Source organism: Micromonospora sp. R311 (genome assembly GCF_056780015.1).
Genome location: NZ_JBSWCE010000004.1, coordinates 173,015 through 230,685, shown reverse-complemented (window position 1 = coordinate 230,685; position 57,671 = coordinate 173,015). Strand labels below are relative to the sequence as shown.

Here is a 57,671-nt window from a genome sequence, read left to right as displayed (position 1 = left end):
ATTCTTTCTGGTGTGTGACCTGACGTACGGCACGAGGCACCTCCCCGGTCGAGGGAGCCTCAGTTTCGCGGCCGGGTCCGACAGTCGGCGTGCACGGACACCGATATTGTCAGGTACCTGTCAGTTCAGTACTGCTCACGCCCGCCGGGCGGTCAAAGCCCTGATCCTCGAGGTGATTCGCAGCCACCGGGGATCTGCTTGCGGAACTCCCGCTTCGCCGCCTCGTCGGGCGGCGCGTCATCCTGCCGCTGCAGGTCCCGCACTGCTTCCAGTCGGCCCGCATGCTCAGGCAAGAAGCCCTTGTAGCGCAGCGCGGTCAGGTGCGGCGCGTGCTCGTCGGCGACCAGGCCGGCGATCACCCTACCGCGATCCTGACCGGGCGCGTAGCTCGCAGTCGAAGTCACTGGTCAGTGTGGCGAGCCGCTGCGCCAGCCCGTCGATCGCCGGCGTGACCCCGCCGGATCACCCGCGGCCAGCCCACCCGCGGCACATGCCCGCCGCACCTTCACCTGAACCTGTGCAACATCCCGCACACACGCTTTCACCGGTGCTTGAGCATGACAGGTTCCCGGGCCGGCAGGCGCGGTCTCCGGTGACGAGAGCCGTGAAGCTTCAGGCAGCTTTGAACACCGTGTCGAGATGCCACTCCAGGAACTCACCATTCGGTCGGTCGCCACGCCGCTCTGGAAGGGCTATCTGCGTTCCGGCCTTGGCGTAAAACTGGTCGCCGTTGCCGAACTCGCTGCGCAGCCGTGGGCTGACCATCAGCCGGTGCTTCGGGTCCACCCCCAGATAGCCCCTGTCGAAGAGGATGTGGACGTCCGACTTGAGGAGCAGACCGTTGTCCAGGCGGTGCTCGCCGCCCATCGGAAGCGGCCGGATGTGGGCAGCCTGCAACACCGGCTGGACTTTGTTACCGGTGATGGCGCAGCGCCGACCGTAGGCCGCGAGCACAACAGCCTTGAACGACTGCTGGCCGAGGCGCTGCGGCACCAGCCTGGGATCGCCGTACGCCGGCCCCGGACGGTGCCAGGGATCGCTCAGATCAAGCTCGACCGTCGCACCGGTCAGGCGGTCGATCAACAGGTTGAAGTAATCGGCCGAGAGCGCTTCGGCAAGGTCATAGGTCTTTCCCTGCACGACGTTCGACGCGAATCCAGGCGGCGCCGCAACCGTGGACTCGTTCGGGAAGAACGTGGTATCGCGGACAAAAATGCACCCGATGACCGGGTCTTCGTCGAGGCCGATCGCCTGCTTGCGGTACCGGCCGACGCTACGACGCATCTCATCGAGGCTGGCGACGCCGTTGGCTTCGCCGAACAGCTCCCACGCTTCTGAGATCCGCAACTGACTGAAGCCACTGAAGAAGCCGCCACCGATGACCCGGTTGAGGGGATAGTGAGCCTTGAAGAAGAAGGGTTCGCCAGGGGTGAGTGCACGAAATCCGCCTCCCGACGGGCGCCAGAAGTTGACCTCGTTCAGGCCGGGGCGGGCCGCCAGGAAGCGGTACCACTTCTCGTCCGTCACTCCCACGAAGGCCTTCACAACGGCCAGAATGCACCGGAGTTGACTCGTCGCCACCACCCGAACGGTCATGACTCCACTTGCAACCGTCCCCATCCCGTGGGGACGGTGATCGCCCCCACCCCGGCCCGAAGCGGCACCGGCGGACCGGACATCGCAGGAGCGGACGGGTCTGCAGCAGTCGAGAGCCATGAGCTGCCGCACGTCCCGCGGCCACTCGGTCAGCGCAATTCCCAGACGCTCGACGCTCGGGCCGCCGTCGTGTCGTCTCCTCGGTCAACGGTGCGGCCCGCCGGGAGAGCGCAGCCGGCCGCCGGCTCGATCAGCTACTCCATCGGCACCCGCAACGCGCACGCCAGCCGAGCGAGTTCCAGACCATTCAGGCGCCGGTTGCCGGCCTCGACCTTCGCCATCATCGTGTTCGAGACCCACCGCGCTGGCGAGCCCCTGCTGCACATGTCCATTGACAGGCGAGCCTGTCGCACCTGCTCACCGACGAGCTGCCAGTTGAGGCCCTCCGCCATGGTGCGATAACCGCACAACCATCGCTCGGATTGGGCAGCACACGACGGTTAAGGCTCGCGCATCCAGAGCTTCGGGTCGTTCACGAAGATGCCCTTGCCCTGGTGTCGCCAGATCACGCGAAGGGCCTCCAACCGCACGTAGACCTGCTTGACGGTGGACGGGCTGACCTTGTGAGTGGCCGCGAGCTGCGTGATCGAAGGCAGCTTGTCGCCCGGCTTGAGCTTCTTGGCTCTGATGTCGGCGACGATCTCGTCGGCGATACGGATGTAGTCGGCGGTAATTGGCATGACTCCCCCTGCGTGGCATGCCAATTCGATCACGCAACGACACCCCGCAACAACTCATCGTTTGACTCGGATGACTGGGACAGCTAAGTTGATGACCGCCTCTCCCCTTGCGTGGCAACAAGGAGCAGGGGCATCCCCTGGTCGGGGCGGGTGTGTGTGCCCGTCCCGACCCGTCGGACTGCTCTGCTGTCGTACCGCTGAATCGAGCTGCGACGGCGGAGCGGCCCGGTCGTCCGCGGCCCCGCGCGGACGGCCCGCCCTACCCAGACCCACCGCACGGACCGTCCGCGCTCCCGCCTGCCCTGGAAAGGATCGTCGTGGCTCAGGTGTATCGAGGTGGTCAGCCCTACCCAGCCGGTCACCCGGGTCGGTTGACGCCGCACGAGGTGCGCACCCGCGAGTTCGCCGCGCGCCGGCGCGGCGTCGACCCCGTGGAGGTACGCGAGTTCCAGGCCCGCGTGGCCGACGAGCTGGCCATGCTCAACGAGACATTACGGCTGCTCAGCCAGGAGAACGACCGGATCAAGCGGGCGCTACGCGACTGGCAGACCATGCACGCGCGTGAGTGCCGGCCGCCGCAGGAGTACCGCCACAACTCCGGTCACTGGTGACCGCGCGCCCCTCCCCCGGTGACCTGCTGGTCATCGATGGCCGGGCCTCGGTGCAGTTCGCCGGGGATCGCGCCCTGACCTTCCGCGTCGTCTCGGTGTCCGACCAGCCCACCTACCCCGGCTGGATCTGGCTGACCGGCTACGTCCTCAATCGTCGCGGCCAGGCGACCGCCAAGCGCGAGGTCTACGTCCAACTCGCCGGCCTCGGCCGAGCGGCGGTCACACCACCCGCACCGCGACAGCAGCGCAAAGGCGACCTCGGGGCCTATGCCGGTTAACCCGCCTGCTCCACCGTCGAGGGGATCATCAGGGACCATATCCGTTGTGTTCTCAAGGGCAACAGCCATCTGCACGGCCAGGTGTGGCACGCCTACCGGGTTCACAGCGGTTCCGACCCGCGCCTCGACCAGGTGTGCATACTCGGTAGGCTTCAGCGCCGTGCACCCCGACAATCGACGCTTGGCACTCGTCGCCGGGCTGGGCGGCTTCCTGCTGGGTTTCGTCGACTTCGTGTGGATCAGGTTTGTGCCCTGGTCACCCCTGGCCGACCTCGGCAACTCCTCGGCGGTGTGGGCGGTCGCCGCGTTCTTCTTCGGCTACTGGGTCCGCTCGGGCTGGTTGCGGGCGGCCGGCGGCGCTGCCGTCGGGCTCGTGGTCGCCGTACCCGCCTACTACGTCGCCGCGGCGCTGATCCAGGGCGACGACTGGTCGCTGCTCTGGGCACCGACGTCCCTGCTCTGGATGTCCTTCGGAGTCCTCGCCGGGGTGGTCTTCGGCGTCGGCGGCACCTGGGCGCGCGGATCGGGTTGGCGGCAGACCATCGGGACGGCCCTGCCGGGCGCGGTGTGCTTCACCGAGGCGGCGCTGCACGCGAGCCGGATCGGCGATCCGAACTACGGCACCGAGTCACTACCGCACGTCCTGGTCAGGGCGGTGCTCGGCGCCCTGGTCGTCGTCCTGGCCGGCCGGACAGCCCGGCACCGGCTCCTCGGCCTGGCTGCGGCGCTACCGTTGGCCCTGCTCGGCCTGGGCGCGTTCCTGGTGGCCGGCTTCCGCTGACCGCCGCGCCGGCGGGGCCCTGGCGGCCGGCCCGGGCCCCGGCGCCGGCTAGGAGCCGAGCAGGTCGAGGGTGAATCCCACGACGAAGAACCCCACACCGAGCCAGCGCAGCAGGTGCCCGGGGTTCGCGTTGTCCAGGGCGGCCGCGATCGGCGCCAGCACCAGCATGGTCAGCAGCAGGAACAGGCCGATGAACGGCATCCGCACGCCGTACTGCACCGGGGGGCCACCGAGCAGCAGGATCACGCCGAACGCGACCACCGAGACGGCGAGCGGCGCCAGCAGGACGGGATTCTGCCGCACGGCCGTCCACTGGACGGCGAACACGACGGCGAGTCCGATGGTGGCGACCAGCAGGAACTGCGCCACGGCACTCTGCACGGCGGTCGGCAGCGTCCGCCTGATCTCGGGACGCATCGCCGTGCCCAGCTGTCGGGCCTCGGCATAGTTGCGCGACAGCCGGCGTCCCGCCGCCCGGAGCCGCTCCGGCCCGATCAGGTCGAGGACGACCACCAGGCCGGCGACGAACTGGAGCAGCTTGCCGACCCGGGCCCACCACATCACCGTGTGCCCCCAGAGCGGCTCCTGGCTGGCGGACCGGCCGTCCCACCACACCGCCCACGCCGCGCCGAACTCGCCGAAGGCGTTGGACAGGGCCGCCTCTCCCGCGGCGATGAGCAGCAACGGCAACGCCAGCAGCACGCCGGTCTGCACCGGCGAGGACGCCGGCCGCTCCACCCGCACCGAACAGCCGCCGCCGTCCGCGGTCGGGCCGGTCACCCCGGCCTCGACGCCACCGCCGGGCCGAGTGGTCGACGCGGCGAGCGTCGGCGTCCGCGCCGCGCGGGCCGGTCTCCTCGGTGCCGGAGCACCCCGGCGCCTCGCCTTCGACACCTCGTGCCCTCTCCCGCTCGGCCCTGGTGATTCCGCTTCCTGGCCGAAGAGTCTGCGGGAACACGCCAACCGCCGACCCCAGGTGTCCGGCACCCGACAGGGCCGACCGGCACCGCGCAACTTCAGGGAAGTTGTGGCCTCGGAGGCCGGGGAGGGGACAACTTCCCTGAAGTTGCGCGGATCTTGCCGGAGGTCGGGCCCGCAAGGGCGCGCGTCAGGAGGGGACGTCGCGGTGGCGGAAGGCGGCCACGCCCCCCGCGAGGAGGGCCACCGCCGCGGCCGTCAGCACGACCAGGGGCAGCGCCGCCGGGTCGACCGCGGGGACGGACGGGACGTGCGTGTACGGGGACAGGTTGAGCGCGGCCTGCGGCAGTTCCAGCACCGCGCCGAGCTGGCCGAGCAGCAGGAAGACCAGCAGCGCCGTCCAGGACAGCACCACCGACCAGCGGGGCAGCAGCCCGAACAGCGCCGTCACCACCCCGGCGACCACGAGCAGGGCCGGCAGGCGTACGAGCGCGGCGCCGGCCAGGTCGACGGCGCGCCCGACCGGGTCGCCGGCGACCAGGCCGTAGCCGAGGCCGGTGGTGAGGCCGGCGAGCAGCACCAGGGCGAGCGCGCCGGCCGCCGCGGCGAGCACCTGGGTGCCCAGCCAGCGGGTGCGGCTCACCCCGGTGGCGAGGACGGCCTCCAGCACGCCGTCGGACTCGTCGCCGCGCACCCGCAGCAGGGCCTGCACGACGTACGCCCCGATGGTCAGCGCGAACAGCCCGAGCATCGCGGCCAGGTAGGCGTCGATCAGTTTCGCCCCGCCGCCCATAGCGGCGATCGCCTCGGCGGCGGCCGGGTTCTCTTCGATCATGGCGTTGAACTCGTCGCCGGCGATGCCCATCGAGAAGCCGAGCACCGCCACCCCGACCGCCCAGCCGAGCAGCGCGCCACGTTGCAACCGCCAGGCCAGCCCTCCTGGGCTGAGCAGCCCGGGCGCGGCGGTCGCCGGCCCGCGCCGGGGTGCGACCAGCCCGGCGCCGATGTCCCGCCGCTCGGCCAGGGCGTAGGCCGTGGCCACGGTAGCGGCCAGCAGCACGGCGGGCAGCGCGAGGACCCACCACCGGTCCTCGGTGTAGGCGCGCACCTGGGTGCCCCAGCCGAGCGGGGAGAGCCAGGACGGCCAGGCGCTGACCACGCGCAGGCCACCGTCGGTCTGCTCGCCCAGCACGTCGCCGGCGGCGCGGAACAGGAAGGCGATCCCGACGACGGCGGCGGCGAGCGCGTTCGCGCCCCGGGAGGTGACCGAGAGTTGCGCGGTGACCGCGGCGATGCCGGTGAACGCCACGCCGACGCCACCGATCGCGGCCGCCGCGGCGACCGAGCCGGCCAGCGGCAGGCCGGCGCCGGCCAGGGCGAGCGCGAGCAGGGCCGCGGCCGCCAGGTTGGCCGCGACGATCACCAGCAGCGCGGCGGTGAGCAGCGCGTACCGGCCGACCACGGAGGCGCCGAGCAGTTCCGCCCGGCCGGTCTCCTCGTTCTGCCGGGTGTGCCGGACCACCGCGAAGGTGCTCAGCAGCGCGAAGATCAGGGCCAGCGTGACGTACGTCTCGGCGACCACCACCGCACCCAGGTCGCTGCCGGCGATCGGCCCGTTGAAGGCCCGGGCGACCAGGCTGGAGGCCGACGTGCTGGCGTAGCCGACCCGGGCGGCCTCGTCCGGGTAGAACCCGATCACGCTCTGGGCGAGGGCGTAGCCGAGCAGGGGCGTGCCGAGCACCCAGACGGCGAGCCGGACCCGGTCTCGGCGCAGCACCAGCCGGGCCAGCCGCCCGGTGCCGGTGAGCGCCCTCATCGGGCACCCGCCCGCCGGCCGGCGTCGGCCCGGTGTCCGTTCGCGGCCGCGTCGGCGGCCGGGCGCTCGTCGCCGTAGTGGCGCAGGAACAGTTCCTCCAGGGTGGGCGGGGCGCTGGTCAGGGCGCGCACGCCGAACCGGACCAGGTGCCCGAGCAGCTCGTCGAGGTGGGCGGGCTCGACCTCCAGGTGGGTGCGCCCGTCGACCTCGCTCACCGCGTGCACGCCGGAGAGCGCGTCCAGGCCGGTCAGCGGGCGGGCGGTCTCGACGGTCACCGCGGTGCGGGTGAGGTGGCGCAGCTCGGTGAGGCTGCCGGTCTCGACGGTGCGGCCCTCGCGGATGATGCTGACCCGGTCGCAGAGCGCCTCGACCTCGGCGAGCACGTGGCTGGAGAGCAGCACGGTGGCGCCGTCGCCCTTGATCCGCCGCACCTCGTCCTGGAACACCGCCTCCATCAGCGGGTCGAGCCCCGAGGTCGGCTCGTCGAGCACGTACAGCTCGACGTTGGAGGCGAAGGCGGCGACGATGGCGACCTTCTGCCGGTTGCCCTTGGAGTAGGTGCGGCACCTGCGGGTCGGGTCCAGATCGAAATGGTCGAGCAGTTCGTCGCGGCGGCGCCGGTCCAGGCCGCCGCGCAGCTTGCCGAGCAGGTCGATCGCCTCGCCGCCGGAGAGGTTGGGCCACAGGTTCACGTCGCCGGGCACGTACGCCAGCCGGCGGTGCAGGGCCACCGCGTCGCGCCACGGGTCGGCGTCGAAGAGCCGCGCCTCGCCCGCGTCCCGGCGCAGCAGGCCGAGCAGGACGCGGATGGTGGTGGACTTGCCGGAGCCGTTGGGCCCGAGGAAACCGTGCACCTCCCCCGCCTCGACCCGCAGGTCGAGCCCGTCGAGTGCCCGGACGCTGCCGAACGTCTTGACCAGGTTGCCGATCTCGATGACGGGCATGGCCGCCCCTCCTGCCGTTGACACCCCGACGCGCCCACTGTACTGACCGCCGGTCAGCGGAATCAACAGTGTCGCCAGCCACCGGTCAGGACACGGCTACGCTTGCCGGCATGACCGTGGAGGCCGCGGACGACACCCGCACCCGGATCCTGCGCGCCGCGCTCGACCTCTTCGCCGAGCACGGCTACCAGCGCACCTCACTGCGCCAGATCGCCGACCGGCTGCGGTTGACCAAGGCCGCCATCCTCTACCACTTCCCGGCCAAGGAGCACCTGCTCGCGGCCCTGGTCGAGCCGCTGGTGGGCGACCTGGAGCGGCTGCTGGACAGCGCCGAGGCACTGCCCACCGAGCGGGCCCGGTGGACGGTGCTGGAGGGCTGGGTCGACACCATGCTCACCCATCGCCGCCCGCTCGGCTTGCTCTTCCACGACATCGCCCTGATCACCCGCGGCGACACGTACCACCGCCTGATGCGGATCGCGATGCGGGCCAACAACCTCATCGCCGGGCCGGACGCCGGGCGCCGGGAGCGGGTCCGGGCGGTGCAGGCGGTCGCCATGTGCAGCGATCCGGTGGTCTTCTTCGCCGACGTGCCGGACGAGGCGCTGCGCGCGGACATGCTCGACGGCGTCCGGCAACTGCTGGCCGCGCCCGGCCCGCCGGCCGCCGTGGGCGGGGCGCCGGCGGCGCGCCGACGCGGGCCGGGCCGGCCCCGGGCGCTGGGCCACGAACAGGTCGAGGCCGCGCGCCGGATGCATGCCGAGGGCAGCCACTCGGTGGACGACATCGCCGCCGCGCTGGGGGTGTCCCGGGCCACCGTCTACCGCCACCTGGAGCGCACCGCCGCGGCGGAGTAATGAGACGATTTAGCGACGGTTTCGAGACGGTTGTGGGACGGCGTCGCCCCCGCCAGCCGCAGCCGCCCGGTCGAGCAGCGCCTGCTCCAGCAGCGCGGACTGCGCCACCGAGCCACCCTGGACGGCGAGACTCCGCCGGGCCGCGCGGTAGAAGCCGTCGCGTGCCTCGTTGACCCGAGAGAGCACCACGGCCAGGTCGGGATCCGGGTCGGCGATGCCCCGGGCCAGGCGCTCCATCTGCCACACCGCGTCCCGCCAGACCCTGGCCGCGGCGACTGTCGCCTCGTCGCCGAGCAACAGCATGTTCTCCCAGGCGACGCTGCGCCGGGCATCCGTCTCGGCCAGCTTCGCCAGGCCGGACTCCCGGTCGATCGGATGGCTGCGGGACGCCGGCCGGCGGTCGGCGGTCATCCGGAGTGCGACGGCATGGCTCTCCTTGACGGCGTGCGCGTACTCGACGTAGGCGTCGAGCCGCCGCTCGTCCCACCGGATGCTCTGGTTGCGTCGCCACCGGGCCCGGTCCGCCAGCGAGGTGGCGAGGATCGTGCCCAGGGTTCCGACCAGTACGCCCAACAGCGCCGGAAGCTGCGCCAGCAAGGTGCCCACGCCGCCGAGGCTGTCATGACCCGGCAAGCCCGCGCCAGGCCGGCGCGGCGACGGGTCAGGCGGCCAGGGCGGCGTAGCGGCCGTCGCGGCCGAGCAGGGCGTCGTGGGTGCCGGTTTCGACGATCCGGCCGTGGTCGAGCACGGCGATCTGGTCGGCGTCGCGCACGGTGGAGAGCCGGTGCGCGACGGTGATCGTCGTCCGTCCCTCGGCCAGCGCGTCGAAGGCCCGCTGCACCGCCCGCTCGGTTTCGGTGTCCAGCGCGCTGGTGGCCTCGTCGAGGACGAGGATCCGCGGGTCGCGCAGGAGGGTGCGGGCGATGGCCAGCCGCTGCTTCTCCCCGCCGGAGAAGCGGTGCCCCCGGGAGCCCACCACGGTGTCGTAGCCGTCGGGCAGCCCGGCGATCAGGTCGTGGATCCGCGCGGCGCGGGCGGCGGCCTCGATCTCGGCGTCGGTGGCGTCCGGGCGGGCGTAGCGCAGGTTCTCCCGCACCGTGGTGTGCAGCAGGTAGGTCTCCTGGCTGACCACGCCGACGATCGCGGCGAGGTCGGCCAGCCGCAGGTCGCGCAGGTCGATCCCGTCGACGGTTACCCGGCCGCTGGTCGGGTCGTGCAGCCGGCTGACCAGCGCGGCGAGCGTGCTCTTGCCGGATCCGGTCTCGCCGACCAGGGCCAGGCCGGTGCCGGCCGGCACGTCGACGCTGACCCCGGCGAGCGCCGCCGTGTCGCAGCCCGGGTAGCTGAAGGTGACCTCCTCCAGCCGCAGGTGGCCACGGACGCGCCGGGGGTCGATCCGCACCGGGTCGGCCGGGTCGGCCACCTCGACCGGGAGGTCCAGGTACTCGAAGATCCGGGCGAAGAGCGCCAGCGAGGCGGTCAGCGAGACGCCCACGTTGAGCAGGCCCATCAACGGCCGGAACAGCCCGCCCTGCAGCGCGGTGAAGGCGACCAGGGTGCCGATGCTGAGCGTGCCGGCGGTGCCGGGCAGGCCCGCGGCGAGGTAGATGACCGCGGGGATGGCGGCGAAGACGACGCTCATCGAGGCCATCCGCCACCGGCCGGCCAGCTCGGACCGCAGCTCCAGGTCGACCAGCCGGGCCGAGGAGGCGGTGAAGCGCTCGACCAGCGCCGGGCCGGTGCCCAGCGTCTTGGCCAACTGCACCCCGCTGACCGAGAGGCTCTCCTCGACGGTGACGTTGAGGTCGGCGAGTTCCCGCTGCCGCCGCGCGGTGATCTCCCGGCGCAGCCGGGCCACCCGCCGGGTGAGCCAGATCGCCGGCGGCAGCACCACCAGCGAGACCAGGGTGAGCCGCCAGGAGAGCGCCAGCATGGCCACGACGGTGGCCACCACGGTGGTCAGGTTGGCCGCGACCGAGGTGGCGGTGGAGGTGACCACGTTCTGCATGCCACCGATGTCGTTGGTGATCCGGGACTGCACCTCGCCGGTGCGGGTCCGGGTGAAGAACGCCAGCGACTGCCGTTGCAGGTGGCGGAAGACGTCGGTGCGCAGCCGGTGCATGACCTGCTGCCCGACCCGGGTGGAGATCCAGGTCTGCACCACGCCGAGCACCGCGGTCACCGCGGCGACCGCGACCAGGCCGGCGACCAGCCAGACCAGCAGCGTCAGGTCACGCTCGGGCAGGGCCCGGTCGATCACGGCACGGAGCAGGAACGGCGAGGCCATGCCGAGCACCGAGGAGACCACGATGATCGCGGTGACGGTGGCCAGGGCCCCGCGGTGCGGGCCGAACAGGGCGCCGATGCGCCGCAACGACACCTGGCGGGCCTGCGCCCGCTCGGCGGCGCTGACCGGGTGGGGGGCCGCGGTCGCGGCCGGTGGGGGTGGGTGCCAAGGGGATACCGCCTTCACGTCCGACATGATGAGGTTACCTCAACATGAGGGAACAACCGCTTCTGCTGCTACGGTATTCCCGTGACCGGGGTGGACGGCGGCGACGACGGCCTGGCCGAGGCGTTCTGGTCGGTGGCCCGGCGGCTGCGCCACCGCACCCGGGAGGCGCTGGCGCCCTGGCACGTCACCCCCAGCCAGGCGCGCGCGCTCGGCGTGCTCGGCCAGCAGGGGCCGCTGCGGCTCAGCGCACTCGCCGAGCAGCTGCGCATCGCCCCCCGCTCCGCCACCGAGGTGGTCGACGACCTGGAGGGCCGGCGGCTCGTCGAGCGCCGGCCCGACCCGGCCGACCGGCGGGCGACCCTGGTCGCGCTGACCGACGACGGTACGCGCACCGGCGCCGCCATCCAGGCCGCCCGCCGGGCCGAGGCGGCCCGCTTCTTCGGCGACCTGACCCCGGCCGACCGGGACTCCCTCGCCCGCATCCTCGGCACCCTGCGCGGCTGACCCCGCCCCCGAGCCGGCGGTCGGACGACGGCGCCGCCCGGGCACAACGCCGCGACGCCGCCGGACGTGCCACGCCGCGCCGACGGTCACCCCGAACGGGCGGAGTTTGGCCGCCACACCGGCGGGTAGCCGACCCGTCCGTCCTACGGACGGGACCGGGCCCCCGTACGGGCGGTCCGGCACAGGGGTCGACGCGACAGGAGTGGTGACGGTGGGTCGGGTGCCCCGGGCGAGCGGTGGCCGCTGAGCATGTGCGGGATCAGCGGCGAGGCGAGGTTCGACGGCTCGACACCGGACGCCGACGCGGTCACCCGGATGACCGAGGCGATGCGGTCCCGCGGCCCGGACGGCGAGGGCCTGTGGGGCGGCGGTTGGGTGACCCTCGGGCACCGCCGGCTGACCATCATCGACCTCTCCGACGCCGGCGCCCAGCCGATGGTCCGCGAGGACCTCGGGCTCGGCCTGGTCTTCAACGGCTGCGTCTACAACTACCCGGAGCTGCGCGAGGAACTGCGCGCCGCCGGGCACACCTTCCACTCCACCAGCGACACCGAGGTGATCCTGGTGGCGTACGCGCAGTGGGGGGAACGGTTCGTCGACCACCTGGTCGGCATGTTCGCGATCGGCCTGGTCGACCGGCGCCGGCGCCGGCTGCTGCTGGCCCGCGACCGGCTCGGCATCAAACCGCTCTACCTCGCCGAGGCGCCCGGGCGGCTGCGGTTCGCCAGCACCCTGCCGGCGCTGCTGCGCGCCGGCGACGTGGACACCGGCGTCGACCCGGTGGCCCTGCACCACTACCTGTCCTGGCACTCGATCGTGCCGGCGCCGCGTACGGTGCTGCGCGGGGTGCGCAAGCTGCCCCCGGCCACCCTGCGGATCGTCGAGGCGGACGGGCGCAGCCGGGACCACGTCTACTGGCGACCGGACTACGTGCGGGACCCGGCGCACGCCGGCATGGACGCGGCGGACTGGCGGGCCGCCGTCGGGGACGCGCTGCGCACGGCGGTACGCCGGCGCCTGGTCGCCGACGTCCCGGTCGGGGTGCTCCTCTCCGGCGGCCTGGACTCCAGCATGATCGTGGCGCTGCTCGCCGAGGCCGGCCAGCACCACCTCCAGACGTTCAGCATCGGCTTCGACAGCCGCGGCGTCGAGGCCGGCGACGAGTTCCACTACTCCGACCTGGTGGCCCGCGCCTTCGACACCGACCACCACCGGATCCGGCTCGCCGACGACGACCTGGTCCCCGCGGTACGCCACACCGTGCAGGCGATGGCCGAGCCGATGGGCAGCCACGACGTGGTCGCCTTCCACCTGCTCTCCGAGCAGGTCGCCCGGCACGTCAAGGTGGCCCAGTCGGGGCAGGGCGCGGACGAGGTCTTCGCCGGCTACGGCTACCACCAGCCGCTGACCCGGGTGCCCCGGGACGGCGCGGCGGAGGCGTTCGCCGCCGCGTTCTTCGACCGGGACCACGCCGAGCTGCGCCGGGTGGTCGACCCGGCGTACGCCTGCGACCACGACGCCAGCCGCGAGCTGCTCGCGGCGCAGCTCGCCGCGCCCGGGGCGGAGACCGCGCTGGACGCGGTGCTGCGCCTGGACACCCACCTGATGCTCCCCGACGACCCGGTCAAGCGGGTGGACAACATGAGCATGGCCTGGGGCCTGGAGGTGCGCACCCCGTTCCTCGACCAGGACCTGGTCGCGCTGGCCGCGGCGTGCCCGCCGGAGCACAAGGTGGCCCAGGGCGGCAAGGCGGTGCTGAAGGAGGTGGCCCGCCAGGTGCTCCCCGTCGAGGTGATCGACCGGCCCAAGGGCTACTTCCCGGTGCCCGCGCTGCGCAACGTGGACGGCCCGGTCCGCCAGCTGGTCACCGAGGCGCTGCACGCGCCGGCCGCCCGCGAGCGCGGGCTGTTCCGTGCCGAGTACGTCGCCGAGCTGCTCGCCGAGCCGGACCGCGCCGAGGCGGCCGCCGGCAGCAACAAACTGTGGCAGCTGGGCCTGCTGGAACTCTGGCTGCAGACGCACGACATCCGGTGAGCCGCCCGCCGCCGTCGACGGTCAGCCGGCGGTGGTCTGCGCGGCGAGGTGGTCCAGCACGGACCGGACGTCGCCGTCCGTCTCGGCCATGATGCGCCGCTGCCGGGTGGCGCCGGTGCCGTCCCGGCGCAGCCGGGCCAGCTGCGCGACGGTGTAGTCGAGGTCGCCGTGGCGCACCAGCGCGGGTGTCACCGTGGCGACCAGGTCGTCGACCAGGTCCCAGGCCGGTCGGGCGCCGCCGGCGTGCAGGTCGACCAGGTCGCCGTCGAGGCCGTGGTGGGCGGCCCGCCAGTGCGCGGCCGAGACCAGGCAGTTCCGGATCCGGGGGGCGGCCACCCCGGCCCGGACGTCGTCGACCGCCGTGGCGACCAGCGCCCGGACCAGCGCGGCGACCAGCGCCGTGTCGTCCACGGTCGGGCAGACGTCGCCGACCCGGATCTCCACCGTCGGGTACGCCGCGGACGGCCGGGCGTACCAGTAGACCATCGCCGCGTCGAGCATGATGCCGGCGGCGACCAGGTCGTCGACCGTGCGGTCGTAGTCGGCGGCCGAGTCGAAGTGCGGGGTCGGTCCGATGCTGGGCCACCGCTCCAGCTGCATCGACCGCCAGCTGGCGTGCCCGGTGTCCCGCCCGTCGTGCAACGGCGAGTTGGTGGTGATCGCCTGCACCACGGGCAGCCACGGGCGCAGGTGGTTGCAGACCTGCACGGCCAGTTCCCGGTCGGGCACCCCGACGTGCACGTGGCAGCCGCAGACCGCCGGGTCGTGTGCCACCGGCCCGAACCGCCGGGACATGGCGTGGTAGCGCGGTCTGTCGGGCACCGTCCGGTGCGGCTCGTGCACCGGCGTGGCCCCCACCGCGACCAGCCGGGCGCCGGCCGCCTCGGCCGCCGCCGCGGCGGACCGGCGCAGCCCGACCAGGTGCTGCCGCAAGTCCCCCAGGTCGGCGCAGACCGGGGTGACCATCTCCACCATGCTGTGCCGGAACTCCTGGCGGCTCTGGTCCCGGGCCGTGCCGTGCAGGGCGGTGAGCACCCGGTCGGCGACCGGGAGGCTCTCCCCGGTGGCCGGGTCGAGCAGCAGGTACTCCTCCTCCACCCCGAGGGTCAGGGTGGTCAGGTCGGGGACGCTGGTGGCAACTGCCGGAGGGTAGGTCATCGGTGGTCGGCGTCCGTTTCGTCGGGCGGCACGCGCCGCACGGCCGGGGCACCCGTGTTCCCGGCGGCCGGGCGGGCAAACGTGCCCCACCGCCCCGGTCAGGCCCCGCGCGGGCCGCCCGTCCGCTATCCGCCGGCCCGCACCGTCGCGGCCCGGCCGGCCAGGAAGTCGCGTTCGGCCGCGTTCCCGGTCCGCTCGGCGGCCTGCCGGTACGCCGTCGCCGCCTCGCCCGCGCGCCCGAGCCGGCGCAGCAGGTCGGCGCGGACCGCGTGGAGGACGTGGTACCCGGCCAGGTCGAGGCGCTCCACCTCGGCCAGCGCGACGGCCGGGCCGGCCACCTCGGCCAGCGCGACCGCCCGGTTCAGCGCCACCACCGGCCCCGGGGCGTACGCCATGAGCTGGTCGTACAGCGCCAGGATCTGCCCCCAGTCGGTGCCCGCGGCATCCGGCGCGGCGCTGTGCACGGCGGCGATGGCGGCCTGGATCTGGTACGGGCCGGGCTGGTCGCGGCGCAGGCAGCGACGGACCAGGTCCTGCCCCTGGGCGACCAGCCCGGCGTCCCAGCGCCGCCGGTCCTGTTCTGGCAGCGGCACCAGCGCACCGTCGGCGGTGCTGCGGGCGGGGCGGCGGGCCTCGGCGAGCAGCATCAGGGCCAGCAGCCCCTGCGCCTCCGGCTCGTCGGGCATCAGCTCGACCAGCAGCCGGCCGAGCCGGACCGCCTCGGCGCACAGGTCGTCGCGGACCAGGTGGGCACCGGACGTCGCCGTGTGCCCCTCGGTGAAGATCAGGTAGACCACCGCCAGCACGGCCCGGAGCCGGTCCGGCAGGTCGGCGTCCCGGGGCACCCGGTACGGGATGCCGGCGTCCCGGATCTTCGCCTTCGCCCGGACCAGCCGCTGCGCCATGGTCTTCTCCGGCACCAGGAACGCCCGGGCGATCTCGGCGGTGCTCAACCCGCCGAGCAGGCGCAGGGTCAGTGCGACCCGGGCGGCTGGGTTCAGCGCCGGATGGCAACAGGTGAAGATCAGCCGGAGCCGGTCGTCGCGCACGGGTCCCTCCTCGGCCGGTTCGCCGGCGGCGTACAACAGGGCGGCCTGGGCGTGCCGATCGGCGCGGGAGGCCTCCCGGCGCAGCCGGTCGATCGCCCGGTGCCGGGCGGTGGTGATGATCCACCCGGCCGGGCTGGGCGGCGGCCCGGTCTCCGGCCAGCGGGCGGCGGCGACGGTGAACGCGTCCTGCACCGCCTCCTCGGCGAGGTCGAGGTCGCCGAGGAGGCGGGTCAGGACGGCGACCGCGCGGCCGTACTCCGCGCGGAACACCTGCTCCACGTCGGGCACCGGTCAGTCACCGTCGTCGCCCTGGAACGGCCGCACCTCGATGGGCAGGGTGGTGGCCAACGCGTAGCGGCGGCCCCACTCCAGCGCGGCGTCCAGGTCGGGCGCCCGGAGGATGGTGAAGCCGCCGAGGTACTCCTTGCCCTCGACGAACGGCCCGTCGGTGACCAGCACCTCGCCGTCGGACGGCCGCAGCACGGTGGCGGTGTCCGGGGCGTGCAGGCCCTGACCGAAGACCCAGCATCCGGCGGCCTCCAGTTCCTGCCGGATGACGCCGAGGTCGCGCATCACCCGGGCCAGGAACTCCGGCTCGGGGCGGCCCTCGCCCTCGGGATGGTAGATGCTGAGCAGGTACTGCCGCATCGGCTCCTCCTCGGTGGACGGCCGGCCCGATGCCGGCCCCTCATCCTCCACACGAACGGCGCCGGCTCGGATCGACAGACCGGCGGAAATTCCCCGGGTCGCCCCGGGCGGAACCGACAGATAAAGAGGATCTTCAATAGTTATTGAAGTTTATCTACGAACTGTGTCCTAATACTGTCAGTTCCCTTCGCCACCACCGGCGCACCTCCGGGAGGATCGATGACCCGTCCCCCGCGTACCCCCCTGCTGGCCCTCGCCGCCACCCTCGCCGCGGGCGCGGTGCTGCTCGCGGCGGCGGCGCTGCGCCCGGGCCCGGCCGACGCCGCGCCGGCCGGCCTGCCCGGCGTGCAGGTCTCCGGCCTCAACGGCAGCGTCAACTGGTCCGCCGCCTGGAGCGCGGGCGCCCGCTTCGCCTACATCCAGGCCACCGAGGGCACCTCCGTCAGCAACGCCTCCTTCGCCCAGCAGTACAACGGCTCCTACAGCGTCGGGATGATCCGGGGCGCCTACCACGTGGCCCGGCCCGACGTCGGCGGCGGCGCCGCCCAGGCCGACTGGTTCGTCGCGCACGGCGGGGGCTGGTCCCGCGACGGCCGAACCCTGCCGGGCGCGCTCGACATCGAGTACAACCCCTACGGCGCGACCTGCTACGGGCTCTCGCAGAGCGCGATGCGGAGCTGGATCACCGCCTTCGTCAACCGCTACCAGGCCCGGACCGGCCGGTGGGCGACGATCTACACCACCGCCGACTGGTGGGCCACCTGCACCGGCAACTACACCGGCTTCACCGGCACCAACCCGCTCTGGCTCGCCCGCTACGCGAACACCGTGGGCACCGTGCCCGCCGGCTGGGCGACCTGGTCGTTCTGGCAGTGGGCGAGCGCGGGGGCGCTGCCCGGCGAGCAGAACGTGTGGAACGGCTCGCTCGACCGGCTGCGGGTGCTGGCCTGCGACGGCCCGTGCTGACCCGCCCTCCGGGGCCCGCCGACGTCACCCATCCACCCCGCCCGACCCGGAGGTCAGCATGTCCCAGCCCGTACCCCGCCGGACCGTGCTGCGCGGGGCCGTCCTGCTCGGCGCCGCCGCCGGCGTCACCACCGCCGGCCAGTTCGCCGTCGGCCGCAGCGCGGACGCCGCCGCCACCGTCGACCAGCCGGTGATCGCCAACTGCGCCACCTGGGGCGCCCGCCCGCCCTCGGCGCCGGTCACCGTGCTGAAGAACCGGCCGAACAAGATCATCGTCCATCACACCGCGTTCCCCAACACGACCGACTACAGCCTGGCGCAGGCCTACGCCAACTCCCGCGACATCCAGGACCTGCACATGGACGGCAACGGCTGGCTCGACTCCGGCCAGCACTTCACCAACAGCCGGGGCGGGCACCTGACCGAGGGCCGGCACGGCAGCCTGCACGCGCTGCTGCACGGGCGCACCATGGTGCAGGGCGCGCACTGCGTCGGGCAGAACAACCAGGCGATCGGCATCGAGAACGACGGCATCTACCTCGACGTGCAGCCGCCGGCGGCGCTGTGGAACAGCCTGATCGTGTTCTGCGCGTTCACCTGCCAGCAGTACGGCATCCGCCCGACCGAGATCTACGGCCACAAGGACTTCAACAACACCCAGTGCCCCGGCCTGCTGCACGGCCGGCTCCCCGAACTGCGCGCCGCCGTCGCCGCGCGGCTCGGCTGAGCCGCCCTCGGCACCGGGAAACGGCGCGGCCCGGCTCCCCGAGCGGGGAACCGGGCCGCGACGCGGTGCGGGTCAGTCGGTGCAGGAGGGCTGGTCGAAGTGCCCCGGGGTGCCCGGGTACGCCGCTCCCGCGCCCTGCTCCTTGTTGTCCCGCGGGTACACGTAGGACAGCTCCAGGTAGGCCGAGGTGCCCGGGGTGGTCACGTCGGCCGGTGTGCGGCCGGCGCCGGTGGCCCAGGCCAGCCGGGTGAGGAAGTCCTGCATGGCCGGGCTGTGCTGGCGGATGTCGTTGAACCCGCCGTACGCCGCGTTGCAGTGGGTGTACATGTTGTACGCCCCGTTCCAGTCGAACAGCCGGTCGCCGTTGTTCGGCCCGTTCGCCGTCACGTCACCCTGCAGCACGTCCCGGTCCCAGCCGCCGTAGATCCAGTCGGTGCCGTGGTGGTGCTGGTTGTCCGCCGGCTCCGCGTTGTCCAGCCCGGTCAGCTCGAACCAGCGGCACGGGTCGATGGTGCCGCCCGCCGTGTCCACCGGCCAGGCCCCGGCGGCGCAGTTGTCCGGGTAGGACCCGCGCGGCCGGAAGTCCAGCAGGTCGGAGCTGAGCACCGCGGCCACCGCCGGGCCGCTCGTCGCGCCGGCCCCGCCGAAGAGGTGGTCCACGTACTGGTCGTGGTCGCCCCGGACGGCGGCGCTGAACACGCCGTCGACCAGGCACTGCGGCTCGGCCGCGTCCAGCACCGGGTCGCATCCCTTGCCGCCCCAGAGCACGTCCGAGCCCTCGGAGCCGAAGAGCTGGTCACCGCCGCTGTCGCCGTTGGCGATGTCGTCGCCGAAGCCGGCGTGGATGTTGTCCGCCCCGGCTCCGCCGCGGATCCGGTCGTCGCCGCCGGCGGTCAACCCCGAGTGCGGCATCGGCGCCGAGGTCGGGCTGCCGATCCAGGCGTCGCCGTCGGTGTCGTGCAGCAGGTCCACCCGCCGGTCGTAGTCGCCGGCCCGGAAGCCGGTGAACGTCTCCTGCGGCGTCGACGACAGCGTGACGGTGAAGCCGAGCGCGGCCACATCGTCGGCGTTCAGGTGCTGGTTCACCACGCCGCCCCGGTCGCCGAGGATCGCGTCCCGGCCGCCCTCGCCGTACAGGGCGTCGGCGCCGAGTTCGCCGAGGAGGTCGTCGTCGCCGTCGCCGCCCCGGATCAGGTCGTCGCCGTCCTGACCCCAGACCCCGTCGTCGCCGCCGTCACCGAAGAGCTGGTCGGCCCCGTACGCCCCGGCCGGCTCGCAGGTGGCCTGGGCGGTGGTGCAGAACCGGGTGGACGGGCCGGGCAACGCCGGGTCGTGGGTGCGGGACCGGGTGGCGTCGGCCGGCAGCGCGCCGGTCGGGTACCGCTCGGTGTAGACCCGCTCGGCCGGCTGACCGTCCACCGTGGTCAGCGTGCGCAGCAGCGACCCGTTGTCGCCGAGCAGCACGTCCGCGGCGGCGTTGCCCTCCAGCACGTCCCCGGCGTCCCGGAAGGCGACGGCCGAACTGCCGCCGATCAGGTCGTCCTGCCCGGCCGGCTCCCCCGCCCCGACCAGCTGCGCCGGGGCCGCGGGGGCGCCCGGCCAGCCCGGGTCGGCCAGCGGGGTGACGGTGCTCCGGCCGGCGGCGCCGAGCGCGGAGTCGCCGCGCAGCACGTCCGCGCCGCCGTTGCCCTCCAGGTAGTCGCCGCCGCCGTCACCGGTCAGCGCGTCGTCGCCGTCCTGGCCCCAGAGGGTGTCGACGCCGTCGCCGCCGCCGATCCGGTCGCCGCCGTGCCGGTTGGCGTCGGCCGCCGCCCGGTCGAGCAGCACCACGATCCGCGGCCCGAACGGCGCGCCGTCGCTGCCGAGCCGGACGGTCACCGCGGTCGGCGTCTCGCCCGGCAGCGGCCGGAGCACGGCGCCGTTGTCGCCGATCACCGCGTCCGAGTCCGGGCCGCCGAAGAGCGCGTCGGCGGTGTCCGGCTGGCCGGTGGTGGCCGCGCCGTCCCCGTCGTACGCGGTGCTGGAGCCGCCCACCAGGTCGTCGTCGCCGTGGTTGCCCTCGACCCAGTCCGAGCCCGGGCCGCCCTCGGCGAAGTCCGCCCCGCCGTCCGCGTGCACCCGGTCGGGGCCGCCCTGGCCGAAGATGACGTCACCGGAGTCGCCGCCGGAGATCAGGTCACCGCCGCTGGTGCCGGCCGCCGGGCTGAACCCGAGGTCGAGCAGGGTGACCTTGCGGGCCGGCCCGGACCGGCCCTGGGTGACCCGGGTCGCGTCGGCGTCCGCCGGGGCGAACCGGGCGTTGTCCCCGGCGATCAGGTCGCTGTCGGCGTCGCCGAAGAGCTGGTCACCGGTGTCCGGCCGGCCGGTGCCGACCACCGGCTCCTGACCGGAGCCGCCGACGATCTCGTCCTGCCCGGCGTTGCCGTGCACCACGTCGGCGTCGTTGTTGCCCTCCAGCCGGTCGTCGCCGGCGTCGCCGTCGACCCGGTCGGCCCCGAGGCCGCCGTAGGCCAGGTCGCCGTCCGCACCGCCGGAGATCACGTCCCCGGCGCCGGCGCCCGGCGCGTCCCCGGCGAGGTCCAGCGGCAGCGGACCGATGTCGCCGACCCGCGCCGTGCCGTTGTCGCCGACGATCCGGTCGACGCCGCCCTCGCCGTAGAGGTGGTCCCGCCCGTCGGCCGCGCCGGCGGTCCGGCCGCCGCCGTAGAGCACGTCGCCGTCCGGGCCACCGAAGACCTGGTCGTCGCCGGCGTTGCCCTCGGCGGTGTCCACGCCGTCGCCGCCGTGCAGGCCGTCGTCGCCGGCGTTGCCGAAGAGCAGGTCGTCGTCGCCGTCGCCGTGCAGCTGGTCCACCCCGGCCGCGCCCCAGGCCCGGTCGGCGCCGGCGCCCAGGTGCAGGGTGTCGTCGCCGAGCTGCCCGCAGGCGCGGTCGTCGCCACCACCGAGGTCGGCCCGGTCGGCGCCGCCGCCGGCCGCCACCCGCTCGACCCCGGCGCCGCCCAGGATCAGGTCGCGGTCACCCTGGTCGGCCGGGGCCGGCTGGCCGTCGGCGAGGGTGGCGTCGGCGCAGGTCTCGGCGGGCAGGTGCCGGTCACCGAAGACCGTCGAGCCGCCGTCCCCGCCGATCAGGTGGTCCCGGCCCGGGCCGCCGACCAGCAGCTTGGTCTGCGACTGCACGCCGGCCGGGAGCGGCTCGTGGACCACCTCGCGGAACCGGCCGTAGCCGTCGTCGTCGCCGGCCGGGCCGACCCGGGACGGCTCGGCGAGGACGTGGTCGTCGTCCGGGCCGCCGAACAGCTCGTCGGTGCCGTGGCCGCCGATCAGCACGTCGTCGCCGCCGTAGCCGTACAGCCGGCCGGTCTGGCCGTTGGCCGAGTGGGACACCACCAGGTCGGTGCCGGCGCTGCCGTACACGGTGTCCTGGCCGCTGCCGGTGTCGACCTGGTTGGTCAGCCCGGCGTCGCCGGCGCCCGGGTCGTCCACGCCGGCCGGCACGGTGGTGTCGAAGGTGTGGATGGTGTCGTCGCCGCGCCCACCGTTGACGGTGTCCCCGCCGGGACCGCCGACCAGCAGGTTGTTTCCGCTGGGCCGGTCGTCGGAGACGACGCCGAGCACGTCGTCGCCGCCGTTGCCGTACACCTTGTTGGTGCCGTGGCCGACGGTGACGTGGTCGACGGCGCCGCCGGTGGCGGCGGTCGGGTCGGCCAGCGTGGTCCAGTCGATCAGGCCGGTGAGGGTCTTGTCGCCGACCGAGGTGTGCACGCCGGTCGGCGCCCGGTCGGTGCCGCCGAGGCCGCTGTCGCCGGCCACCACGTTGTCGCCGTCGCCGGTGGTGACGGTGTCCGCCCCGGCGCCGCCGGCCACCCGGCTGACCACGCCGGGCGCCTCGGCGGTGACGATGACGTCGTCGCCGCCGCGCCCGTCGACGTACGCCGGTCCGGTGCCGGTGCGGATCTGGTCCCTGCCGTCGGAGCCGACGACCACCGCGGTCCTGTCGAACGCCGAGGTCTTCGTGCCGTCGCCGCTGGTGTCACCGTCGCCGAGCAGCAGGATCGACATGGAGGTCTTGGCCGCGTCGGCGACCTGGTAGCCCCGCCCGTCCACGACCACCCGGGTCAGCGCCGGGTCGAGGAACTCCTGCCGCCGGCCGAGCGCCTCGACCGCGAAGCCGTCGAAGTCGTCGCTGGCGCCCTCCTGGCCGGCGTCGGCGTAGTGCAGCGCGTACACCTTGATCACGTCGCCGGCGTAGGTGCCGGCGTCGTTGTCCCAGGCCGCGTGGCCGCGCTGCTCGTCCTCGCCGAACCTCCCGGCGAAGACCACCAGGGTGTCACCGACCGTGCCGCCGAGTTCCGGTGGTGGCGGGGAGCAGTCGGGTTGTGCCCGGAAGTCCAGCAGGACCGCGTCGACCAGGGTGAAGTCGAAGGTCTTGGAGAAGAGCACCAGGTCGATGGTGATGTAGACCTTGAGGAACACCGACATCTGCCCGCTGGTGGTGAACAGGCAGATCGGGTTGACCAGCAGCGCCTGGAGGAACTCGCTGGTGCGGAACTTGCCGTCGTTGTTCGGGTCGTTCCAGCTGAACCCGATGGTGAGCCGGATGCCGCCCTCGATGCCGGCCTTCAGGAACAGCACGCTGACCTGGGCGCCGGCGGCGATCTCGCCGCGCAGGGTGACCACCGGGACGGCGGTGCCGGTGCTGTCGGCGGTCTTGAAGTAGAGACCGTCGAGCAGCTTCACCGCGTTGACCGCGGTGCCGTCGCCGGCCGCCTCGATCGCGTGTCGGATGCCGGCGGTGTCCAGGCCGGCGATGAACCGGGCGGTCACCGAGGCGCTGCCGGCCAGCGTGATCAGCACCGGCGGCGGGGCGTAGACCGGGCCGAACGACTGCCGCCAGCTGAAGCCGAGCGTCAGCGGCCCGGAGTCGAAGCCGATCAGCTCGACGTCCTGCCCCATCAGCAGCCCGAAGAGCGAGCCCGGGTTGTCGAAGACCGGGAAGCTGAAGCCGATCTTCGCGGCGGTGGACTTCCCGTCCGTGCCGGGCGTGAAGATCTTCTCGCCCTCGTCGCCGGCCGCGCTGTCCACGGCCGCCTTCACCTCGTTGGCGGACTTCGCCTGGGTGAACGCGTCGGCCCGGTCGATCAGGCTCGCCGCCGCCGCCGGCGAGGCCTCGGTGGTCAGCGCCTTCTCGCCGTTGACCAGGAACTGGCCCAACGGGATCGAGCAGCCGGCGTCGCAGTCCGGGATCCGGTTGATGAAGGTGACCACCGCGCGCACGGTGTCCACGAAGGACAGGTCCGGCCCGCCGCTGAGGGTGCTGAACTGCTTCGCCAGCCAGACCAGGGTGATGTCCGGCCCGCCGGTGGCCTTCGACAGGTCGGAGAGGACCGGGATCGGGGCGTAGAGCGTGTCGATGACCGGCTGCAGCGGCCCGGTGACCGCCTTGAGCTGCTCCACCACCGGCTTGAGGATCTTGTCGAAGAACGCGCCCGCGTCGAGCGCGATGTCGGTGAAGGTGATCCGCAGGCCGTGCTCCGGGCTGTCCCCGGCGGCGCTCAGCGCGCCCCGCTGGTGGCTCAGCTGCCAGCTCAGCCCGAACCGGGCGCTGATGCCGGGCAGCGCGGAGGCCGCCTCGCCGCCCGGGTCGACCTTCGCCGCCAGCTTCCAGTCGATCTTCACCTTGGCGGTGAGGTCGGTGGCGACGAGCGAGCCGAGGTCGCCGAACTCGGCCAGGGTCAGCTTGGCGGTCGGGTCGGCGGTGCACTCCCCCGCCGGGGTGTCGCCGAAGCAGCTCTGCTCCCCCGTCGAGCCCTTCAGGTCGATCGCGAAGTACGCGCTCACCAGCGGGTCGGTGCCCTGCTTCTGCGCGTTCACCCGGATGAACGCGAGCTGCGCGGCGAGATCGGACGGCATGTCGAAGGACGCGCCGATCTCCAGCTCCGGCGTGGCGTCCCCGGAGTGGGTGGCCACGTAGAAGCCCTCCTCCCGGTCGAGCACCAGGTCCAGCCGCAGCTTCCAGCCGAGCCGGGCCTTGATCCCGTCGGTGGCGCCCTTCTCCGCCTTCAGCGACAGGCCGGGCACGCCGAGGTCGAGCGGCACGTCCACGCCGAGGCAGCCGTCCCCGGCGCAGCCCTGCGCCGCCGACGGGTCGCCGCGGGCGGCGGTGAGGGTGATCCGGACCGACTGGAAGTCCTCCGGCCCGCAGGTGGCGGCGTCGGCGCGGCAGGTGACCGTGCTGGTCGCGCCGGGGGCGACCGCGGCCAGCGCGGCGTCCAGCGCGGCCTTCGCCCCGGCGTTGTCCAGCGTGGCGTCGGCGAGCACCGGGCCGATCGCGTCCTTGACCTGGGTACGCAGGTCGGCGATGAACCGCTGGCCCTGTTGCAGGTCGTCGCCGACCAGCGGCAGCTTGCCGTCGAAGCTGGCCAGGCGCAGCGCCTCCTCCACCTTGGCCAGGTAGCCGTCGATGCCGACGTTGAAGTCGGTGAGCCGCAGCGCGAGGTTCGCGAAGCAGGTGTTCAGGTCGGGCGTGGTGGTGTTCGCGGCCAGGTCCAGCCCGAGTTCCAGGGAGAGCAGGTTGCTCGCGCCGCCCGGGTCGCAGTCGTTGACGAAGAGCGGGGCGCGGGCGCAGACCGGCACGTCCGCGCCGCCGACGCCGTCGCCGCAGTCCGTGCCGGCGGTGGTGACGCTGGGCGTCACGCCGAGCAGGCCGGCGATCGGCCCGTCCGCGGCGAGCCCGCCGAGGCCGAAGCTGAGGTTGGCCCGGACGGTGCCGGGGTCGCCGGCCTTGCCGAGATCCAGGGCCAGCGGGCCGACCCGCGCGGCCACCGCCAGGTCGGTGGCCGCGCCGGCCACCGTGACGTCCGCGGACGAGGTGCGGTCCAGCAGCGGTACGCCGTCCGCGCGCAGCGGCAGCAGCAGGCCCAGTTGCGCCCGGGCGTCGACGTCCACGGTGAACGCCCCGGAGCTGTCCAGGCTTACCAGCTCGCGGGCGCCGTCCCAGCCGAAGGTCAGCGGGCCGCCGGTGTGGAAGCCGCGCTTCCAGTCCAGCCCGAGCCGCAGGTACGGCCCGCCGGCCCGCTCGTCCAGGGTGAAGGCGATGCCGCTGCCGTCGCCGATCGCGCCGTTCAGCACGTCGATCGCGTCCTGGAGGGTGTCCGGCGGCGCGGCCAGCAGCCGGTCCACGGCGTCGGCCAGCTCCGGTCGCAGCGCGTACGCGGTGCCGTCGGCCGGGGTGGGCGTGCCGGCCGCCTCGACCCGCAGGGTCTGCGCGTCGACCCGGGCCAGCACCCGGTAGGCCTTGCTGCCGATGACCACCGCCCGGTCCGCCAGGTTCGGGGCGAACCCGGAGTCGGCGTCCCGGCTGGTGTCCTTGAGCAGGAAGTTCCCGCCGTCGGCGGTGTAGCTGACGTCCGCGCCGACCCCGCTCTCGTCGCTGCCGAGCAGCTCGCGGGCGGAGCGGCCGAGCACCGGGATCTCGGTGTCCAGCGGCCCGGTGCCGGTCGACGGCGCGCCGAGTGCCGCGTTGACCAGCCGCAACGCCTCCACCACCAGCGCGAACATCGCCTTCGGGTCGTTCGGGTCGAAGTCGAGCGCGAAGAGGCCGGCCAGCTCGGAGGTGTCGACGCTCGGCTGGCCGCCGGCGGTCCAGCTCACGTCGACCCCGACGCCGGTGCCGAGCGCGCCGGTGGCACCCGGCACGCTGACGTCGACCCGTCCGCTGGTCTTCACCGATGCGGTGGCGGCGAGCAGGCCGCCCGGGTCCTGTTCCAGCCGGCTGAACAGGGTGCCGAGGCTGAGGTCCTGGGCCTGCTTGAACCGCACCTCGATCATGCGCTTGCCCTCGGCCGCCGGGCCGACGGCGAGGTTGCCGCCCAGCTTCACCTTCAGGAACCCGGCGGTGGTGTGGAAGTCCACCGCGGTGGTGATCGGGAAGTCGGCGGCGAAGAGCGGGGTGGCGGGGTCGGTGCGCAGCAGCACCCGGTCGGCGTTGGCGGCCGGGCTGCCGAGGTCGTCGCGCAGGTCGAGCACGAGCGTGACGCTGGCGGTGTAGCGGGGCTTGACCATCGCGTAGCTGGCCTGGGCGTTGGCGGCGCGCAGGCCGACCTTCGCGTCGCCGGCCGGCCGGGTGAGCGCGCCGCCGAGTTCGACCGCGCCGGTGTGCGGGCTGGAGCCGCTGATCACCCAGGCGCTGTCCGCGCCGGGCTGCCCGCCGATCCAGTTCTCCTTCAGGGTGACCGAGTCGGCGGTGTTGGCCGCGACGGTGCCGGCGGAGGTCCCGGCCACGACGCGCTGGCCGACCAGCGCCCCGGGGGCGAACCGGTCGCTGTCGACGGTGAGGCTCTTGGCGCCGAAGGTGGCGCCCCGGCCGGAGACCTGCGGCGCGCCCGGGTCCAGCGGCACCTCGACGGTGGACTCGCGCTCCAGCTTGACCCGGAAGACCAGCTTGTCGTCGGCGAAGGAGAGCCCGTCGACGGGCATGCCCTCGGCGGCGAGCAGGGCGAGCAGTTCCTGGATCGAGGTGAACTTCGGTTGCCCGGCCCGGGCCGGGTCGTCGACGCCCGGCTGGAAGTGCGGGTCCTCGGGTCGGGGGTGCACGTGCTCGCGCAGGAAGTCGGTGAGCTTCTCGTTGACCTTCACCGCGTCGGCGAAGGTGCCGCGCAGGAAGGGCAGGTCGAGGTTGCCGGCCGGACCGCTCTGCTGCACCCCGCCGATCAGGGTGGCGAGCTGGGCGATGCCGGCGGCCAGGTCGAGCGGGCTCATGGTGCGGAACCGGCCGATCGTCTCGTCGAGCCCGCTGGTGGTCACCGTGGGGCTGCCGACACCGATGTCCGCCCAGTCGACGGTCACGGTGGCGGCGATCGCCGGCAGGTCGAAGGGCGTACCGGCGGTGGCGGCGCCGAGCTTGACCACGCCGTGCACCGAGCCCGGGCCGGCCTCGGTCTCGGTGTCGGAGATCCGGCCGCCGCCGGAGCCGTCCAGCGCCACCTGCGCCAGGCCGGCGAGGGAGCCGGCCGCGCCGAGTTCGCCGGTGCCCGCGCCGGCCGGGGTGTCGAAGGCGAGGTGCCCGTCGCCGTTCGGGTCGGTCAGGGTCACCTTGAGGTGGCTGCTCGCGGTCAGCGTGCTGCCCGCGGTGAGCGTGACGCCGAGGATGCCGACGGAGGCGCTGGCCTGGTCCACGTCGGACCGGAACCGGGCCACCGCGTCGATGTCGATGCGGGGGCTGTCGCCGTCGCGCACCAGGTAGGTCTCGCCGGCGGCGGTGTGCCGAGCCCGCAGGTGCAGGGTGGCCCAGCCGGTGACGGTGACCGCGTCGGCGACGGTGACCCCGGAGACCGCCAGCTCCTGCTCGGCCACCTCGCGCCTGGTGCTGAGCAGGACGTCGAGCAGGTGGTCCCCGCCGCTGCTGGTGACCGTGCTGGTCAGGCGGGTGCCGCCGCCCAGGTCGACGTCCTGTTCCAGGCCGCCGGCGAGCGCGTCGGCGGCGGTACGGGCCAGCGTGTCGGCCTGGACCAGCGCGCCGGGGCTGACGCCGAGCAGCGGCAGCGGCTGGGCGAGCGCGCCGATCCGGGACAGGCCGCCCTCGGCCCAGGTGGCCGTGCGGTTCATCAGTCCCTTGAGGGCGGTCTCCCACGCCTCGTCGGCCTGCGCCGGGGGTGCCGTCACGACCAGGGCGAAGGTTGTCGCGAGCAGGGCCGCGACCGCCGCGGCGAGCAGACGCCGTAGAGCCACCATGAGCCACCTCGTTCCGAACGATGGCCGTCGGTGGACGGCGCCGTACGCGCCAGCACACCGATCACGGAATTTGCTCGCAACGAGAGTGTCGACTTGGTGACAGAGCGTCAATCCGAACGGTCGAGCCGCGTGTGACCAGGCGGTTCGCCGGGAGCGGCCGGGCAGGGGTTGGCGGGCGACCGACGCGGGTGGGCCCGGCCGGACGCCCGGCCGGGCCCACCGCGGTCGATGCGGCCTACGGGTAGGTGGTCAGGTACGACTGCTGGTGCGCCGCGTTCGCGGTCTCGCCGGTGTTGTTGATCACGCGGTTGATCGTCCCGACGCCGCCCAGCGAGACGGTGACCATGTTGGTGAACCGCACGTTCGGGTTGGTCGGCACCTCGAAGGCCCGGTCGGCGACGACCGCCGGGTTGACGTTGAAGTAGCAGTAGCTGCCCAGCCCCCACGCCTGGTGGCTGGTCACCGAGTCGGCCACCTTGTACGCGGCGTAGCCCCGGGTGGACCCGTTCATCCAGCCGGCCTGGTTCGGCGGGTCGTACGGCATCTCGTTCTGGTAGAAGTACGTCCGGCCGCCGTTGCCGTTCCAGACGGTCTGGTACTTCTGGTAGTGCTCGACGAAGAGGCCGTACATCGTCACGTTGTCGCCGTTGACGGTGAGGCCGGTGTCGGCGGTGTTCACCGTCCACCCGACCCCGTCGCCGTGATCGGCGCGCCACAGCCACATGTGGTCGCCGATCACGTTGTCGCTGTTGACGGTCAGCGAGTTGGTGGCCCGGCCGACGCCCGGCCCGCCGATCCGGAAGAAGACGTCGTGCAGCGAGGTGGGGTTGGCCGCGTGGCTGGCCGCCGAGCCGGGCGGGCCGACCTCCATCAGCACCGGCGAGTTGACCTGGCCGGCCTCGAACATGATGCCGGCGACCTTCACCCCGTCCACGTCGGCCACCCGCATCGCGACGGTGCCGTTGTCGGCCTGGATGGTGGCCAGGCCGAGGCCGAGGATCACCGTGTCCGCCCGGTCGACCCGGATCGGCTCGGTGACGCGGTGCACGCCCGGGGTGAAGAGCAGGTGCCGGCCCTGGGCGAGCGCCGCGTTGATGGTGGCCGCGCTGGTGCCCGGCCGGACGAGGTAGAACTGGCTGAGCGAGATGGACGAGCCGGCCGGGGTCTTGCCGTACCAGCTGGTGCCGGTGGAGTTGGTGCGCAGCGCCGGAACGAAGACCCGGTACTCGCCGGTGCCGTCGACGTAGAGGAACGGCTTCTCCCGCACCTGCGGGGTCTGCGGGATGACGGTGTGCGAGGGGTTCGGGAAGTGCGGTGCGGGAGCCCCGACGACGCCCTGGAAGACCATGTTCCACACCGAGCCGGTCCAGCCGTTGCCGAACTCGCTGTTGCGCGAGTACCACTGCTGCTGCGAGCCGGAGACCACCAGGCCGTCGATCCGGGTGTCGGCCATCAGCCCGCCGCTGGCCCAGCCGTCGCCGCCGTTCCAGAGCTGGATCTGGTTCTGCGCGCCGCGCAGGTGCATCCGCCGGTAGGGCGCGGCCTGCGACACCGCCCACCGCTCGACGGTCACCCCGGCCGGCAGGGTCACCGACAGGTTCTCCGCCGCCCGCCAGAAGTTCTGGGTGGCGTTGCCGCCCATCCAGAACGCCTCGACCCGGACGTGGCCGTTGAGGTTCACGTCGTCCGGGCTCATCCCGAGGCCGGCGACCTGGGTGAAGAAGCCGAGGTTGACGTCGGCGGTGTAGGTGCCGGGCTTGAACAGCACCGCGTAGCGCTCCGGGCCGAACTGGTTGGTCTCCTGCTGGGTGAAGAGGGTGTTCAGCCGGCTCTGGATGGTGGCGGTCGGGGTGGACGGGTCGAAGACGAAGGTGTTCGGGCCGAAGTTCGGGTTGCGCGGGTCGGTCGGCTCGACCGGTTCGCCGGTGCCCCCGCCGGTGGTGTTCACCTGGAGCTCCCAGAGCGAGTAGCCGTAGCCGGTGCCCCGCGCGGTGCCGTACATCCGCAGGTAGCGGCCGGTGCCGTTGACGGTGAGGGTCTGCGTGCCGCCGGTGCCGGTGGTGGTGCTGTAGACGGTGGTCCAGGCGCTGCCGTCGGCGGAGGTCTGGAGCTGGAACGCCCGCGCGTAGGCGGCCTCCCAGCTCAGCACCACCCGGCAGATGCTCTGGGTGCTGCCGAGGTCGACCCGGAGCCACTGCGGGTCGCTGGCCGCGCTGGCCCACCGGGTGCCCGGGTCGCCGTCGACCGCCGCCGAGGCGGGCAGGCCGGCGTTCTCCACCGAGGAGGCGGTGGCCGGGCGGCCCTGGGCGGCGTTGGTGCTGCCGCAGGTGGGCGTGGCGCCGCCGGTCTCGCCGTAGACCTGGAACTCCCAGAGCGAGTAGCCGTAGGCGGTGGCCCGCGTGGTGCCGTACATCCGGACGTACCGGCCGGCGCCGCTGACGGCCAGGATCTGGGTGCCGCCGGTGCCGGCGGTGGTGGTGTGGATGGTGGTCCAGGCGCTGCCGTCGTCGGAGGTCTGGAGCTGGAAGGCCCGGGCGTAGGCGCCCTCCCAGACCAGGGTGACCTGACTGACGGTGGCCCGGGTGCCCAGGTCGACCTGGATCCACTGGGGATCGCTGAACGCGCTGGACCAGCGGGTGCCGGTGTTGCCGTCCACGGCCGCCGCGGCGGGGGTGCCGGCGTTCTCGGTGGACGAGGCGGTGGCCGGGCGGCCCTGGGAGAGCAGCACCGGCGCGGCCTGCGCCGGGGGCGTCAGCCCGGTCGGCGCCAGCGCCGCGACGAGCGCGACCACCAGCCCGACGAGGGTACGTCGGCGGGGCCGCCGGCCCGGTGCCGGGCGTACGGATGTAGCGCGAGATGTCATGACTTCGCCTGTCGATAGGGGGTTGCGGACGCCGGGCACGACGGGGTGACGGGAGGGCGACCGCGGTGCGTGCAGTGGTGCCACCGGGGACGGGCACCGCGATCGGAGAGCGCTCTCGGGGAAGTGTTACGGCGCGGTTGCGACGGCGTCAAGACATCGATCTATAACGCTGTTATATATCCCGAAGGTTCGATGCGGGTGTTTTGCCCGACGGGCCGGTTCAGGGCCGCACGCCGCCGGCGGCGAGCAGCCGGGCGATCGGCAGGGTGGCCGCCCCCAGCGCCACCGCGTCCACGCCGAGCCGGCACAGCTCGATCGACGCCTGCTCGTACGGCTGGCGCAGCGCCTGCCGGCCGGCGGCCTCGCGCACCGCCGGCAGCAGGTCGCCCAGCGCCATCGCGGCCCAGCCGCCCAGCACCACCCGCTCCGGGTTGAACAGGTTGATCAGGTTGGCCACCCCGGCGCCCAGGTAACCGGCGGTCTCGTCGAGCACCCGGCGGGCGGTGGCCGACGTGGCGGCCGCCTCGACCAGGGCCGCGAGCTGGGACTCCTCGTCGTCACCCGGCACCGCCCGGCCGTGCCGCGCCTCCCGGTACCGGTCGATGATCGCCTCGGCCCCGACGTACGCCTCGAGACAGCCCCGCGCCCCGCACCGGCAGGACCGGCCCCCGTACACCAGGGTGGTGTGCCCCCACTCGCCCGCGCTGCTGGACGCCCCGCGGTAGGTGACCCCGTTGGTCACCACGGCGGACCCGACACCGGAGCCGACCAGCGCGAACACCGCGTGCCGGGCGCCCCGCCCGGCGCCGAACCACATCTCCGCCTGACCCGACGTCTTGGCGCCGTTGTCGATGTGCAGCGGCAGGTCGGTGCCGGCGGCGATGAGCCGTTCCAGCGGCACCCGGTCCCAGCCGAGGGCCTGGGCGTGCACCACCGCCTGCTCCCCCTGCTCGACCACGCCGGAGACGCCGATGCCGACCCCGAGCACGTCGTCCGGGGTCACCCCGGCCCGGGTGGTGACCGCGTCGATGCCGGCCAGCACGTGCCCGGCGACCACCGCCGGCTCGGTGCGCGCCGGGTCGAGCGGGTACTCGACGCTGGCCAGCAGGGCCATCGCGAAGTCGAACAGCTCGACCCGCACCCGGGTCTCGCCGACGTCCACCCCGATCACGAAGGCGTAGCGGGGCGCGACCCGGAGCATCATGCTGGGCCGGCCGCCGTCGGACTCGGCCGCGCCGGCCTCGACGACGAGGCCCTCGTCGATCAGGTCGCCCACCACGTTGCTCACCGCGGGCTGGCTGAGACCGGTGCTGCGGACCAGGTCCTGGCGGGTCAGCGGGCCGTCGAGGAAGAGCTTCGACAGCAGCGCCGACCGGTTCCGCAGCCGGACACCGCGATTCGTCGCTCGCGCCAACTCCACACGCCACCTCGATCCCCCGGGCCGTCCGAGGCGACTGTACGACCCCGTGCTTGACGGCCCTGCGGTCAACCACTTTAATGACGACATTCATTAAGCCTTGATGTAACTCTCGCGACACCGGGCGGCGCCGCCGCCGGAACACCAGCCCCACCCGCCCCACCGGCCGCCCGCGACCCCCTGCGCCACCGGGCGCCGGTGGCCCCCACCACTGTCGAACCGGAAGGGCAGATCGTGTCGAGACGACACCTCGCGATACTCACCGCGGCCGTCCTGGCCGCCGCCTCGCTGACCGCCTGCGGCGGCTCGGGCGACGACGCCTCCTCAGGTGGCGCGAAGACGCTCACCTACTGGGCCAGCAACCAGGGCGCCAGCCTGGAGGCCGACAAGCAGATCCTCCAGCCGGAGCTGGCCAAGTTCGAGCAGCAGACCGGCATCAAGGTCAACGTCGAGGTGGTGCCCTGGTCGGACCTGCTCAACCGGCTGCTCGCCGCCGCCACCTCCGGCCAGGGCCCGGACGTGGTGAACATCGGCAACACCTGGTCGGCCTCCTTGCAGGCCACCGGCGCGCTGGTCGAGTTCGACGACGCCACCCTGGCCAAGGTCGGCGGCAGGGACCGGTTCGTCCCGGCCGCGCTGGCCGCCGCCGGCGCCCCCGGCAAGCCGCCGGCGGCGGTGCCGCTCTACAGCCTCGCCTACGCCCTCTACTACAACAAGAAGGCGTTCGCCGACGCCGGCATCACCAGCCCGCCCACCACCTGGGAGCAGGTGGCCGAGGCCGGCCGGAAGCTCACCGGCGGCGGCAAGTGGGGCCTCGCGGTCGAGGGCGCCAACCCGTCGGAGAACGCGCACCACGCGTTCACCTTCAGCCAGCAGTACGGCGGCGAGTGGTTCGACTCCGCCGGCAGGCCGACCTTCGACACCCCGCAGAACGTCGCCGCGGTCAAGCGCTACATCGACCTGATGGCCGTCGACAAGATCGTCAACCCGAGCAACGCCGAGTACGCGCAGAACCAGTCGGTCTCCGACTTCGCCAACGGCAAGGCCGCCATGCTGCTCTGGCAGGCCGCCGGGTCGAACCTGAAGTCGCAGAACATGGCGCCGGACGCGTACGGGATCGCCCCGGTGCCGTTCCTGGCCGCCCCGCCGGCCGGCGGCAAGAAGGTCAACAGCATGGTCGCCGGGATCAACATGGCGGTGTTCAAGCACACCAAGAACAGGGACGCCGCGCTGGAGTTCGTCAAGTTCATGACCAGCGACGCCGAGCAGGTCGCGCTGAACAAGACGTACGGCTCGCTGCCCGCCGTCAAGACGGTGACCGGTGACCCGGCGTTCGCCGCGCCGGAGCAGAAGGTGCTCCAGGAGACGCTCGCCACCACGGCCGGGCCGCTGCCGCAGGTGCCCGACGAGAGCACCTTCGAGACGCTGGTCGGCACCGCCATGAAGGAGCTGTTCGCCGACGCGGCGAGCGGCAAGCCGGTGACCGAGGAGAGCGTGCGGCAGAAGTTGACCCAGGCCCAGCAGCAGATGCGCTGACCCGCCGGACCGGTGGCCGTGGGAGGGACGCCGACCCTTCCACGGCCACCCAGCGAGAGGACCCCGATGGCAACCAGCACCACCCCCCGGGACGTCGCCGCGCCCGACCGGCCGGCCCGGGGCGGGAAGCCGGACCGGCGCCGCCCCCGGCGCCCCCGCCGGTCCCTCCTGCCGTACCTGCTGCTCGCCCCGGCCATCGTGCTGGAGCTGGCGATCCACGTGGTGCCGATGCTGGTCGGCGCGTGGATGAGCCTGCTGGAGCTGACCCAGTTCCACATCCGGGACTGGTCGACCGCGCCCTTCGTCGGCCTGGAGAACTACCGGGTGGTGCTCGACTTCGACTCCGCCGCCGGGGCCGAGCTGCTGCACTCGTTCTGGGTGACCGTGGTCTACACGGTCGCCTCGGTCGGGCTCTCCTGGGTGCTCGGCACCACCGCCGCGGTGCTGCTGCAACGACCCTTCCGCGGCCGCGGCGTGCTGCGCGCGCTCTTCCTCACCCCGTACGCGCTGCCGGTCTACACCGCGGTGATCACCTGGAGCTTCCTGTTCCAGCGGGACACCGGCCTGGTCAACCACGTCCTGGTCGACCAGCTGCACCTGTTCGGCGAGAAGCCGTTCTGGCTGATCGGCGGGAACAGCTTCTTCGCGCTGCTGATCGTCTCCATCTGGCGGTCCTGGCCGTTCGCCTTCCTCTGCATCATGGCCGGCCTGCAGAACATCCCCGGTGAGCTCTACGAGGCCGCGGCCATGGACGGGGCCGGCTTCTGGCGGCGGCTGCGCTCGGTGACCCTGCCCATGCTGCGGCCGGTGAACCTGGTCCTGCTGCTGGTGCTGTTCCTCTGGACCTTCAACGACTTCAACACCCCGTACGTGCTCTTCGGCGGCTCCGCGCCGGACCAGGCGGACCTGATCTCCATCCACATCTACCGCAGCTCCTTCAAGACCTGGGACTTCGGCTCCGGCTCGGCGATGTCGGTGGCGCTGCTGCTGTTCCTGCTCGTGGTCACCGCCGCCTACCTGCTGATCACCAACCGCCGGAGGAACGATGCGTGAGACGGCCACCGAGCGCTGGGCCCGCCGGATCGTGCTGACCCTGCTCACGATCTTCGTCCTGGTGCCGCTGTACGTGATGGTCAGCTCGGCGATCAAGCCGCTGCAGGACGTGCAGAACGCGTTCACCTGGTGGCCGCGCCGCCCGACCCTGCAGGCGTTCGTGGACATGTGGTCGACCGTGCCGCTCGGCCGCTACCTGGTGAACAGCCTGGTCGTCTCCAGCGTGGCGGCGGTCTTCTCGGTCACCGTGGCGATCTTCGCGGCGTTCGCGGTGAGCCGCTACCGGTTCCGCGGCCGGGGCCTGTTCTCGGTGACCGTGCTCTCCACCCAGATGTTCCCCGGCATCCTGTTCCTGCTGCCGCTGTTCCTGATCTACGTCAACCTCGGCAACGCCACCGGCATCCCGCTCTACGCCAGCCGGACCGGCCTGATCATCACGTACCTCACCTTCTCGCTGCCGTTCTCGATCTGGATGCTGGTCGGCTACTTCGACTCCATCCCCCGCGGGCTGGACGAGGCCGCGCAGGTCGACGGCGCCGGGCCGCTGCGCACCCTGTTCCAGGTGGTGCTGCCGGCGGCGGTGCCCGGCGTGGTCGCGGTGACCGTGTACGCGTTCATGACCGCCTGGGGCGAGGTGCTCTTCGCCTCGGTGATGACCAACGAGGACAGCCGCACCCTGGCGGTCGGCCTGCAGGGCTACTCCACCCAGTTCAACGTCTACTGGAACCAGATCATGGCGGCCTCGCTGGTGGTCAGCATCCCGGTCGTCGCCGGTTTCCTGGCGTTGCAGCGCTACTTCGTCGCCGGCCTCACCGCCGGCGCGGTCAAGTAAGACCACGTTCACCGCGCTCGCTAAGGAGAACCGAGAAGTGCCGGAGCTGTCCAACCTGCCGCCCGACTTCCTCTGGGGCGTCGCCACCTCGGCGTACCAGATCGAGGGCGCCGTCGACACCGACGGTCGGGCACCGTCCATCTGGGACACCTTCTGCCGGGTGCCCGGCGCCGTCGACAACGGCGACACCGGAGCCGTCGCCTGCGACCACTACCACCGCTGGCCGGAGGACGTGGGGCTGATCCGGCGGCTCGGCGTCGACGCGTACCGCTTCTCGGTGGCCTGGCCCCGGGTGCGCCCGGACGGCGTCGGCGCGGTGAACCCGAGGGGGTTGGACTTCTACGACCGGCTGGTCGACGCGCTGCTGGCCGCCGGGATCCGGCCCTTCGTCACGCTCTACCACTGGGACCTGCCGCAGGTGCTGCAGGACCGGGGCGGCTGGCCGGAGCGGTCCACCGCCGAGGCGTTCGCCGACTACGCCGCCGTGGTGGCCGCCCGGCTCGGCGACCGGGTGACCGACTGGACCACCGTCAACGAGCCGCTCTGCGTGTGCTGGATCGGGCACCTGGAGGGGCGGATGGCCCCGGGCGAGCGGGACCTGGCCCGGGCCGTGCACGCCTCGCACCACGTGCTGCTCGGCCACGGGCTGGCCACCCGGGCGATCCGGGCGAACGCCGCCCGCCCGGCGTCGGTGGGGCTGGTGCTCAACCTCAGCCCGATCGAGCCGGCGACCGACCGGCCGGAGGACGTCGCGGCGGCCCGGCGGATGGACGGCCACGTCAACCGCTGGTGGCTGGACCCGGTGCACGGCCGCGGCTACCCGGCCGACATGCTCGCCACCTACGGCGTGGAGCCGCCGGTGCGCGGCGACGACCTGGCCGTCATCGCCACCCCGACCGACTTCCTCGGCGTCAACTACTACTTCCGTCAGGTGGTGGTCGACGACCCGGCCGGGCCGCCGCCGCACGCCCGGCAGGTGCCGGTGCCCGGCTCGGTGGAGACCGCGATGGGCTGGGAGATGTACCCGGCCGGGTTGGAGCAGTTGCTGGTCGCGGTGCACGAGGAGTACCGGCCGGCGAAGATCGTCGTCACCGAGAGCGGCTCCGCCTGGCCGGACGAGGTCACCCCGGACGGGACCGTGGAGGACAAGGAGCGCACCGACCACCTGGAGCAGCACCTGGCCGCCTGTGCCGGGGCGGTCGGCCGGGGCGTCCCGCTCGCCGGCTACTTCGTCTGGTCGCTGCTGGACAACTTCGAGTGGGCGTACGGCTACGACAAGCGGTTCGGCCTGGTGCACGTGGACTACCCGACGCAGCGGCGGACGGTCAAGGCGAGCGGTCACCGCTACGCCGAGCTGATCCGCGCCCACCAGCGGCGCCCCGGGACGGCGGAGGCCGTCGCCCCGGTGGCCGGATAGCGGGCCGACGGGGCCCGGGAGCCCTGGGTGCCGCACCGGGCGGCACCCAGGGACCCGTCCGGGTGGTCGGCGGATGGGACCACCCCCGGCCCCGGCGCCCGCGGCGGTAGCATGCCGCCATGGCCGCGACGGAGCCGGTCCGGGCGGGCTCCGGGGTGGCCGACATCGACCGGGTGAAGGCGCTGAGCGACGGCGTCTTCGCGATCGTCATCACCCTGCTGGTGCTGGAGCTGCGGGTGCCGTCGTACGCGCCGGGCGAGTTGCTGACCGGGCTGCTCCACGAGGGCTCCGCCTATCTCGCCTTCGTGATGTCCTTCGTCTACGTCGGCGTCCTCTGGCTCAACCACCAGGCGCTGTTGCGGCTGCTGCGCGGCACCACCCCGGCACTGAACTGGATCAACCTGGCCATCCTGTTCGGCGTGGTGATCATCCCGTTCCCGACCGCGGTGCTGGCCTCGGCGTTCGCCGAGCACGGCGACCGGCACGACCGGCAGGTGGCGGTCGCCCTCTACGCGCTCGCCGCGGCGCTGATGTCGGTGCCGTGGCTGGTGGTCTTCGGCTACCTGCGCCGCCGTCCCGAGGTGCGTGCGGCGGACGTCGGGCACGGGTACGTGCGGGCGCAGAGCCGCCGGCCGGTCACCGGCCTGGTCCTCTACGGCCTGGCCGGGCTGCTCGGCTGGCTGGTGCACCCGGTGGTCGGGCTGGTGGGCATCATCGTCATGATCATCTATCACGCCGTCACCAGTGAGGGGATCCGCCGCCTGGGGCGGTCGCCGGCCCGCCGGTCGACCTGACCCGGCCCCGCTCGGCCCGCGTCAGGTCGGCCGGGGTGTCGGCGTCCCGCGGCGAGCCGGTCCCGTCGCAGGGCACGTGCACCACCAGGTCCGGCCGGTCGCGGATGAGGTCGCGGGCGCCCCGGTCGCCGGTGGCGTACCGGTCGAGCAGCGGCCAGATTGGCCGGCCCAGCAGCACGGGGTGCCCGGGCCGGCCGGCGTAGGTGGCCACCGCGACCGGCACGCCGGCGGCGTACGCGGCCCGCACCCGGCGCACCGCCGCCGGGCCGAGCAGCGGCTGGTCGACGAGGACCACGACGGCCGCCGTCGCGTCGTCCGGCAGCGACGCCAGCCCCCGGCGCAGCGAGCCGCCCAGCCCGTCCGCCCAGGCCTCGTTGCGGACCAGCACCGCGCCGGGCAGGTCGGGCAGGTCGTCGCCGCCCGCGCCGACCACCACGTGCACCGGCGCGCACCCGCCCCGCCGCAGCAGGCGGACCGCGCGGCGCACCAACGGCTCGCCGGCGAACTCGACGAGGGCCTTCGGGCGACCGAACCGGTGGCCGGCGCCGGCGGCGAGCAGCAAACCGGCCACGCCACCGGTCTCCCCCGCTCCCGGCACCGCACCTCCCCCGCTCTCGCTGTTTACCCGATATGCCCGTTAAAGGTGTTTCAACGCTAATATGAGGCGGTGCAGAGCGGGAACCAGAGCACCGATCCCGGCGCCGGGCCGACGTCCCGCGTCGCGCTGACCGTCAACGGCGCCGGCCACGACCTCACCCTGGACAACCGCACCACGCTGCTCGACGCGCTGCGCGAGCACCTCGGCCTGATCGGCGCCAAGAAGGGCTGCGACCACGGGCAGTGCGGCTCGTGCACGGTGCTGCTGGACGGCCGGCGGGTGAAGAGCTGCCTGATCTTCGCGGTCACCCTGGACGGCTGCGACGTGCTCAGCGTCGAGGGGCTGGCCGGCCCGGACGACCTCAGCCCGTTGCAGGCCGCGTTCATCGCGCACGACGCCTTCCAGTGCGGCTACTGCACCCCGGGCCAGCTCTGCTCCGCCCGCGGCCTGCTCGACGAGGTGGCCCGGGACTGGCCCAGCGCGGTCACCGGTGACCTGATCGGGCCGGTCGAGCTGACCGACGCCGAGATCCGCGAGCGGATGAGCGGCAACCTGTGCCGCTGCGCCGCGTACCCGAACATCGTGGCCGCGGTGCGCGAGGCGGCGGGGTCGCGGTGAGACCCTTCCGCTACTGGCGCCCCGCCGACGTCACCGAGGCGGTCGCCCTGCTCGACGCGGAGCCGCAGTCGGCCTACCTCGCCGGCGGGACCAACCTGGTCGACCTGATGAAGCTCGGCGTGCAACGTCCGGAACTGCTGGTGGACGTCACCCGGCTGCCGCTGGACGGGATCGAGCCGCAGCCCGACGGCGGGCTGCGGGTGGGCGCCACCGCGCGCAACAGCGACCTCGCCGCGCACCCGCTGGTGCGCCGGGACTACCCGGTGCTCGCCCGCGCGCTGCTCGCCGCCGCCTCCGGGCAACTGCGCAACATGGCGACCACCGCGGGGAACCTGCTCCAGCGCACCCGGTGCGTCTACTTCCAGGACACCGGGAAGGCGTGCAACAAGCGCACCCCCGGCAGCGGTTGCGCCGCGCGGCACGGACAGAACCGCGACCTGGCCATCCTCGACTGGTCCGACCGGTGCGTGGCCACCCACCCGTCCGACCTGGCGGTGGCGCTTGTCGCGCTGGACGCGGTGGTCGAGGTGCGGCAGCCGGACGGTGCCCGGGAGCTGCCGCTGACCGAGCTGTACCGCTCACCGGGTGAGCACCCGGAGCGGGAGACGACCCTGCCCCGGGGCACGCTGATCACCGCGGTGCGGATCCCGCCACTGGTGGCGGCGCGCCGCTCGACGTACCTGAAGGTGCGCGACCGGGCGGCGTTCGCGTTCGCGGTCGGCTCGGTGGCCGCGGTGCTCGACCTGGACGGGGACGTCGTGCGGGAGGTCCGGCTGGCGTACGGGGCGGTGGCCCACCGGCCGTGGCGCGCCCACCGGGCCGAGCAGGTGTTACGGGGTCAACGGTTCACGCCCGACCTGGCCGGCCGGGCCGCCGACGCCGAACTCGCCGAGGCCCGCCCGCTGCGGCACAACGGCTTCAAGGTGCCGCTGGTCCGCAACATCACGGTCCGCGCGCTGACCGACCTGGCCGGGCAGGCGGCGGCGTGAGCACCGGGGCGGTGGGGCGGGCGTACCCGCGGCTGGAGGGCCGGGACAAGGTCACCGGCGCCGCCCGGTACGCCGTGGAGTACCCGGTGGAGGGTGTCACGTACGGCTGGGCCGTGCCGGCGGCGGCGGTGCGCGGCCGGATCACCCGGATCGACCCGGCGGCGGCGCTCGCCGTGCCCGGCGTGCTGGCCGTGGTGCACCACGGCAACGCCCCCCGGCTGGCCCCGGACGTCGAGGCCGACCTGTACCTGTTGCAGGACCCGGTGGTGCACTACCGCGGCGAACTGGTCGCGGTGGTGGTGGCCGAGAGCATCGAGGCCGCCCGGGAGGGGGCGCGGCTGGTCGCGATCGAGTACGACACCCTGCCGCACAGCACCGTGCTCACCGAGGACCACCCCGGGCTCTACCGGCCGGACCGGGTGAACCCGTCCTACCCGGCGGACACCGCCTCGGGCGACTTCGACGCCGGGTACGCCGCCGCCGCGGTGCGGGTGGACGTTACCTACCGGACCCCGGCCTACCACAACAATCCGATGGAGCCGCACGCCAGCACCGCGCACTGGCGGCCGGACGGAACGCTGCTGGTGTACGACTCCAGCCAGGGCTCCACGCCGGTGCAGGCCGCCCTCGCGGAGCTGTTCCGGGTGCCCCGGGAGAGCGTCCGGGTGGTCAGCGAGCACGTCGGCGGCGGGTTCGGCAGCAAGGGGTACGCCAAGGCCGCGGTGGTGCTCACCGCGCTGGCCGCCCGACACGTGGACCGGCCGGTGCGGCTGGCGCTGACCCGGCAACAGCTGTTCGGCCCGGTCGGCTACCGCACCCCCACCATCCAACGGGTCCGGCTCGGCGCGGAGGCCGACGGCCGGCTCGCCGCGGTCTGCCACGACGCGATCAGCCAGTCCTCGACGATCGTCGAGTTCGCCGAACAGACCGCCGTCTACACCCGCAGCATGTACGCCGCGCCGCACCGGCGCACCACGCACCGGCTGGTCCGGCTGGACGTGCCCACCCCGTTCTGGATGCGGGCGCCCGGCGAGTGCCCCGGCGCGTACGCCCTGGAGTCGGCGATGGACGAGCTGGCCACCGCCTGCGGGGTCGACCCGGTGGAACTGCGCGTGCGCAACGACGCGCAGGTCGATCCCGAGCTCGGCGAGCCGTTCAGCAGCCGGAACCTGGTCGGCTGCCTCACCGAGGGCGCGCGCCGGTTCGGCTGGGCCGACCGGGACCCCCGGCCGGGGGCGCGCCGGGACGGGCGCTGGCTGGTCGGCACCGGGGTGGCCGGCTCCAGCTACCCGGCCCGGCAACGCGCCGCGTCGGCGTCGGCCACCGCCCTGCCCGACGGGCGGTTCCGGGTGGAGATCAACGCGGTCGACATCGGCACCGGCGCCCGGACCGCGCTGTGGCAGATCGCCGCCGACGCGCTGGGCGTGCCGCCGGAGCGGGTGGAGGTGCGGATCGGCGACAGCGCGCTGCCCCGGGCCCCCGGCGCGGGCGGCTCGATGGGCCTGTCCTCCTGGAGCTGGGCCGTGGTGCGGGCGTGCGAGCAGGTGCGCGACCGGCTGGGGCCCGACCGGCAGCCCCCCGGGGACGCGTTCACCGTCCAGGTGAGCAGCGCCGACGAGGTCCGCGCCCAGGCCCAGCGGCCGCGGTACGCGTACGGGGCGCAGTTCGCCGAGGTCCGGGTGGACGCCGACACCGGCGAGGTGCGGGTGAGCCGGATGCTCGGCGTGTTCGCCGTCGGCCGGGTGGTCAACCCGACGACCGCGCGCAGCCAGCTGATCGGCGGCATGACGATGGGCATCTCGATGGCGCTGCACGAGGAGGGCGTGCTCGACGAGCGGTACGGCGACTGGGTCAACCACGACCTGGCCACCTACCACATCACCGGCTGCGCCGACGTCGAGCGGATCGAGGCGTACTGGGTGCCCGAGGAGGACGGCGACCTGAACCCGTCCGGGGTGAAGGGGCTCGGCGAGATCGGCATCGTCGGCACCGCGGCGGCCGTCGCCAACGCCGTGCACCACGCGACCGGGGTGCGGATCCGGGAGCTGCCGATCCGCCTCGACAGACTGGTCACGCCATCAGCCTTTGCTTAAATAAGCCCCCACTGATATAACTGGCGGGTGCACGCCTTCGATGTGCTCGGCGATCCGGTGCGACGCCGCATCCTCGAGCTGCTCGCCGAGGGCGAGATGACCGCCGGCGGGCTCTACGACGTGATCCGGGCGGAGTTCGGCATCTCCCAGCCGGCCGTCTCGCAGCACCTCAAGGTGCTGCGGGAGAACGGCTTCACCACCGTGCGGCCGGAGGGGACCCGGCGGCTCTACGCCGTCGACCCGGGCCCGCTGCGTGAGGTCGACGACTGGCTCGCCCACTTCCGCCGGTTCTGGATCCCACCGCTTCAGGCACTCGCCACCGAGCTCGCCCGAGGCAAGCGAGAACGGCGGCTGCGCGGGCAGTCCGCCGACCCGTCCGACGACGACAGGAGACAACCATGATCGACGCGACCAGCCAGCTCAACGCCGTCCGCCGTCAGGTCGGCCAACGGACGCTGGAGGCCGGCGAGGCGCGGGTGACGACCATCAGCCAGACGTACGACGCGCCGCTGGAGGACGTCTGGGACGCCTGCACCAACCCCGAGCGCATCCCCCGCTGGTTCCTGCCGGTCAGCGGCGACCTCAAGCTGCACGGCCGCTACCAGTTGGAGGGCAACGCGTCCGGCGTCATCGAGCGCTGCGACCCGCCGAAGAGCTTCGCCGCCACCTGGGAAATGATGGGCGACGTGAGCTGGATCGAGGTCCGGCTGACCCCGACCGAGGACGGCCGCACCCGGTTCGAGCTGGATCACATCGCCCACGTCGACCAGGAGCGGTGGACCCAGTTCGGCCCGGGCGCGGTCGGGGTGGGCTGGGACCTGGCGCTGCTCGGCCTGGCCACCCACCTCGCCAACGACGGCAGCGGAGTCACCCCGGAGCAGAGCGAGGCCTGGAGCACCTCCCCCGAGGGCCGGGCGTACGTGACCACCAGCAGCGAGCGGTGGGGCGAGGCGAGCATCGCCGCCGGCACCGACCCGGCGGAGGCGCGGGCCGCCGCCGGGCGCACCACCGCCTTCTACACCGGCGTCCCGGAGAGCTGAGCCGCCCGTCGCCGGCGCGAACCACCCGGTTGGCGGGAGGTCGGGGTGTCCCCGGCACCCGGACACCCCGACCTCCGGTAACCGGAGTGGATCAAGATGGCGGGTAACGTGCTGCGGCATGAGTGACCTGCCGTACTCCCACTGCTCCTACTGCGGGGCGGCCTACCCGGCGGCGGCCGGCTGGCCGCGGGTCTGCGCGGTCTGCGGCCGGACGGTCTGGCGCAACCCGCTGCCCGTCGCGGTGGCGGTGCTGCCGGTCCGCACCGCCGCGGGCCTCGGCGTGGTCGTCGTACGGCGGGACATCGAGCCGGCGCGCGGGCTGCTCGCGCTGCCGGGCGGCTTCGTCGAGTACGGCGAGGAGTGGAACGACGCGCTCGTCCGGGAGCTGCGCGAGGAGACCGGTCTGCTCGCCGACGCCGCGGACGCGCGGCTCTTCGCGGTGCACAGCGCCCCGGCCGGCGGCACCATGATGGTCTTCGGCGAGCTGCCCGAGCGGCGGGCCGAGGAGCTGCCACCGTCGGCGCCGACCGAGGAGGCGACCGAGTGGCTGGTGCTGACCGAGCCGACCGAGCTGGCCTTCTCCACGCACACCCGGGTGCTGGCCGACTTCTTCGCCCGCCGCGTCGGCTGAGGCGCTGTCGCGTCCGACGCCGGCGGCGCCGCGACGATCAGGCGGTGCCGGTCAGGTAGGCGGCGGGGACCACGTCGGTGAGCCAGACCCCGTTGGCGCTGCGGTAGAAGACGTGTCCGTCGCGGGCCATCGCCGCCGCGTCGATGGTGAACACCACGACCGACCCGGGCCGGCGGGCGCCCACCCGGCGGGCGGTCTCGACGTCGGGCGACAGGTGGACGTGGTGCCGCCCGCCGCGGTGCACGCCGGTGGCCCGGATCGACGCGACGGCGGCCGCGCCGGTGCCGTGGTAGAGCGTGTCCGGCGGCGGCACCGGCACCAACCCCAGGTCGACCGGGATCGAGTGCCCCTGGTTGGCCCGGATCCGCTCCACTCCGTCCGGGCCGCGCTCGACCGCGAACCGCTGCTTGTCGTTGCCGGCCACCACCGCGTCGAGGTCGGCGCGGTCGATCCGCAGCGCGGTGAGGAACTTCCCGACCGGCACCCAACCCGCCCCGTCGGGCGTGAGGCCGAACCGGCCGGGCTGGTGCCGCAGCGCGAGCGACATCCGCTTGCTCAACCTGACCAGATCCGCGTGATCCACCCCGGCATTGTCGCCTGGCAGCGAACCCGGCCACGATCCGCCCGGGTTGTCCCTCGACGGCCCCCGCCGATCGGCGCGAGGCCGGCGCGGGATCGGCGTGGGGCGCGGCGCCGACCGGCGCGGCCGGCGGCAACCGGCGCGGCGAGAGTCCGCGGTGGACCGCGCCGCCCGGAAGGCCCCGGACCCCGCGACCGGGGTGCGTGAGTGCGCCGACGAGCAACTTCTGCTACCGGGCGCTCAACGTGTCGCTCTTGACGAAGGCCAGGTCGATGGCGGGATCGGTAACGGTGAGCGCAGCGGGCGACAGGACCGGGATACCGACGGGCAACGGCAGGTCGGGGGCCAGCGTGATCCTGACGCCGGGGAGCCCGCCGACGAAGCGGGTGGCGTAGAGCGCGACGTTGCCGCTCACGGTCACCCGGTCGGCGGTGTACCGAATGGTCCGGTCGGGCGTGCCGGGCGGGCGGATCACGACATCATCGCTGACCGCCTCGTGCATGCTGAACTTCAGCGCCGTGAGGGTGCCCTCGGCGGTGGGCAGTTGGACGATCCCTTCCAACCGGAGCCCGGTCATGGTCAGCGTGGAGGCGGTCAGCTTCGAGGGGGTCGCCGCCACCAGCGGCTGTCCCGGATCCGCGCTGATCCAGGGCAACGCCGTCCCGGCGTCGACGCCGCCGGTAGCGTTCGGGGACGACTCCGGTCGGCGGCAGTCGTTGCCCGAGGCTGTCGGTGCAAGGGTCGCCAGCGGGTTCGTGGACAGCCGGTGGAGGGGTCCGACGGGGGCCGTCGACCGTGCCGCGGCCCACGTGACGTCATCGGGGTGTCCCCCGCCGAACGCGTCGCCGGTCCCGTCGGCACGGACGATCTGGCCGGCGCGCGTCTCGAGGTATCCGATCGGGCGAGCCGGAAGGGCGCCGCGCGGGCCGCCCGACGCGGGCCGACTCTCCGGCGGCGCGCTGCTCGGTGCCGGCGGGCTCGGGCAGGTAGGTCCGTCCCGCGCGGTGGCAGGCAGGACGGACGCCCGGGCCGGGCTGAGCGCGGCGGGCGCCACGGCGGCGGCGAGGCCGAGCAGTCCGAGCAGCACGGCGAAGATCCGGGGGTCGGGCTTCCGAGGCACGAGCGGTTCCGCCTCCGACCCGCCGGCTCGCTGGTGTCTCCGTGGCCCGCGGGCGTCCTCGTCGATGGGCGGCCGCAGGACGATGCGCGGGCCGATGCCGTCCCGATCCGCCATCAGCTCGTCGACGACGGCCGGCTGCTCCCGCTCGGTGCCGGACCTGCACCGGGGGCCGGTAGGTCAGGGGCCGTCCCGGTCGCCGGCTTGTGCCGCGTCCCCGCCTCGTCCGGTGACTCGTCCTGCGGGTCGCCGGACGAGGCGTCCCGCCCCGCCCCCTCGCCGGCCGGCCCGCGGGTCGTTCGGTCGTCGTCGGGCTCTGCCCGTCCGGCCGCCGGGTCGGGTGCCAGCGCCCACGCGTAGCCCAGGGCGCTGCCCACGATGCCGAGGATCAGACCGATGAAGAAGCCGCCGAGGTTCACCCCGATCAGCGAGAAGAGGGCGGTCACCGCGGCGACCACGGCGTAGAAGACCCGGTGCTGCGGCGTGAACCACATCAGCAGCCCGCAGGTGACCAGGATGGCGGGGATCAGCCAGGAGAGGAAGCCCGTCGGCCCCGTCTGGAAGGCGAGACCGGCGAGCGACACCTGGGCGGTGCCGAAGATCTCGACGCCGGCCAGGGCGGTGAGCAGGCCGCCCCAGAACGGCCGGGTCCGCCGCCAGTGCTGGAAGCCTCGCCACGCCGTGCGGAGCCGGCCAGGCCGGGCGGGCTGTGTTTCGCCGTCTGTCACGCATCCTCCTGCCGGTTGAGGAGTGGAGGGGCAGCCAGGGCCCCGCGGAGCGCGCCCTGGTGGCCCGGGTGACCAGCTCAGAAGCATTCCCTGGCGTCCGGGCCGACCTTGACCTTCAGCCGCAGTCCGGGAAGCGTGAACGTCTCGGCCTGGATGGCGCGGGCCACCTGGCGCAGGTTCCTGATGTTCACCTCTTCGGCCTGCTGGCCGAAGCCTCCCAAGGGGCCCCTGGCGTTGTCGGGTCCGCCCTCGAGCGTCGACGCGTCCTGCCCGATGTTGATGTTGGTGAACCTGACGTCACCCTGGAGCGACACGACGTCGATCAGCAGGTCCTCCGCCGTGGCGGGCCGGCCACCACCGCCAGCGGTGATGACGAGCACCACGGGAACGCCCGGCGCCTTCACCGACTGGCACAGATCGAAGATCTGTGCGCGGCGGATACCGGTGACGGCCACCGGGTGCTGCGTGCCGTCGACCTCCTCGGCGACCCCGCCGTACTGGACGAAACCCTCCCCCTGCAGCTCCGAGGCCGAGACCTTGAACGTCTGCCCGGACACTGCGAACGAGGCCGCAATCGCGCCGTTGGCCATACCGAAGACGATCCCGGCGGCGACGGCGATCGCCGGCACCAGCATCGCGGCGAACCTTCGCCACCGGGTATGCCCAACGGGGTTGCCGATCCGTTCCTGCACGATTGCTCCTCGGATGGATGTCGCGCGGTTCGCCGGACGGATGTGATGGCCGCGTGCGGCGCTGGCCACCGGTGATCGGCAGGCAAATGAGGTCCGATGTGATGATGCGGAGTGCCCCACATCACAGGCCCGCCTACTGGACGCTAACACGCGGTGAATTTCCCGGAGGGCGTTTCCGCACCGCGGAAAGAACTGACGTGATTCCGGTTGGAAATGGCTAAGCGGAAACGGACAACGCCGCTGCGGCAGATCCGAATCCCCCCGCCGAGTGCCATTCCGGGACGACCCGCCGGTGAGGCTCGGGGGCGGGTGCGCCGGGCCGTCGCGGTGCCGGTGGCCGGGCGATCCCCACATCGGACTTTCTCCGCTATCACCTGCGGCACCTTCGCCACGCGGGCCACGACTTGCGGCGATGTCCTGCGCCATCACCCGGGTGAAATCGATGATGCCCCTAGCAGCCCCTCCTGCGGTGAGCTTGGTGCGGCTAGCAGGTTGCCCGGCGCCGAACCTGGCCGATCGTCCGATCCGGAGCGGGAGAGCGAAGGTTACGACGCGGGGCGCAGGACAGCGTTGACGGTGCAGGCTCAGGGAAACAGAGAGAGAATTCCGGTAACCGAACTCCGTGACGTTTCAACGTGAACGCTCCGTTCCGGACCGATCTCGAAAGGTCACTTCATGTTCGTACGCACGGCACACCAGCTCGTTCCCGTGCTGGCGATGGCGCTGGGTATTTCCGCCGTGGCCGTCGCACCCGTCGCACAACCGGTTGCTCCGCCGGGCGAGGTCTGCGACAAGAATCCGAGAAGTAAGAACGGTCGGGAGGACGACGCGGTCGCCGACACGTTCATGGTGGCCGCCGCCCATCCCCTCGCGGCCGAGGCGGGTTGCAAGATTATCGCCAGGGGCGGCAGCGCTGCGGACGCCGCCGTGTCCGTTCAGGCGGTCCTCGCCGTGGTGGAGCCGCACGCCTCCGGTCTGGCCGGCGGCACCCTCATCAACCACTGGAATGAGGACGCGCGCGACATCCGCTTCTTCGACGGCATGGCCAGAGCGCCGCAACACGTGACCGAGAATCTCCGGACGCCCACCCCGCAGGAGGCCAAGGACACCGGGACGGACCAGTTCCCGAACGACGCCTCGGCAACCGGACGCGCATTCGGTGTTCCCGGCACACTGCGCGTGCTCGCGGACGTGCACGGCTTGTACGGCAAGCTCCCGTGGAACCAACTCTTCGACGACGCCATCCGGCTGGCCGCGGACGGCTTCCCGATGTCCCCGAACCTGCACGACGGTTTCGAGGAGCGCTTCAACGGGCGGAAGCGTTGCAACTATCCCGACCTGCGCCCCCGGTACTGCGACGGTGACGAGCCGAAGCCGGTGGGCACGACCCTCTACAACGCGGAGATCGCGGAGGTGCTGCGACAGGTGCGGGACGGGGGCGCAAGGGCGTTCTACGACCCCAATGGCAAAATCGCCCCGGCCATCACGCAGCACGCGGCCAAGGGGCCGATCAAGCTCAAGGGCAATACCGCGGGTCCGGTGGTGATTCCCTCCCTGATGACGCCGCAGGACTTCGCCGACTACAACAGCGTGGAACGCACCGAGGTGTGCCGGAAGGTGTTCGGCGTCTCCGTGTGCACCTCGCCGCCGGCCGCGTTCGGCGGAGTGGCGGTGCTGGAGATGCTCAAGTTGCTGGAACGCGGCCAGGTGGCGAAGACCGACCCCGGCTCGGCCGGCCGGATCCATCTCTCGATCGAGGCCAGCCGGTTGGCGAATCTCGACCGTCGCGCCTACGTCGGTGACCCGGAGTACCACGGTGTGCCGGTGGAGGGGCTCCTCGACGACCGATACCTCGACCAGCGCTTCTCCCTTTTCTCTCCGGACCGGGCGATCCGGCCGGTCGAGCAGGGCGACCCGCCGGGAGTTCCACGGCCGGCTCCCCAGGTGGGCGACGAGCCCGCCACCGTGGATGTCGGCGACCCGACGAGCAACGTGAGCATCGTCGACGCCGAGGGCAACGCCATCTCCATGACGACCACCATCAACAGCCACTTCGGGGCGCATCTGGAAGCGCAGGGCATGATCCTCAACAACGCCTTGAACAACTTCACCGACACGTCGTCGGTCTCGCCGGGTAAGCCGGTCAACGTCATGCAGCCGGGGAAGCGGCCCACGGCCTCGATGGCGCCGACGCTCGTACTCGACAACGAGGGCAGGGAACTGAAGCTCGTCGTGGGCGCCGCCGGCGGCTCGCACATTCCCGACTACGTGGTGCAAACCATCGTCGGAGTCATCGTCGACGGCATGAACCCCGCACAAGCGATCAACCAGGGCCACTACAGCGGGCAGGACATCACCCGCGACTGCGACGGGAAACGGGATGCGCCGTCGGAGGTCGAAGCGAACCGGCGGGTCGCGCTGCGCATGCCGAACCTCGTCGAGCGTCGGCACCCCTGTCCCCGGCTCATCGCACTGGACAGCGGGCTCACGGCGATCGAGATCCGCGCCGACCAACTGCTCGGCGCGGCCGACCCGCGCCGGGACGGCACCGCCACCGGGGGCTGACGCCACGCCCGCGACCGGCCCCACACGGCGCTCGCGGCTGGGGGAGGCACGCTGAGACCTCCCGGGCGGCCGCCGGCTCCGGCGCGCATGCGCCCGTCAGGCGTACGCCCCGCACGCTCCGCCGTTCACCGCGCTGGCCGGACCCCGATCGGGTCGGCCAGCGCGGCGACCACGTGCGCCTGTCCCCCATCGAGTCGGGCTGTCCGCGCGGCCGTCGCCGGGAGCCGGTTGCGCCAACGGCACCTGGGCAGGGGCTCGTACGTCGGGTTCATCTCGGTCGGGTGAGGCCCGTTCACCCTGCCGCGTTTCATGATCGGGTCATACCGCCCCATCCAGCGCTTGGCGGGGTCCGGCAGAGGTTCGAGGCATGCCCAGGTTCGTCCCGGTGAGGTGATGCTGGCTCACCCCGTCGAGTCCGATGATCGATTCGACCGTGCAACTTCCGGTGTTCACGGAAGGGAAGGGGTCGCCATGAATAGAAGGAGCGAAGGCGAACAGCCTGCGCCTGACCGGGGCACGGCTCAGCAGAGGTTCCGCGGCAGCGCTTCCGTGGCGGGAAAACCGGCCGAGACGCTGCCGCCGGAGGAGATGGTCGCCTGGCGGCGCCGCGCGCTGGAGCAGCAGCTGCCGAGCGCCGGATTTCCTGCGGGTTCCGGTAAGCCGTCGCTGGTGTATCTCTGGGTGACGATGTTCCTGGCGGCGGCCATCGTGCTGGGGTTCGCACTCAACCACCAGCGGGGCGTGCCCCCGGCGGTGGTGGATTCGCAACGGGACAACGTGTCGAAGGTCGCCACCAGCACGCGACTGACCATCCAGCACTCGGTGGAGGAGCTCGACCAACAGGTCTCGACCCGGGCACCAGGGACGCCGGACCCCGAGCTGCTGAAACGGGTGGTGGGGGACGGAGCCACCTGGAACGGGGCCACGATCATGGAGACCGCCACCCGCCGTCCGCTGGCGACCCTCGGACCGGAGGTGCCCCTGGACCAGCTGCCGCCGACGTTGCCGGCCAACGTCTTCCCGGTCACCACGGAGGACGGTCCGGCGCTGGTCCGCAACATCGCACTGGACGGATCGCGGACCCTGCTGGCGATGCAGCCGCTCAACATGGACGAGCTGCGGCTCAACCCCAAGGCCCGGCAGGGCGTTTTCGTGATCACACCGGACGGCAAGAGCACCCTGATGCAGGGGGTCAGCGCCGTCGACGAGATCCACCTGCCGGTGGTCTTCCAGGGACTGGCGCAGTCGAAGTCCAGCGAGGGCCACCCGATCAGGGTGACCGAGTGGCCGGACCGGCAACTGGTCGTCTCCTCCGCACCGGTGGGGAACACCGGGGTGACGCTGGCGACCTTGATCGTCGCCGAGGAGACGGGCGGCACCTCCACGGTCCGCGGTCTCCTGCTCGGCCTGACGCTGCTGGCACTGGCGGTGCCGAGCTTCCTGCTGATGCGGCTGGCGCTGGTCCGGCCCGTGCGCTCGCTGCTGGAGCAGGCCAAGGCCAACGCCTCCGGTGCCGCACCCAAGAAGCGGCACCCGCTGCGCATCGCGGAGGCGCACCGCATCGCCCAGGCGCTGGCCACCACCTCCGGTGACCCGTCGTCCGCCAGCGCTCCGCGCACCCGGTGGCGGTGGCGGTGGCGGCCGACCGTGACGCAGGCCCTGGCCGTGGCCACGGTCGCGGCTCTCTTCTGGCCGGCGGCGGCGGTGGCGACCACGATCGGCGCGCCCAAGCCGTCGATCCCCGAGCAACTCGTCAAGGACGAGGAGAGCCGGGCCGAGGCGGCGAGCACGCTGATGGGTAGGGCGCTCAACAACGGCCTGCAGACGGTGATCCGCATCTCCCAGGCCGCCGAGGCCGGCGACCCCGCCCAGATGACCCCGCTGCTCAAGCAGGAACTGGCCGACAAGCAGCGATTCCGCGCCATCTACCTGATGGATTCGAGCGGTTCGGTCATCAGCTCTGCCGGGCGTGACCCGCTGCGAAAGGAGCCGCTGCGGGGTGAGGCCGGCATCGATCTGGACGACAAGACCGCGCGTGTCCCGGTGGTCTACGCCTTCCGGGTGGGCGCCAACGGCGTCGCGACCGTCGGTGAGTACGACATCGACTACCTGCTGGAGATGCTGCGCGCGGTGGACGGTCAGGCCCGGGTCGTGGACGAGGACCTGCGCACGGTCTTCGACTCCGAGGGCTTCCGCGCCTTCGAGGAGCTGGAGGGTAGCGCGCGCGGCGCCGCGGCCGAGGCGCTGAACGGCGGCACCGTGGGGCGGGCCGAGAAACCCGGCGGCGGCGCGGCGTTGATCGCGGCGTCCGGCTTGAACAAGCCCAACACGGTCGCCCCGCTGAAGTGGTCGCTGGTCGTGGAGCAGGACCTCGCCGGACTGCGGCTGCCGCAGAGCGACGGACGCCGTTGGACGCTGCTGGTCGCCGGCGCGGCGACCGGGGTCGTGCTGCTCACCCAGGTGTGGCAGTACTACGTCTTCGCCCGGCCGCTGCGGCGGCTCGCGACCGAGGCCGACAAGATCCGCGACGGCTCGGTCGAGGAGCCCATCCCGCCGCAACGACACGACGACATCGGGGAACTGGCCATGTGTCTGGAGATCTGCCGTCAGGCCCGGCACACCGGCTCCGCCCGGCTGGGCGGTGTGCCGCGGATCCGCGGCACGGAGGACGACCCGACCGCGGTGCTCCCCGAGATTCCGCCGCGAGCCGACGCGGAGAGGGTCGCCCCGCCGACCGTCTATCGCGCCGGCAACCATGCTGCCGGCCGAGACGAAGGGGACTGACGTGGCATACCTATACGTCGTATTCGTCCTTTGTTGCCTGGCTCTGCTCGTCGCCGGGATCATCGAGCACCGCAACCACAACCGCAACCTGGAGAAGATCCCGGACCGCGTGCTGGTCAACGGCATCCGCGGTAAGAGCTCCATCACCCGGCTCTGTGCCGGTGCGCTGCGCGGCGGCGGCCGGGTGGTGGTGGCCAAGACCACCGGCACCGCTGCCCGGTTCATCTTCCCGGACGCCAGCGAGGAGCCGGTGCACCGGAAGTTCGGCATCGCGAACGTGGTGGAGCAGATCGGGATCGTGCGGCGGGCCGCCGTCTACCACCCCGACGCCCTGGTCATGGAGTGCATGGCGGTGATGCCGGCACTGCAGGAGGTCAACCAGAGCAAGCTGATCCGGTCGAACATCGGGGTGCTGTGCAACGTGCGGGAGGACCATCTCACCGAGATGGGGCCCACCCTGGACGACGTGGCCCGGTCGCTGAGCCGGTCCATGCCGGTCGGTGGCGTCTGCATCACGGCGGAGCGGGAACGGCTGGCGATCCTGCAGGAGGAGGCCGATCGACGCGACTGCCGCCTCATCGCGGTCGATCCGGAGTCGGTGACCGACCGCGAGATGGACGGGTTCGGGTGGATCACGTTCAAGGAGAACGTCGCCATCGCACTGGCCGTCGCCGAGCAACTGGGCGTCGACCGGCACAGCGCGCTCAAGGGCATGTGGGAAGCACCGCCCGACCCCGGTGTGCTGTCCGTGGCGCGGGTGATGCACGGCAGCAAGCGGATGCGGTTCGCCAACATCTTCGCCGCCAACGATCCCGAGTCCACCTTCATGAACATCCAGCAACTGGAGAATCAGCACCTCATCACCCGCCCGCTGACGATGGTGGTCAACTGCCGGCCCGACCGGATCGAACGCAACGGTCAGATGGGCGAGCTCAGCGGCCGGGTGCGACCGGAGAAGATAGTTCTCATCGGCGAGGTGACCAAGAGCGCGCGTACGAGCGTGCCGTCCGAGCTTCAGGACCGGGTGGTCGACATCGGCGGCAAGCTTCCCCCGGACAGCCTGCTCGAGGGCGTGATGGCGGAGACGCCGGCCGACTCGTCGATCGTCGCCGTCGGAAACATCCACGGGCAGGGCGAGGTCCTGATCCACAAACTGGCGGAACTGCCGGGCTGGACCTGCGAGGACGGCTCTCCAGCGGCCTCCACGCTTCGTACGCCGACCGGAGAAAGGATTCAGCGATGACCTTCGGCGGAGAACTCAGCGCCCAGTTGGCTACCGCGAGCCTCGGGATCGGCCTGGTGTTCGCGCTGCTGTGCTACCTGACCACCAACCTCTCGCCGGGCGGCATGATCACGCCCGGGTGGATCGCGCTGACCCTCATCGAGGACCAGCTGCAGGCGGTGATCATCGCGGGGATGACCGTGCTCACCTACGTGCTCACCCGGGTGATGCAACGGGTGGTGATCCTCTACGGCAAGCGGCTGTTCGCGGCGATCGTGCTGCTCAGCGTCCTGTTGCAGCTGACCCTGTTCGTCATCGTCCAACGTGACCTTCCGCTGCTGTTCGCCCACCAGACGCTCGGCTTCGTCATCCCTGGGCTCATCGCGTACCAGCTCGTACGGCAGCCACCGAAGGCCACCATCATGGCGACGTTCATCGTGACCGCCATCACGTTCGGCGTCGCGTACAGCGGCGTTGTCGCCGGCTTCGTGCCGGTGACCTGAGCGCAGCCCAGAGCCGAGTCGCGAAAGGAGACGCGGGCATGAAGTACTGGACGTACCTGCGCAGACGGACCGTACTTCTGACTACCGGCGTGTTCGCCCTGTTGCTCGCCGTCGGCGCGGGCACCTATGCCCTGGTGCTGCCGTCGCCGGCGGACCAACCGGTGATCACCCTGGGCACGGCCGACCCGTCCCAGGGCCCCGCCCGCGGCACGTCCGGGTACACCTACCAGCGCTCGACGGACCCTGACCGTACGGAGATCATCGACTCGTCGGGGCAGCCTGTCGCGACCATGACCGATGGCGCCCGAACCGTGCAGATCTACGGTCCGCTCCGGACGTTCGAGGAACCTCGCTTCACCGCTGCGAAGGTCGAGACCGATGTCTGGGTTCGCCTCGCACCGCAGCCGTGGCGTGCCGGCGCCGAACACGAGCAGTGGTTCACCGACTGGCTCGCCGGGGTGCGCAACGACCGCTCACCGGACGTGTTGGCGATCGCCATGGAGTACGTCGACGGAGCCCCGGCGAAGAAGGACAACCAGGGACAGCAGTATTCGGGGGACGCCTCGTTCGGGCCGCCGGACCCGACGGATCCGGATGGCCGGCAGGAGCGCTCCGACTTCTACGACTACCTGCAGGTGCCGTGGTCGTTCCCGGACGGCAAGAACGAGATGCCCGAGCCGCAGCGGGCGCTCGCCCTGGACTGCTCCGGCTACCTGCGGATGGTCTACGGTCACCGGCTCGGATATCCGCTGCTCGGCACCAACAACCCGGGTGACGGGCTGCCGCGCCGGGCGTACGCGATGGCCGAGGTGGGCCCCGGTGTGGCCCTCACACCCAACACCGGCCAGCGACCCCGTGGCATCGACCGCCTGCTCCCCGGCGACCTGCTGTTCTTCAACGCCCAGCCGGTGCCGAGCCGGCAGATCGACCACTCCGGCATCTACCTCGGCCTCGATGACAGCGGCCACCACCGGTTCGTCTCCAGCCGTTCCCAGACCGACGGTCCGACCATGGGAGACCTGTCCGGCGAGCCCATCCTCGACGGCATGGGTTACTGGCCGGACCGGTGGCGTACCGCCCGCCGGATCTGAGCCGCCCACGACCGTCGGCGGCGTCGGTCAGGCGCCTCCGCCGCCGGGCCGCCTGCCGCCCGGTAGTTCACGGCCGGTCGGGTATCGCACGACGATGCCCGACCGGTCCGGTGTTTCATCCCCGGTCGGGCGCCCCCGTCGCCAACGCGATCCACACGCTTGCCGGATGTCGGGGTGTCGCCGGCATCCGGACACCGCGACATCCCGTAACCGGAGAATCGGCCGGCTGAGAACGCTGTGGCCGGTCGAGATCGGGCTCGGCGTCGGCCTTCGACTGGGAGCGGTCCCGGACGGCCGACGCGGCCGGTGGGAATGCGTCGGCGAACCGGCGGCCCCGTGGGGAGGAGCAGTGTAGTACGAACCGGGCGGTCCCGCTGGCGTTTTCGCGAACCCGGGTCGGGTAACCATCCGGCGAGAGCCGGGAAGCCAATCGAGAGCCCGGGAACCGGGAGCGTCCGGAAGCGGTTGACCTTCCGGCGTACCGCGGGCCCCTCTGCTACCCGCGGTGCCTGCGCTTCCGATCCCAGCGGCGTCAACCCGATGGGAGCTTCACGATGAACTCGATCTTCCGCAAGAGCGCGCTGTCGGTTGCCGGTCTGCTGATGACCGGTGGAGCCGTCGCGGTTCCGGCGATCCCCGCCGAGACCCCGCCGGCGAAACCGGCCATCGCCGTGCAGGCGGAGGAGCCCCCTGGTCAGGACAAGAAGGTGCTCGACCACGATTACCAGCGGCAGCCGAACGACTACTACTGCGCTCCGGCCGCGACCCGGATCGCCCTGTCCACCCAGGGCAAGACCCCGAGCCAGCGGGAGGTGGCCGAGAAGCTGGGCACCACCAAGGCCGGCACCAGGTCGGCCGACGACACCACCCGGGTGCTCAACGAGATGACCGGCGGCGGCTACGAGACCACCGTGATCAGTGGCCCCACCGCCGGGCCGGAACAGGTCGCCAAGCTGCGCACCGACGTGATCGAGGCGGTCGACGCCAGGCGTGGCGTGGTGGCCAACACCATGGGCACCGCCGTCGACACCGAGGGGCGCCGGCACTCGTTCCCGGGCGGCCACTACGTGACCATCATCGGCTACCGGGACAACGGCGAGACGCTGCAGATCGCCGACCCGTACGACCCGAAGAAGCACTACTGGATGACCGACGACAAGGTGGCCACCTGGATCGCCGAGCGCGGCTACTCCAGCTGACGCCGCCTCCTGGCCCGGCCGTGGCCCGGACTTCCCGTTGGGGGAGTCCGGGCCACGGCTTTCGCCGACGGGCCCCGGATTGACCGTCAGGCGGCGGCGCGGTCGGCGGGCGGGCGGCGCCGGCGGGCCGGATCGGTCAACACCGGCCGGCGCCACGCGCCGTCCGGGGCGTACAGGTTGGTGCCCGGTGGGACGATTTCGTCGATCCGGTCGAGGGTGGCGTCGTCCAGGCTCAGGGTGGCGCCGGCCAACAGCCCGTCCAGCTGGGCCATGGTGCGCGGGCCGATGATCGCCGAGGTGACGCCCGGGTGGGCCACGGTGAACGCGACCGCCAGCTCCGGCAGCGTACGGCCGAGGCTCGCGGCCAGCTCCACCAGTTCCTCGACCGCCCGGTACTTGGCCACGTTGCCGGGAAGCGAAGGGTCGAAGCGGGCCGGGGTCAGCCCCGGACGGCCCGTCGCCAGGTCCACCGGGCGACCCTCCCGGTACCGGCCGGAGAGGAAGCCGGAGGCGAGCGGGCTCCAGACCAGCACGCCCATGCCGTACCGCTGGCAGACCGGCAGCACGTCGGCCTCGATGCCCCGGGCCAGGATCGAGTACGGCGGCTGTTCGGTGCGGAACCGGCCCAGGCCGCGCCGCTCGGCGACGTGCTGCGCCTCGACGATCTCCTCGGCCGGGAAGGTGGAGCAGCCGAACGCCCGGATGGTGCCGGCCCGGACGAGGTCGCTGAGCACGCCGAGGGTCTCCTCGATGTCGGTGGTGTGGTCGGGGCGGTGGACCTGGTAGAGGTCGATCCAGTCGGTGTCCAGCCGGCGCAGGCTCTCGTGCACCGCCCGCAGGATCCAGCGGCGGGAGTTGCCGCCACGGTTGGGGCCCTCGCCCATCGGGAAGTGCACCTTGGTGGCGAGCACCACGTCGTCGCGCCGGCCCCGCAGCGCCCGGCCGACGATCCGCTCGCTCTCCCCCGCGGAGTACATGTCGGCGGTGTCGACGAGGTTGACCCCCCGGTCGAGGGCGGCGTGGATGATCCGCACGCAGTCGTCGTGGTCGGGGTTGCCGACCGCGCCGAACATCATCGTGCCGAGGGCGTGGACGCTGACCTCGATGCCGGTGCCGCCCAGTACCCGGTAACGCATACTCGTGCTCCTCGCGCTGTCCGCCCCGGCGGCGGACCCGCCGGGGCGTCGCCCACGCTAGGAATTCGAGTGCGCTCGAGGTCAACACACGGGGCGCGGGGCTCGGTTCGCGGGCGGGCGCGCCGGCGCAGCGGGCCGGGTCAACGGGCGACGGCGTCACCGGCCTCCGGGCCGCGGGCCAGGTAACCGCTGGCCTGCAGCTCGAACAGCTCCCGGTAGAGACCGCCGGCGGCCATCAGGTCGTCGTGGGTGCCGTGCTGGACCAGCCGCCCCTGGTCGAGCACGAAGATCTGGTCGGCGTGCCGGACGTTGGCGAGCCGGTGGGTGATCAGGATGACGGCCCGGTCCGGGTGCCGGCGCAG

The 57,671-nt window shown here is 72.9% G+C and carries 45 protein-coding genes and 1 pseudogene (1 of these 46 cut by a window edge); 25 read left to right on the top strand and 21 right to left on the bottom strand.

What is annotated here, in order from left to right:
• Nucleotides 1–152: 152 nt before the first annotated feature.
• From AC1WTP_RS05020 to AC1WTP_RS05010, 3 genes are all read right to left on the bottom strand, one after another.
• Nucleotides 153–359, bottom strand: a complete 207-nt coding sequence (locus tag AC1WTP_RS05020) for a hypothetical protein (RefSeq protein ID WP_481648072.1) — start codon at nucleotides 357–359, stop codon at nucleotides 153–155.
• 253 nt (nucleotides 360–612) lie between these two features.
• On the bottom strand, nucleotides 613–1,545 hold the full coding sequence (locus AC1WTP_RS05015) for an HNH endonuclease (RefSeq protein WP_481648071.1): 933 nt from the start codon (nucleotides 1,543–1,545) through the stop codon (nucleotides 613–615).
• A 551-nt stretch (nucleotides 1,546–2,096) separates the two neighbouring features.
• Nucleotides 2,097–2,336, bottom strand: coding sequence for a winged helix-turn-helix domain-containing protein (locus AC1WTP_RS05010; RefSeq protein WP_481648094.1), 240 nt, complete (start codon nucleotides 2,334–2,336; stop codon nucleotides 2,097–2,099).
• A gap of 371 nt (nucleotides 2,337–2,707) precedes the next feature.
• Here AC1WTP_RS05010 and AC1WTP_RS05005 point away from each other — a divergent pair, with 371 nt between their 5' ends.
• From AC1WTP_RS05005 to AC1WTP_RS04995, 3 genes are all read left to right on the top strand, one after another.
• Nucleotides 2,708–2,947 (top strand): DivIVA domain-containing protein, encoded by a 240-nt coding sequence (locus AC1WTP_RS05005; protein WP_481648070.1) that lies wholly within the window; start codon nucleotides 2,708–2,710, stop codon nucleotides 2,945–2,947.
• A complete protein-coding gene (locus AC1WTP_RS05000) occupies nucleotides 2,944–3,225 on the top strand; it encodes a hypothetical protein (RefSeq protein ID WP_481648069.1) in 282 nt (93 codons plus the stop codon). Before AC1WTP_RS05005 ends, AC1WTP_RS05000 begins: the two co-directional genes overlap by 4 nt.
• Nucleotides 3,226–3,406: 181 nt before the next feature.
• Nucleotides 3,407–4,006 carry a DUF6518 family protein gene (locus AC1WTP_RS04995; RefSeq protein ID WP_481648068.1) on the top strand — a complete coding sequence of 200 codons (600 nt, stop codon included), beginning with the start codon at nucleotides 3,407–3,409 and terminating at the stop codon, nucleotides 4,004–4,006.
• A 48-nt stretch (nucleotides 4,007–4,054) separates the two neighbouring features.
• On the opposite strand, the gene AC1WTP_RS04990 is transcribed toward AC1WTP_RS04995, so the two are convergent.
• The 3 genes from AC1WTP_RS04990 to AC1WTP_RS04980 form a co-directional block, all read right to left on the bottom strand.
• On the bottom strand, nucleotides 4,055–4,786 hold the full coding sequence (locus tag AC1WTP_RS04990) for a Sec-independent protein translocase subunit TatA/TatB (protein WP_481648067.1): 732 nt from the start codon (nucleotides 4,784–4,786) through the stop codon (nucleotides 4,055–4,057).
• Between the two features lie 328 nt (nucleotides 4,787–5,114).
• On the bottom strand, nucleotides 5,115–6,740 hold the full coding sequence (locus AC1WTP_RS04985) for an ABC transporter permease (protein WP_481648066.1): 1,626 nt from the start codon (nucleotides 6,738–6,740) through the stop codon (nucleotides 5,115–5,117).
• Nucleotides 6,737–7,684 carry an ABC transporter ATP-binding protein gene (locus AC1WTP_RS04980; protein WP_481648065.1) on the bottom strand — a complete coding sequence of 316 codons (948 nt, stop codon included), beginning with the start codon at nucleotides 7,682–7,684 and terminating at the stop codon, nucleotides 6,737–6,739. Before AC1WTP_RS04980 ends, AC1WTP_RS04985 begins: the two co-directional genes overlap by 4 nt.
• Before the next feature lie 110 nt (nucleotides 7,685–7,794).
• Between AC1WTP_RS04980 and AC1WTP_RS04975 the strand changes: the two genes are divergently transcribed.
• A complete protein-coding gene (locus AC1WTP_RS04975) occupies nucleotides 7,795–8,541 on the top strand; it encodes a TetR family transcriptional regulator (protein WP_481648064.1) in 747 nt (248 codons plus the stop codon).
• A 9-nt stretch (nucleotides 8,542–8,550) separates the two neighbouring features.
• Here the strand turns inward: AC1WTP_RS04975 and AC1WTP_RS04970 are convergent, their stop codons facing one another.
• Both AC1WTP_RS04970 and AC1WTP_RS04965 read right to left on the bottom strand, forming a co-directional pair.
• Nucleotides 8,551–9,147 (bottom strand): hypothetical protein, encoded by a 597-nt coding sequence (locus AC1WTP_RS04970; protein ID WP_481648063.1) that lies wholly within the window; start codon nucleotides 9,145–9,147, stop codon nucleotides 8,551–8,553.
• Nucleotides 9,148–9,202: 55 nt separating this feature from the next.
• Nucleotides 9,203–10,921: an ABC transporter ATP-binding protein gene (locus AC1WTP_RS04965; protein ID WP_481648093.1), complete on the bottom strand. Its 1,719-nt coding sequence runs from the start codon at nucleotides 10,919–10,921 to the stop codon at nucleotides 9,203–9,205.
• Nucleotides 10,922–11,086: 165 nt separating this feature from the next.
• Here AC1WTP_RS04965 and AC1WTP_RS04960 point away from each other — a divergent pair, with 165 nt between their 5' ends.
• Together AC1WTP_RS04960 and AC1WTP_RS04955 are read left to right on the top strand one after the other, a co-directional pair.
• Complete coding sequence (locus AC1WTP_RS04960) at nucleotides 11,087–11,500, top strand: MarR family winged helix-turn-helix transcriptional regulator (protein WP_481648092.1); 414 nt, start codon at nucleotides 11,087–11,089, stop codon at nucleotides 11,498–11,500.
• Nucleotides 11,501–11,749: 249 nt separating this feature from the next.
• Nucleotides 11,750–13,534 (top strand): N-acetylglutaminylglutamine amidotransferase, encoded by a 1,785-nt coding sequence (locus AC1WTP_RS04955; protein ID WP_481648062.1) that lies wholly within the window; start codon nucleotides 11,750–11,752, stop codon nucleotides 13,532–13,534.
• 21 nt (nucleotides 13,535–13,555) lie between these two features.
• Here AC1WTP_RS04955 and AC1WTP_RS04950 read toward each other — a convergent pair whose 3' ends face one another.
• The 3 genes from AC1WTP_RS04950 to AC1WTP_RS04940 all read right to left on the bottom strand — a co-directional run bounded on the left by AC1WTP_RS04950 (nucleotide 13,556) and on the right by AC1WTP_RS04940 (nucleotide 16,389).
• A complete protein-coding gene (locus tag AC1WTP_RS04950) occupies nucleotides 13,556–14,692 on the bottom strand; it encodes a carboxylate-amine ligase (RefSeq protein WP_481648061.1) in 1,137 nt (378 codons plus the stop codon).
• 125 nt (nucleotides 14,693–14,817) lie between these two features.
• The gene (locus AC1WTP_RS04945; protein WP_481648060.1) at nucleotides 14,818–16,029 is read right to left on the bottom strand and encodes an RNA polymerase sigma factor; all 1,212 of its coding nucleotides are present in this window, start codon (nucleotides 16,027–16,029) and stop codon (nucleotides 14,818–14,820) included.
• Nucleotides 16,030–16,032: 3 nt separating this feature from the next.
• Complete coding sequence (locus AC1WTP_RS04940; protein ID WP_481648059.1) at nucleotides 16,033–16,389, bottom strand: YciI family protein; 357 nt, start codon at nucleotides 16,387–16,389, stop codon at nucleotides 16,033–16,035.
• A 219-nt stretch (nucleotides 16,390–16,608) separates the two neighbouring features.
• Between AC1WTP_RS04940 and AC1WTP_RS04935 the strand changes: the two genes are divergently transcribed.
• On the top strand, nucleotides 16,609–17,355 hold the full coding sequence (locus tag AC1WTP_RS04935) for a lysozyme (protein WP_481648058.1): 747 nt from the start codon (nucleotides 16,609–16,611) through the stop codon (nucleotides 17,353–17,355).
• A 58-nt stretch (nucleotides 17,356–17,413) separates the two neighbouring features.
• Nucleotides 17,414–18,082, top strand: coding sequence for a peptidoglycan recognition protein family protein (locus AC1WTP_RS04930; RefSeq protein ID WP_481648057.1), 669 nt, complete (start codon nucleotides 17,414–17,416; stop codon nucleotides 18,080–18,082).
• Nucleotides 18,083–18,154: 72 nt separating this feature from the next.
• Here the strand turns inward: AC1WTP_RS04930 and AC1WTP_RS04925 are convergent, their stop codons facing one another.
• From AC1WTP_RS04925 to AC1WTP_RS04915, 3 genes are all read right to left on the bottom strand, one after another.
• On the bottom strand, nucleotides 18,155–27,808 hold the full coding sequence (locus tag AC1WTP_RS04925; protein ID WP_481648056.1) for a hypothetical protein: 9,654 nt from the start codon (nucleotides 27,806–27,808) through the stop codon (nucleotides 18,155–18,157).
• 238 nt (nucleotides 27,809–28,046) lie between these two features.
• Nucleotides 28,047–30,674 (bottom strand): discoidin domain-containing protein, encoded by a 2,628-nt coding sequence (locus AC1WTP_RS04920; protein ID WP_481648055.1) that lies wholly within the window; start codon nucleotides 30,672–30,674, stop codon nucleotides 28,047–28,049.
• Nucleotides 30,675–30,894: 220 nt separating this feature from the next.
• On the bottom strand, nucleotides 30,895–32,094 hold the full coding sequence (locus tag AC1WTP_RS04915) for an ROK family transcriptional regulator (protein WP_481648054.1): 1,200 nt from the start codon (nucleotides 32,092–32,094) through the stop codon (nucleotides 30,895–30,897).
• 231 nt (nucleotides 32,095–32,325) lie between these two features.
• On the opposite strand from AC1WTP_RS04915, the gene AC1WTP_RS04910 reads away from it, so the two are divergent.
• The 5 genes from AC1WTP_RS04910 (at nucleotide 32,326) to AC1WTP_RS04890 (ending at nucleotide 37,723) form a co-directional block, all read left to right on the top strand.
• On the top strand, nucleotides 32,326–33,627 hold the full coding sequence (locus tag AC1WTP_RS04910) for an ABC transporter substrate-binding protein (RefSeq protein WP_481648053.1): 1,302 nt from the start codon (nucleotides 32,326–32,328) through the stop codon (nucleotides 33,625–33,627).
• 66 nt (nucleotides 33,628–33,693) lie between these two features.
• Entirely contained in the window at nucleotides 33,694–34,680 is a 987-nt protein-coding gene (locus tag AC1WTP_RS04905; RefSeq protein WP_481648052.1) for a carbohydrate ABC transporter permease, read from the top strand.
• On the top strand, nucleotides 34,673–35,512 hold the full coding sequence (locus AC1WTP_RS04900; protein ID WP_481648051.1) for a carbohydrate ABC transporter permease: 840 nt from the start codon (nucleotides 34,673–34,675) through the stop codon (nucleotides 35,510–35,512). The genes AC1WTP_RS04905 and AC1WTP_RS04900 overlap by 8 nt, the downstream gene beginning before the upstream one ends.
• A gap of 37 nt (nucleotides 35,513–35,549) precedes the next feature.
• Nucleotides 35,550–36,929: a GH1 family beta-glucosidase gene (locus AC1WTP_RS04895; protein ID WP_481648050.1), complete on the top strand. Its 1,380-nt coding sequence runs from the start codon at nucleotides 35,550–35,552 to the stop codon at nucleotides 36,927–36,929.
• Between the two features lie 119 nt (nucleotides 36,930–37,048).
• Nucleotides 37,049–37,723 (top strand): TMEM175 family protein, encoded by a 675-nt coding sequence (locus AC1WTP_RS04890; protein WP_481648049.1) that lies wholly within the window; start codon nucleotides 37,049–37,051, stop codon nucleotides 37,721–37,723.
• Here the strand turns inward: AC1WTP_RS04890 and AC1WTP_RS04885 are convergent.
• A complete protein-coding gene (locus tag AC1WTP_RS04885) occupies nucleotides 37,668–38,321 on the bottom strand; it encodes a nucleotidyltransferase family protein (protein ID WP_481648048.1) in 654 nt (217 codons plus the stop codon). The genes AC1WTP_RS04890 and AC1WTP_RS04885 overlap by 56 nt on opposite strands.
• A 69-nt stretch (nucleotides 38,322–38,390) precedes the next feature.
• On the opposite strand from AC1WTP_RS04885, the gene AC1WTP_RS04880 reads away from it, so the two are divergent.
• The 6 genes from AC1WTP_RS04880 (at nucleotide 38,391) to AC1WTP_RS04855 (ending at nucleotide 43,692) form a co-directional block, all read left to right on the top strand.
• Entirely contained in the window at nucleotides 38,391–38,939 is a 549-nt protein-coding gene (locus AC1WTP_RS04880) for a 2Fe-2S iron-sulfur cluster-binding protein (RefSeq protein ID WP_481648047.1), read from the top strand.
• Nucleotides 38,936–39,928, top strand: a complete 993-nt coding sequence (locus AC1WTP_RS04875; protein ID WP_481648046.1) for an FAD binding domain-containing protein — start codon at nucleotides 38,936–38,938, stop codon at nucleotides 39,926–39,928. Before AC1WTP_RS04880 ends, AC1WTP_RS04875 begins: the two co-directional genes overlap by 4 nt.
• Complete coding sequence (locus AC1WTP_RS04870; RefSeq protein WP_481648045.1) at nucleotides 39,925–42,021, top strand: xanthine dehydrogenase family protein molybdopterin-binding subunit; 2,097 nt, start codon at nucleotides 39,925–39,927, stop codon at nucleotides 42,019–42,021. The genes AC1WTP_RS04875 and AC1WTP_RS04870 overlap by 4 nt, the downstream gene beginning before the upstream one ends.
• Before the next feature lie 27 nt (nucleotides 42,022–42,048).
• The gene (locus AC1WTP_RS04865) at nucleotides 42,049–42,423 is read left to right on the top strand and encodes an ArsR/SmtB family transcription factor (RefSeq protein ID WP_481648044.1); all 375 of its coding nucleotides are present in this window, start codon (nucleotides 42,049–42,051) and stop codon (nucleotides 42,421–42,423) included.
• Nucleotides 42,420–43,061: an SRPBCC family protein gene (locus AC1WTP_RS04860; protein WP_481648043.1), complete on the top strand. Its 642-nt coding sequence runs from the start codon at nucleotides 42,420–42,422 to the stop codon at nucleotides 43,059–43,061. The genes AC1WTP_RS04865 and AC1WTP_RS04860 overlap by 4 nt, the downstream gene beginning before the upstream one ends.
• A gap of 118 nt (nucleotides 43,062–43,179) precedes the next feature.
• A complete protein-coding gene (locus tag AC1WTP_RS04855; RefSeq protein WP_481648042.1) occupies nucleotides 43,180–43,692 on the top strand; it encodes an NUDIX domain-containing protein in 513 nt (170 codons plus the stop codon).
• A 37-nt stretch (nucleotides 43,693–43,729) separates the two neighbouring features.
• Here the strand turns inward: AC1WTP_RS04855 and AC1WTP_RS04850 are convergent, their stop codons facing one another.
• From AC1WTP_RS04850 to AC1WTP_RS04835, 4 genes and pseudogenes are all read right to left on the bottom strand, one after another.
• On the bottom strand, nucleotides 43,730–44,275 hold the full coding sequence (locus AC1WTP_RS04850) for an RNA 2'-phosphotransferase (protein ID WP_481648041.1): 546 nt from the start codon (nucleotides 44,273–44,275) through the stop codon (nucleotides 43,730–43,732).
• A gap of 226 nt (nucleotides 44,276–44,501) precedes the next feature.
• The gene (locus AC1WTP_RS04845) at nucleotides 44,502–44,891 is read right to left on the bottom strand and encodes a hypothetical protein (protein WP_481648040.1); all 390 of its coding nucleotides are present in this window, start codon (nucleotides 44,889–44,891) and stop codon (nucleotides 44,502–44,504) included.
• A 647-nt stretch (nucleotides 44,892–45,538) separates the two neighbouring features.
• Nucleotides 45,539–46,117 (bottom strand): annotated as a pseudogene (locus tag AC1WTP_RS04840) (DUF6114 domain-containing protein); the annotation flags it as partial.
• Between the two features lie 77 nt (nucleotides 46,118–46,194).
• Complete coding sequence (locus AC1WTP_RS04835) at nucleotides 46,195–46,809, bottom strand: DUF6230 family protein (RefSeq protein ID WP_481648039.1); 615 nt, start codon at nucleotides 46,807–46,809, stop codon at nucleotides 46,195–46,197.
• 675 nt (nucleotides 46,810–47,484) lie between these two features.
• On the opposite strand from AC1WTP_RS04835, the gene AC1WTP_RS04830 reads away from it, so the two are divergent.
• From AC1WTP_RS04830 to AC1WTP_RS04805, 6 genes are all read left to right on the top strand, one after another.
• Entirely contained in the window at nucleotides 47,485–49,374 is a 1,890-nt protein-coding gene (locus tag AC1WTP_RS04830) for a gamma-glutamyltransferase family protein (RefSeq protein ID WP_481648038.1), read from the top strand.
• Between the two features lie 549 nt (nucleotides 49,375–49,923).
• Nucleotides 49,924–52,158, top strand: a complete 2,235-nt coding sequence (locus tag AC1WTP_RS04825; RefSeq protein ID WP_481648037.1) for a HAMP domain-containing protein — start codon at nucleotides 49,924–49,926, stop codon at nucleotides 52,156–52,158.
• 1 nt (nucleotide 52,159) lies between these two features.
• Nucleotides 52,160–53,401: a poly-gamma-glutamate synthase PgsB gene (pgsB, locus tag AC1WTP_RS04820; protein ID WP_481648036.1), complete on the top strand. Its 1,242-nt coding sequence runs from the start codon at nucleotides 52,160–52,162 to the stop codon at nucleotides 53,399–53,401.
• On the top strand, nucleotides 53,398–53,883 hold the full coding sequence (locus AC1WTP_RS04815) for a poly-gamma-glutamate biosynthesis protein PgsC/CapC (RefSeq protein ID WP_481648035.1): 486 nt from the start codon (nucleotides 53,398–53,400) through the stop codon (nucleotides 53,881–53,883). The genes pgsB and AC1WTP_RS04815 overlap by 4 nt, the downstream gene beginning before the upstream one ends.
• Nucleotides 53,884–53,921: 38 nt before the next feature.
• Complete coding sequence (locus AC1WTP_RS04810; protein ID WP_481648034.1) at nucleotides 53,922–54,974, top strand: NlpC/P60 family protein; 1,053 nt, start codon at nucleotides 53,922–53,924, stop codon at nucleotides 54,972–54,974.
• Nucleotides 54,975–55,528: 554 nt separating this feature from the next.
• A complete protein-coding gene (locus tag AC1WTP_RS04805) occupies nucleotides 55,529–56,173 on the top strand; it encodes a C39 family peptidase (protein WP_481648033.1) in 645 nt (214 codons plus the stop codon).
• An 86-nt stretch (nucleotides 56,174–56,259) separates the two neighbouring features.
• Here AC1WTP_RS04805 and AC1WTP_RS04800 read toward each other — a convergent pair whose 3' ends face one another.
• Together AC1WTP_RS04800 and AC1WTP_RS04795 are read right to left on the bottom strand one after the other, a co-directional pair.
• Nucleotides 56,260–57,309 carry an aldo/keto reductase gene (locus AC1WTP_RS04800; RefSeq protein WP_481648032.1) on the bottom strand — a complete coding sequence of 350 codons (1,050 nt, stop codon included), beginning with the start codon at nucleotides 57,307–57,309 and terminating at the stop codon, nucleotides 56,260–56,262.
• A gap of 140 nt (nucleotides 57,310–57,449) precedes the next feature.
• Nucleotides 57,450–57,671, bottom strand: the 3' end of a protein-coding gene (locus tag AC1WTP_RS04795) for an ABC transporter ATP-binding protein (protein ID WP_481648091.1). It continues 1,740 nt past the right edge of the window; 222 of the gene's 1,962 nt are visible here — the last part of the coding sequence; its start codon lies beyond the right edge, outside the window; it ends in the stop codon at nucleotides 57,450–57,452.

Coding starts and splice junctions, on each gene's coding strand:
- AC1WTP_RS05010 (WP_481648094.1), bottom strand. CDS start 2,336: ATGCCAATTACCGCCGACTACATCCGTATCGCCGACGAGATCGTCGCC.
- AC1WTP_RS04985 (WP_481648066.1), bottom strand. CDS start 6,740: ATGAGGGCGCTCACCGGCACCGGGCGGCTGGCCCGGCTGGTGCTGCGC.
- AC1WTP_RS04980 (WP_481648065.1), bottom strand. CDS start 7,684: ATGCCCGTCATCGAGATCGGCAACCTGGTCAAGACGTTCGGCAGCGTC.
- AC1WTP_RS04975 (WP_481648064.1), top strand. CDS start 7,795: ATGACCGTGGAGGCCGCGGACGACACCCGCACCCGGATCCTGCGCGCC.
- AC1WTP_RS04955 (WP_481648062.1), top strand. CDS start 11,750: ATGTGCGGGATCAGCGGCGAGGCGAGGTTCGACGGCTCGACACCGGAC.
- AC1WTP_RS04950 (WP_481648061.1), bottom strand. CDS start 14,692: ATGACCTACCCTCCGGCAGTTGCCACCAGCGTCCCCGACCTGACCACC.
- AC1WTP_RS04940 (WP_481648059.1), bottom strand. CDS start 16,389: ATGCGGCAGTACCTGCTCAGCATCTACCATCCCGAGGGCGAGGGCCGC.
- AC1WTP_RS04935 (WP_481648058.1), top strand. CDS start 16,609: ATGACCCGTCCCCCGCGTACCCCCCTGCTGGCCCTCGCCGCCACCCTC.
- AC1WTP_RS04930 (WP_481648057.1), top strand. CDS start 17,414: ATGTCCCAGCCCGTACCCCGCCGGACCGTGCTGCGCGGGGCCGTCCTG.
- AC1WTP_RS04920 (WP_481648055.1), bottom strand. CDS start 30,674: ATGACATCTCGCGCTACATCCGTACGCCCGGCACCGGGCCGGCGGCCC.
- AC1WTP_RS04905 (WP_481648052.1), top strand. CDS start 33,694: ATGGCAACCAGCACCACCCCCCGGGACGTCGCCGCGCCCGACCGGCCG.
- AC1WTP_RS04900 (WP_481648051.1), top strand. CDS start 34,673: ATGCGTGAGACGGCCACCGAGCGCTGGGCCCGCCGGATCGTGCTGACC.
- AC1WTP_RS04890 (WP_481648049.1), top strand. CDS start 37,049: ATGGCCGCGACGGAGCCGGTCCGGGCGGGCTCCGGGGTGGCCGACATC.
- AC1WTP_RS04860 (WP_481648043.1), top strand. CDS start 42,420: ATGATCGACGCGACCAGCCAGCTCAACGCCGTCCGCCGTCAGGTCGGC.
- AC1WTP_RS04855 (WP_481648042.1), top strand. CDS start 43,180: ATGAGTGACCTGCCGTACTCCCACTGCTCCTACTGCGGGGCGGCCTAC.
- AC1WTP_RS04830 (WP_481648038.1), top strand. CDS start 47,485: ATGTTCGTACGCACGGCACACCAGCTCGTTCCCGTGCTGGCGATGGCG.
- AC1WTP_RS04815 (WP_481648035.1), top strand. CDS start 53,398: ATGACCTTCGGCGGAGAACTCAGCGCCCAGTTGGCTACCGCGAGCCTC.
- AC1WTP_RS04810 (WP_481648034.1), top strand. CDS start 53,922: ATGAAGTACTGGACGTACCTGCGCAGACGGACCGTACTTCTGACTACC.
- AC1WTP_RS04805 (WP_481648033.1), top strand. CDS start 55,529: ATGAACTCGATCTTCCGCAAGAGCGCGCTGTCGGTTGCCGGTCTGCTG.
- AC1WTP_RS04800 (WP_481648032.1), bottom strand. CDS start 57,309: ATGCGTTACCGGGTACTGGGCGGCACCGGCATCGAGGTCAGCGTCCAC.